This is a genomic window from Chryseobacterium populi (genome assembly GCF_000282115.1).
Lineage (GTDB): Bacteria > Bacteroidota > Bacteroidia > Flavobacteriales > Weeksellaceae > Chryseobacterium > Chryseobacterium populi.
Window position 1 is genome coordinate 1 of sequence record NZ_AKJY01000101.1, and the last position, 57,671, is coordinate 57,671.

Annotated in this window: 53 protein-coding genes and 1 tRNA gene; 18 read left to right on the forward strand and 36 right to left on the reverse strand. The window is 36.3% G+C overall.

The annotated features are described in order from the left end of the window. Positions 1–66 precede the first annotated feature (66 nt). Positions 67–1,239 carry a M28 family peptidase gene (locus PMI13_RS18280; protein ID WP_007846521.1) on the forward strand — a complete coding sequence of 391 codons (1,173 nt, stop codon included), beginning with the start codon at positions 67–69 and terminating at the stop codon, positions 1,237–1,239. 79 nt (positions 1,240–1,318) lie between these two features. Next, the gene (locus tag PMI13_RS18285; protein ID WP_007846522.1) at positions 1,319–2,500 is read left to right on the forward strand and encodes a M28 family peptidase; all 1,182 of its coding nucleotides are present in this window, start codon (positions 1,319–1,321) and stop codon (positions 2,498–2,500) included. 73 nt (positions 2,501–2,573) lie between these two features. Here the strand turns inward: PMI13_RS18285 and hisIE are convergent, their stop codons facing one another. From hisIE to PMI13_RS18355, 14 genes are all read right to left on the reverse strand, one after another. Beyond that, a complete protein-coding gene (gene hisIE, locus PMI13_RS18290; RefSeq protein WP_007846523.1) occupies positions 2,574–3,155 on the reverse strand; it encodes a bifunctional phosphoribosyl-AMP cyclohydrolase/phosphoribosyl-ATP diphosphatase HisIE in 582 nt (193 codons plus the stop codon). Beyond that, positions 3,152–3,907, reverse strand: coding sequence for an imidazole glycerol phosphate synthase subunit HisF (gene hisF / locus PMI13_RS18295; RefSeq protein WP_007846524.1), 756 nt, complete (start codon positions 3,905–3,907; stop codon positions 3,152–3,154). Before hisF ends, hisIE begins: the two co-directional genes overlap by 4 nt. Then, positions 3,900–4,622, reverse strand: a complete 723-nt coding sequence (gene hisA / locus PMI13_RS18300; protein WP_007846525.1) for a 1-(5-phosphoribosyl)-5-[(5-phosphoribosylamino)methylideneamino]imidazole-4-carboxamide isomerase — start codon at positions 4,620–4,622, stop codon at positions 3,900–3,902. The genes hisF and hisA overlap by 8 nt, the downstream gene beginning before the upstream one ends. Beyond that, complete coding sequence (hisH, locus tag PMI13_RS18305) at positions 4,619–5,203, reverse strand: imidazole glycerol phosphate synthase subunit HisH (protein ID WP_007846526.1); 585 nt, start codon at positions 5,201–5,203, stop codon at positions 4,619–4,621. The genes hisA and hisH overlap by 4 nt, the downstream gene beginning before the upstream one ends. A 1-nt stretch (position 5,204) precedes the next feature. Then, positions 5,205–6,299: a bifunctional histidinol-phosphatase/imidazoleglycerol-phosphate dehydratase HisB gene (gene hisB, locus PMI13_RS18310; RefSeq protein WP_007846527.1), complete on the reverse strand. Its 1,095-nt coding sequence runs from the start codon at positions 6,297–6,299 to the stop codon at positions 5,205–5,207. 2 nt (positions 6,300–6,301) lie between these two features. Then, on the reverse strand, positions 6,302–7,327 hold the full coding sequence (gene hisC / locus PMI13_RS18315; protein WP_007846528.1) for a histidinol-phosphate transaminase: 1,026 nt from the start codon (positions 7,325–7,327) through the stop codon (positions 6,302–6,304). Between the two features lie 5 nt (positions 7,328–7,332). Beyond that, positions 7,333–8,610, reverse strand: coding sequence for a histidinol dehydrogenase (gene hisD, locus PMI13_RS18320; protein ID WP_007846529.1), 1,278 nt, complete (start codon positions 8,608–8,610; stop codon positions 7,333–7,335). 1 nt (position 8,611) lies between these two features. Continuing rightward, positions 8,612–9,469: an ATP phosphoribosyltransferase gene (gene hisG, locus PMI13_RS18325; RefSeq protein WP_007846530.1), complete on the reverse strand. Its 858-nt coding sequence runs from the start codon at positions 9,467–9,469 to the stop codon at positions 8,612–8,614. 251 nt (positions 9,470–9,720) lie between these two features. Continuing rightward, the gene (locus PMI13_RS18330) at positions 9,721–10,818 is read right to left on the reverse strand and encodes a glycosyltransferase family 4 protein (protein WP_007846531.1); all 1,098 of its coding nucleotides are present in this window, start codon (positions 10,816–10,818) and stop codon (positions 9,721–9,723) included. After that, positions 10,815–11,591: a polysaccharide deacetylase family protein gene (locus tag PMI13_RS18335; RefSeq protein WP_007846533.1), complete on the reverse strand. Its 777-nt coding sequence runs from the start codon at positions 11,589–11,591 to the stop codon at positions 10,815–10,817. The genes PMI13_RS18330 and PMI13_RS18335 overlap by 4 nt, the downstream gene beginning before the upstream one ends. Before the next feature lies 1 nt (position 11,592). Continuing rightward, entirely contained in the window at positions 11,593–12,522 is a 930-nt protein-coding gene (locus PMI13_RS18340) for a glycosyltransferase family 2 protein (RefSeq protein ID WP_007846534.1), read from the reverse strand. A 1-nt stretch (position 12,523) separates the two neighbouring features. Next, positions 12,524–13,696, reverse strand: a complete 1,173-nt coding sequence (locus PMI13_RS18345) for a glycosyltransferase family 87 protein (RefSeq protein WP_007846536.1) — start codon at positions 13,694–13,696, stop codon at positions 12,524–12,526. 30 nt (positions 13,697–13,726) lie between these two features. Further along, complete coding sequence (locus PMI13_RS18350; protein ID WP_007846537.1) at positions 13,727–14,539, reverse strand: 2,3,4,5-tetrahydropyridine-2,6-dicarboxylate N-succinyltransferase; 813 nt, start codon at positions 14,537–14,539, stop codon at positions 13,727–13,729. Between the two features lie 265 nt (positions 14,540–14,804). Beyond that, complete coding sequence (locus tag PMI13_RS18355; protein WP_007846539.1) at positions 14,805–15,377, reverse strand: C40 family peptidase; 573 nt, start codon at positions 15,375–15,377, stop codon at positions 14,805–14,807. Positions 15,378–15,533: 156 nt separating this feature from the next. On the opposite strand from PMI13_RS18355, the gene PMI13_RS20760 reads away from it, so the two are divergent. Continuing rightward, positions 15,534–16,181 carry a hypothetical protein gene (locus PMI13_RS20760; RefSeq protein ID WP_007846541.1) on the forward strand — a complete coding sequence of 216 codons (648 nt, stop codon included), beginning with the start codon at positions 15,534–15,536 and terminating at the stop codon, positions 16,179–16,181. A 98-nt stretch (positions 16,182–16,279) separates the two neighbouring features. Here PMI13_RS20760 and PMI13_RS18365 read toward each other — a convergent pair whose 3' ends face one another. From PMI13_RS18365 to PMI13_RS18450, 17 genes are all read right to left on the reverse strand, one after another. Further along, positions 16,280–16,651 carry a hypothetical protein gene (locus PMI13_RS18365; RefSeq protein ID WP_007846542.1) on the reverse strand — a complete coding sequence of 124 codons (372 nt, stop codon included), beginning with the start codon at positions 16,649–16,651 and terminating at the stop codon, positions 16,280–16,282. Positions 16,652–17,236: 585 nt separating this feature from the next. Beyond that, positions 17,237–17,310 (reverse strand) — tRNA-Ala (locus tag PMI13_RS18370). A 197-nt stretch (positions 17,311–17,507) separates the two neighbouring features. Next, entirely contained in the window at positions 17,508–18,002 is a 495-nt protein-coding gene (locus tag PMI13_RS18375) for a MarR family winged helix-turn-helix transcriptional regulator (RefSeq protein WP_007846544.1), read from the reverse strand. Then, entirely contained in the window at positions 17,999–18,493 is a 495-nt protein-coding gene (locus PMI13_RS18380; protein ID WP_007846546.1) for a GNAT family N-acetyltransferase, read from the reverse strand. The genes PMI13_RS18375 and PMI13_RS18380 overlap by 4 nt, the downstream gene beginning before the upstream one ends. 143 nt (positions 18,494–18,636) lie before the next feature. Then, entirely contained in the window at positions 18,637–20,052 is a 1,416-nt protein-coding gene (locus PMI13_RS18385) for a TolC family protein (protein WP_007846548.1), read from the reverse strand. Between the two features lie 95 nt (positions 20,053–20,147). Next, on the reverse strand, positions 20,148–23,294 hold the full coding sequence (locus PMI13_RS18390; protein ID WP_007846550.1) for an efflux RND transporter permease subunit: 3,147 nt from the start codon (positions 23,292–23,294) through the stop codon (positions 20,148–20,150). 1 nt (position 23,295) lies between these two features. Beyond that, on the reverse strand, positions 23,296–24,480 hold the full coding sequence (locus PMI13_RS18395; protein ID WP_007846558.1) for an efflux RND transporter periplasmic adaptor subunit: 1,185 nt from the start codon (positions 24,478–24,480) through the stop codon (positions 23,296–23,298). A 1-nt stretch (position 24,481) separates the two neighbouring features. Then, positions 24,482–24,937 carry a hypothetical protein gene (locus tag PMI13_RS18400; protein ID WP_007846559.1) on the reverse strand — a complete coding sequence of 152 codons (456 nt, stop codon included), beginning with the start codon at positions 24,935–24,937 and terminating at the stop codon, positions 24,482–24,484. Between the two features lie 116 nt (positions 24,938–25,053). Then, positions 25,054–25,569, reverse strand: a complete 516-nt coding sequence (locus tag PMI13_RS18405; RefSeq protein WP_007846561.1) for a GNAT family N-acetyltransferase — start codon at positions 25,567–25,569, stop codon at positions 25,054–25,056. Positions 25,570–25,656: 87 nt separating this feature from the next. Next, the gene (locus PMI13_RS18410; protein ID WP_007846563.1) at positions 25,657–25,887 is read right to left on the reverse strand and encodes a DUF2007 domain-containing protein; all 231 of its coding nucleotides are present in this window, start codon (positions 25,885–25,887) and stop codon (positions 25,657–25,659) included. 62 nt (positions 25,888–25,949) lie between these two features. Continuing rightward, positions 25,950–27,275, reverse strand: coding sequence for an L-lysine 6-transaminase (gene lat, locus PMI13_RS18415; protein ID WP_007846564.1), 1,326 nt, complete (start codon positions 27,273–27,275; stop codon positions 25,950–25,952). Positions 27,276–27,355: 80 nt separating this feature from the next. After that, positions 27,356–28,906: an L-piperidine-6-carboxylate dehydrogenase gene (amaB, locus tag PMI13_RS18420; RefSeq protein WP_007846568.1), complete on the reverse strand. Its 1,551-nt coding sequence runs from the start codon at positions 28,904–28,906 to the stop codon at positions 27,356–27,358. A 481-nt stretch (positions 28,907–29,387) separates the two neighbouring features. Further along, a complete protein-coding gene (locus PMI13_RS18430) occupies positions 29,388–29,576 on the reverse strand; it encodes a hypothetical protein (RefSeq protein ID WP_007846571.1) in 189 nt (62 codons plus the stop codon). A 353-nt stretch (positions 29,577–29,929) separates the two neighbouring features. Continuing rightward, positions 29,930–30,796, reverse strand: coding sequence for an SPFH domain-containing protein (locus tag PMI13_RS18435; protein WP_007846573.1), 867 nt, complete (start codon positions 30,794–30,796; stop codon positions 29,930–29,932). Between the two features lie 156 nt (positions 30,797–30,952). Next, on the reverse strand, positions 30,953–34,231 hold the full coding sequence (ccsA, locus tag PMI13_RS18440; RefSeq protein ID WP_007846575.1) for a cytochrome c biogenesis protein CcsA: 3,279 nt from the start codon (positions 34,229–34,231) through the stop codon (positions 30,953–30,955). 227 nt (positions 34,232–34,458) lie between these two features. Further along, positions 34,459–35,040 (reverse strand): Crp/Fnr family transcriptional regulator, encoded by a 582-nt coding sequence (locus tag PMI13_RS18445; RefSeq protein WP_007846576.1) that lies wholly within the window; start codon positions 35,038–35,040, stop codon positions 34,459–34,461. A 60-nt stretch (positions 35,041–35,100) separates the two neighbouring features. Continuing rightward, on the reverse strand, positions 35,101–35,745 hold the full coding sequence (locus PMI13_RS18450) for a cysteine hydrolase family protein (protein ID WP_007846578.1): 645 nt from the start codon (positions 35,743–35,745) through the stop codon (positions 35,101–35,103). Positions 35,746–36,056: 311 nt separating this feature from the next. Here PMI13_RS18450 and PMI13_RS18455 point away from each other — a divergent pair, with 311 nt between their 5' ends. The 4 genes from PMI13_RS18455 to PMI13_RS18470 all read left to right on the forward strand — a co-directional run bounded on the left by PMI13_RS18455 (position 36,057) and on the right by PMI13_RS18470 (position 41,658). Beyond that, positions 36,057–38,576: an FtsK/SpoIIIE family DNA translocase gene (locus tag PMI13_RS18455; protein WP_007846580.1), complete on the forward strand. Its 2,520-nt coding sequence runs from the start codon at positions 36,057–36,059 to the stop codon at positions 38,574–38,576. Between the two features lie 76 nt (positions 38,577–38,652). Beyond that, on the forward strand, positions 38,653–39,300 hold the full coding sequence (locus tag PMI13_RS18460; RefSeq protein ID WP_007846581.1) for a LolA family protein: 648 nt from the start codon (positions 38,653–38,655) through the stop codon (positions 39,298–39,300). Between the two features lie 122 nt (positions 39,301–39,422). Further along, positions 39,423–40,880, forward strand: a complete 1,458-nt coding sequence (locus PMI13_RS18465) for an LptF/LptG family permease (RefSeq protein ID WP_007846582.1) — start codon at positions 39,423–39,425, stop codon at positions 40,878–40,880. Positions 40,881–41,013: 133 nt separating this feature from the next. Then, positions 41,014–41,658 carry a hypothetical protein gene (locus PMI13_RS18470; protein ID WP_007846583.1) on the forward strand — a complete coding sequence of 215 codons (645 nt, stop codon included), beginning with the start codon at positions 41,014–41,016 and terminating at the stop codon, positions 41,656–41,658. 103 nt (positions 41,659–41,761) lie between these two features. Here the strand turns inward: PMI13_RS18470 and frr are convergent, their stop codons facing one another. Beyond that, on the reverse strand, positions 41,762–42,316 hold the full coding sequence (gene frr / locus PMI13_RS18475) for a ribosome recycling factor (RefSeq protein ID WP_007846585.1): 555 nt from the start codon (positions 42,314–42,316) through the stop codon (positions 41,762–41,764). Between the two features lie 112 nt (positions 42,317–42,428). Further along, on the reverse strand, positions 42,429–43,136 hold the full coding sequence (gene pyrH / locus PMI13_RS18480; protein WP_007846588.1) for a UMP kinase: 708 nt from the start codon (positions 43,134–43,136) through the stop codon (positions 42,429–42,431). 167 nt (positions 43,137–43,303) lie between these two features. Between pyrH and porQ the strand changes: the two genes are divergently transcribed. From porQ to PMI13_RS18505, 5 genes are all read left to right on the forward strand, one after another. Beyond that, positions 43,304–44,296 carry a type IX secretion system protein PorQ gene (gene porQ / locus PMI13_RS18485; RefSeq protein ID WP_007846589.1) on the forward strand — a complete coding sequence of 331 codons (993 nt, stop codon included), beginning with the start codon at positions 43,304–43,306 and terminating at the stop codon, positions 44,294–44,296. A gap of 62 nt (positions 44,297–44,358) precedes the next feature. Beyond that, positions 44,359–45,033: a (d)CMP kinase gene (cmk, locus tag PMI13_RS18490; RefSeq protein WP_007846590.1), complete on the forward strand. Its 675-nt coding sequence runs from the start codon at positions 44,359–44,361 to the stop codon at positions 45,031–45,033. Positions 45,034–45,128: 95 nt separating this feature from the next. Next, positions 45,129–45,476 carry a YtxH domain-containing protein gene (locus tag PMI13_RS18495; protein ID WP_007846591.1) on the forward strand — a complete coding sequence of 116 codons (348 nt, stop codon included), beginning with the start codon at positions 45,129–45,131 and terminating at the stop codon, positions 45,474–45,476. A 79-nt stretch (positions 45,477–45,555) separates the two neighbouring features. Next, a complete protein-coding gene (locus PMI13_RS18500; RefSeq protein ID WP_007846592.1) occupies positions 45,556–45,864 on the forward strand; it encodes a phage holin family protein in 309 nt (102 codons plus the stop codon). Positions 45,865–45,867: 3 nt separating this feature from the next. Then, positions 45,868–46,365: a hypothetical protein gene (locus PMI13_RS18505; RefSeq protein ID WP_007846596.1), complete on the forward strand. Its 498-nt coding sequence runs from the start codon at positions 45,868–45,870 to the stop codon at positions 46,363–46,365. A 76-nt stretch (positions 46,366–46,441) separates the two neighbouring features. Here PMI13_RS18505 and PMI13_RS18510 read toward each other — a convergent pair whose 3' ends face one another. Next, positions 46,442–47,167, reverse strand: coding sequence for a TrmH family RNA methyltransferase (locus tag PMI13_RS18510; protein WP_034670144.1), 726 nt, complete (start codon positions 47,165–47,167; stop codon positions 46,442–46,444). On the opposite strand from PMI13_RS18510, the gene tamL reads away from it, so the two are divergent. Then, the gene (gene tamL, locus PMI13_RS18515) at positions 47,153–49,753 is read left to right on the forward strand and encodes a translocation and assembly module lipoprotein TamL (protein ID WP_007846601.1); all 2,601 of its coding nucleotides are present in this window, start codon (positions 47,153–47,155) and stop codon (positions 49,751–49,753) included. The two genes, PMI13_RS18510 and tamL, sit on opposite strands and share 15 nt — an antisense overlap. On the opposite strand, the gene PMI13_RS18520 is transcribed toward tamL, so the two are convergent. Further along, a complete protein-coding gene (locus PMI13_RS18520) occupies positions 49,750–50,361 on the reverse strand; it encodes a SanA/YdcF family protein (RefSeq protein ID WP_394330401.1) in 612 nt (203 codons plus the stop codon). The genes tamL and PMI13_RS18520 overlap by 4 nt on opposite strands. A 2-nt stretch (positions 50,362–50,363) precedes the next feature. Next, on the reverse strand, positions 50,364–51,488 hold the full coding sequence (locus tag PMI13_RS18525) for an iron-sulfur cluster-binding domain-containing protein (protein ID WP_007846604.1): 1,125 nt from the start codon (positions 51,486–51,488) through the stop codon (positions 50,364–50,366). A 32-nt stretch (positions 51,489–51,520) separates the two neighbouring features. Between PMI13_RS18525 and PMI13_RS18530 the strand changes: the two genes are divergently transcribed. From PMI13_RS18530 to PMI13_RS18555, 5 genes are all read left to right on the forward strand, one after another. Beyond that, positions 51,521–52,084: a TlpA family protein disulfide reductase gene (locus PMI13_RS18530; protein ID WP_007846605.1), complete on the forward strand. Its 564-nt coding sequence runs from the start codon at positions 51,521–51,523 to the stop codon at positions 52,082–52,084. Positions 52,085–52,108: 24 nt separating this feature from the next. Beyond that, positions 52,109–53,080, forward strand: coding sequence for a FecCD family ABC transporter permease (locus PMI13_RS18535; protein ID WP_007846607.1), 972 nt, complete (start codon positions 52,109–52,111; stop codon positions 53,078–53,080). A 502-nt stretch (positions 53,081–53,582) separates the two neighbouring features. Continuing rightward, positions 53,583–54,506, forward strand: coding sequence for an ABC transporter ATP-binding protein (locus tag PMI13_RS18545; RefSeq protein ID WP_007846610.1), 924 nt, complete (start codon positions 53,583–53,585; stop codon positions 54,504–54,506). A 166-nt stretch (positions 54,507–54,672) separates the two neighbouring features. Next, positions 54,673–55,125 carry a MarR family winged helix-turn-helix transcriptional regulator gene (locus tag PMI13_RS18550; protein ID WP_007846612.1) on the forward strand — a complete coding sequence of 151 codons (453 nt, stop codon included), beginning with the start codon at positions 54,673–54,675 and terminating at the stop codon, positions 55,123–55,125. A 56-nt stretch (positions 55,126–55,181) separates the two neighbouring features. After that, complete coding sequence (locus tag PMI13_RS18555) at positions 55,182–57,587, forward strand: 3-hydroxyacyl-CoA dehydrogenase/enoyl-CoA hydratase family protein (RefSeq protein ID WP_007846614.1); 2,406 nt, start codon at positions 55,182–55,184, stop codon at positions 57,585–57,587. Positions 57,588–57,671: the final 84 nt, after the last annotated feature.

The window sequence follows — 57,671 nt, forward strand, 5'->3', positions numbered from 1 at the left end:
TTTCCGCTTTTTTCTATAGTAATGTATAATTTCTTATATCGAACTCACGTTAATTAATATGTAAGAATGAAAAAATTATCGACTCTTTTACTTTTTTCTGCTGCATGCTATAGTATACATGCTCAGAGTTTTATCCAGGCTTATCAAAACAGAGCCAATCAGGTTATACAGGCCAATATTACTGCAAACCTGCAGGAATTCGGAAATCTAGGGGTAAAAACCACAGGCTCCGTAGCCAATACCAATGCTCTTAACTGGATCAAGAATAAATATTTATCTTATGGCTATACGGCAAGCCAGATGGAAGAAGATCCTTTCACAGTAGGAAATCTGAATTCTAAAAACCTGATTATCACTAAAACAGGAACCCTTTACCCCAATAAATATGTGATTATCTGCGGGCATTATGATACGATTAATGGCCCGGGAGTAAGTGACAACGGAAGCGGAACCTCTATTATTTTAGAAGCTGCCAGAATCCTGAAAGATATCCCGACTGAATATTCTATCAGGTTTATCCATTTTTCGGGAGAAGAACAGGGATTGTATGGGAGTGATCATTATGCCAACAATGTAGTTTTCAAAAACGGTGTCCGTCAATTTGATATAAGACTGGTATTCAATATAGATCAGGTAGGCGGTAAATTATCAAATCCGAGCAATTCGATCAAATGTGAAAGCGACCAATCGGGTCAGTCGGGAAACAATGCCGAATCATTGGCTTTTACCCAGCAACTTGCAACCTGCACTACACTGTATTCCCCTTTGCAAACTGTAATGTCTAATGCCTATTCATCAGATTATGTACCTTTTGAAGAAAACGGAGAGATTATTACCGGTTTCTATGAAACTCCGCAAAGCCACAATGAACATACGGTTAATGATACTTTTGCCAATGTAGACCCTACCTATGTTTTTAATGCGGGGAAAGCTGCTGTTGGAGCGCTTCAGCATTTCGCAGTGGCCAGTACAAGTATATTGGGAGTAAAAGAAGTTACAGCAAATTCATTGGAATCTGTAAAGATCTACCCGAATCCTGCTAAAAATGAAATTAATATTGAGCTTCCCTATGGCATAAAAAATTTCACTTCCGAGATCACAGATATGGATGGCCGTTTGTTATTAAATACTGAAAACCAAGCTAAAATAAATATTTCAGGCTTTACAAGCGGAACGTATTTGTGTACCGTGAAAACAGGAGATAACAGTATCACCAGAAAAATTATTGTAGAAAAATAATCTGTACCATCATATTAAATTTAAATCCTAGGTTAGTGACTTAGGATTTTTTATTATATTTACGATAAAATTACATAATATGAAAAAGATTACTACTATTCTTTTTAGTTCATTATTAATTTACTCTGTAAAAGCACAAACTTTTATTCAGGCTTATCAGGACAGAGCGAACCTGGTGACCCAGACCAATATCACGACCAACTTGCAGCAGTTTGCAAATTTAGGGATCAAAACCACGGGATCTGTAAATAATGCCAATACCTTAGCATGGATTAAAAATAAATATTTATCATACGGATATGCAGCAAGCCAGATTGTAGAGGATCCTTTTACATTTGGAAGCACAAGCTCAAAAAATCTGGTCATTACCAAAAAAGGAACTCTTTATCCTAATAAATATGTCATTGTTTGCGGGCATTTTGACACGATCTACGGTCCCGGAGTTAATGATAACGGAAGCGGAACTTCCATTATTTTAGAGGCTGCCAGAATCCTGAAAGACGTGCCAACAGAATACTCTGTTAAATTCATCCATTTTTCCGGTGAAGAACAGGGATTGAGAGGAAGTACCCATTATGCAAATAATGTAGCTTACCAAGGGAATACCCGTATCCTTGACATCAAATTAGTCCTTAACCTGGATCAGGTAGGCGGTAAGATGGGAAATAACAATAATACGGTTTACTGTGACAAAGACATGGGCGGTAATCCAAGCAATGCAACTGCTTCAGCGGCTGCGGTACAAGAACTGGTAACGTGTACACAACTTTACTCAACCCTTCAGACTGCTATTGATCCTGCAGAAGATACAGACTATATGCCTTTTGAAGCCAAAGGTGAAGTGATTACAGGATATTTTGAAAGGATCAGAAGTAATTATCCTCATACTTCAAATGATACTTTTGCCAATACAGACCCCGTTTATATATTTAAAATCGGGAAAGCCACTGTAGGTGCTATCCAACATTTTGCCGTAGCTACAATAGCACCATTAGCAATTCTGGGGGCCGATGAAACCATTTTAAATTCATTAGAATCTGTAAAAATGTATCCCAATCCTGCAAAAGATATTCTCTCAATAGAATTACCCGGGACTGTAAAAAAATTCACTTTTGAAATTACCGATGTGCTTGGACGGTCATTACTGAAATCAGAAAATCAAACCAGAATTAATGTTTCCGGAATACCGAAAGGCAGCTATATTGCGATGATAAAGGCCGGAGATCATACCGCTGTAAGAAAAATAATGATTGAAAAATAAATAATTGTACTGTCATTTTTAAAACCTCGTAAAAAACGAGGTTTTTTATTTTGTAAAAGGATAACTTTAATTTTTAACTTCTATTTTTTAATATCTCCTCAATATCTTCCAGAGTAAAGCCTTTAGCCTTAAGTAAAATTAAAAAGTGATACATCAGATCTGCTGCTTCATTTTTAAATAGTTCATCATTCTGGTCTTTAGCTTCAATCACCAGTTCTACAGCTTCTTCGCCTACTTTCTGAGCCATTTTATTAATTCCTTTTTGATACAGAGAATAGGTATAAGAACCTTCCCTTTTTTCATCAATTCTTTTTGAAACGGTATCTTCCAGTTCGTATAAAAATCCTTTGGAATCTTTTTCACCAAAACAGCTGAAACTTCCGGTATGACATACGATATTTTCAGGAACTGCTTTAATCAGAATTGTATCCTGGTCACAATCTATATCAATACTTTTTACGGTCAGAAAATTTCCGGATTCTTCACCTTTTGTCCAAAGTCTGCCTTTTGAACGACTGAAAAAAGTGACCACGCCTTCCCTTTTTGTTTTTTCAAATGCTTCTTCATTCATATATCCAAGCATTAAAACCTGCAAAGTTCTGCTGTCCTGAATAATTACAGGGACAAGGCTGTTCGTTTTATTAAAGTTGATCATTGTCTTATATCAATTTTTTGAGATTGTAATTCTTTTTTTAAATCCCGGATAGATACTTCCCCGAAATGGAAAATACTTGCTGCCAAAGCTCCGGTAACATCAGTTTTCTGGAAAACCTCCTTAAAGTCATTGATCTTCCCGGCTCCACCTGAAGCAATAACAGGAATATTCACACTTTCGGAAACTGAACGGGTAATTCTCACATCAAAACCGGCTTTTGTCCCGTCACCATCCATTGAGGTCAAAAGAATCTCCCCGGCGCCGGATGATTCTACTCTTTTTGCCCAATCAATCGTTTTTAGCTCTGTGATCTCTCTTCCGCCTTTAATATGTACCCAATCTGAATGATTGATAAACCGCGTATCAATAGCTACCACAATACACTGGCTTCCAAATTCTTTAGCCAGGTCATTAATCAGCTGTGGGTTTTTCACAGCTGAAGAATTTATACTTATTTTATCAGCTCCTGCTTCCAATAATTTCCGGACATCATCAACGGCGGAAATGCCACCGCCAACTGTAAAAGGAATGCTTAATTCTTTGGCAATATCCTGAACAAGTTCAATGAAGGTTTTTCTTTTTTCAATGGTTGCCGTAATATCGAGAAATACCAGCTCATCAGCACCTTCAAGTTCATACTTTATAGCCAAATCTATCGGGTTTCCGGCATTTCTTAATCCTTCAAAATTGACACCTTTTACCGTTGTCCCATCTTTAATATCCAGACATGGAATAATTCTTTTCTTAAGCATTTTCAATGAAATTCTGCAGTTCTTTTAATGATATTTTTCCTTCATAAATTGCTTTTCCGATGATCGTTCCGGAGCATCCGGTTTCTTTCATCGCATACACATCTTCCATCCCGGAAATCCCTCCGCTTGCTGTTAAGCTGATTGGGGTTTTGCTGATAATTTCTTTGTACAGGGTTGTAGAAGGGCCCTGCAGCATTCCGTCTTTTGAAATATCCGTACAGATGGTGTTTACAATTCCCAACTGCTGGTATTGAAGGATAAAGTCAATAATATCAAGGTCACTTTCCTCCTGCCATCCCGATGTTTTTATTTTCCTGTTTTCACAATCTGCTCCGAGAATGATCTTTTCAGCTCCATACTCTTCAATAATACCTTTGCAAAATTCAGGATCCTGAACGGCAATGCTTCCGATCGTAATCTGTCTGGCCCCTGAATTGAAAGCCGTTTCAATATCATTTCTGCTTTTTAATCCGCCTCCGAAATCAATCTGCAATGAGGTTTCTTTAACGATAGCTTCCAGAACTTTCTGATTGATAATATGCTTTGATTTTGCCCCGTCTAAGTCTACGAGGTGAAGGAACCGAATGCCATAAGCTTCAAATTCTTTCGCCACTTCAACCGGGTTTTCATTATATATTTTTTTTGTCGTATAATCTCCTTTGGAAAGCCGTACGCACTTTCCGTCAATGATATCAATAGCAGGAATTATTTTCATAATGAGAGTTGTAAAAATTGGGTGAGTATTTTATTTCCTGTTTTTCCTGATTTTTCAGGGTGAAATTGGGTGGCATAAAAATTATCTTTTTGTAAAGAGGCACTAAAAGGCAGAATATAATCACAAACAGAAGTCGTATAATCTGATAATTCACAATAATAGCTGTGGACAAAGTAAAAATCACTGCTTTCATCAATTCCCGATAAAAAGTGAGATTTTAAATCTTTAACAGTATTCCAGCCCATATGCGGAACAATATCCCGGGCCGGAAATCTTTTAACCTGAATATCAAATATTCCCATTCCTGTGGTGTTTCCCTCTTCGTTATCTTGGCACATCAGCTGCATTCCCAGACAAATTCCTAAAACAGGCTGCTTTAATGTTGGAATCAACAGATCAAGTCCTTTTTCCTTTAATAATTTCATGGTTGAAGAAGCTTCTCCAACGCCCGGGAAAATAACTTTATCGGCATTTCTGATCAATTCAAAATCGTCAGTTACAACAGATTCTGTATTCATCCGGTTTAAGGCATTCTGTACAGAATTTACATTTCCGCCGTTGTATTTTATAATGGCAATCATGTTATAAGCTTCCTTTGGTTGAGGGTAAACTGAAACTCTTATCGGTCTGGTTAACTGCCATTTTCAGAGCTTTCGCAAATGCTTTGAAAATAGATTCAATTTTGTGGTGTTCATTATCCCCTTCTACTTTAATATTCAGGTTAGACTGTGAAGAATCTGTAAATGATTTAAAAAAATGAAAGAACATTTCAGTCGGCACATCACCTATTTTCTCCCTTTTAAAATCTGCATCCCAAACCAGCCACGGTCTTCCACCAAAATCAACTGCTACCTGAGCCAGACAATCATCCATAGGCAGCAGAAAGCCATATCTTTCAATCCCTTTTTTGCTACCCAATGCTTTAAGAAAAGCCTGTCCGAAGACTATTCCGGTATCTTCAACCGTGTGATGCTCATCCACCTGCAAATCACCATTGACTTTGATTTTTAAATCTAAGTTTCCGTGTTTGGAAATCTGTTCCAGCATATGGTCAAAAAAGTATAATCCTGTAGAAATCTCCGAATCACCCTTCCCGTCAAGATTAATTTCAATTTCAATTTCCGTTTCATTAGTTTTTCTTGATACTTTGGATTTTCTTGGAATCTGTTTTAAAAATGAATAGATATCTGTCCATTTTTTTGTTGTCAGTTCAGCCTTTTCATTTGGAACATCATGAATGAAAATAGCCTTTGAGCCCAGATTCTGTGCCAGCTGAATATCTGTAACCCGGTCTCCGATGACATAGGAATTTTCTAAATCATAGTTTCCATAGATGTATTTTCCCAACATTCCTGTTCCTGGCTTTCTGGTTGGCAGGTTTTCATATTCAAAGCTTTTATCAATTAAAATATCAGAAAAAATAATTCCTTCATTTTCAAAAGCTTGCATCATTTTTTCATGCGGCTTTATAAAATCTTCATAGGGAAAGCTTTCTGTTCCCATGCCATCCTGATTAGTAATCATCACCAATTCATAATCCAGTTCTTTTGTAATTTTTGAAAGACTTTGAAAAACGCCCGGATAAAATTCCAGCTTTTCAAGAGAATCAACCTGAAAATCTTCCGACGGTTCTATAATTAAAGTTCCGTCACGGTCTATAAATAATACTTTTTTCATGATTAAATATTTTTCAGAATATTAATTAACTGAGTATTTTCATTTCTGTTTCCAATGTTAATACGGATACAATCCGGAATGGCCGGACTTCTTTTATTGGTCAGTATTTCAGCTTTCAATAATGTCTGATATACTCTTTCCACTTCTTTAAACTCAACCAGGAAGAAATTGGCATCTGTAGGGAATACTTTTTTTATACATCCGACAGTCTGGAACTTTTTTGCTAACCAGGCTTTTTCTATCCGGATATTTTCCAGGTTTTCTTCAAATTCCGTTGAATTTTCAATGCTTTTCAGGATTAATTCCTGGCTTAAAGAGTTTACGTTATAAGGTGCCTTTACCGTATTGATAAAACGGATGATTTCTGCAGATGCATAGGCAATTCCTACCCTGGCTCCTGCTTTTCCCCATGCTTTTGAAAAAGTCTGAAGCACAATAAGATTGGGATACTGATCAAGCAGGCCAAGAGATGATTTTTTATCTGAAAATTCAATATAGGCTTCATCCACAACTACAATTCCATTAAAATTCTGAAGATAAAATTCAATATCATCAACACTGTTTCCTGTTGGATTATTGGGAGAACACAGGAAAAATACTTTCGGCTGAGCTTCATTAATTGATTTAGTAAAATTTTCTTTAATGATCCCGAAATTTTCATCCAGATTGAGCTTAATGACCTCATTTTGATTGATCGATGCATAAAAAGCATACATCGCAAAAGAAGGATTCATCATCATAATGGCATCTTTTTTAGGCTCACAGAATATCTTGATAATTAATTCGATAAGCTCATCACTTCCATTTCCTACAGCGATCTGATCAGGAGAAACATTTTTAAGCCATGCCAGCCTGCCTTTAAGCTTTTTCTGTGTTGAATCCGGATAACGGTTGAATTCCCCGAACGGACTTTCATTGGCATCCATTAAAACAGGAGCATTAAATTCATTATGATCCCTGAAGCTGATATAAGGCTGTAATTCTAAAATATTTTTTCTGACGAATTGATTGATTGTTAATGTTTTCATTTTATTTATTTTTTTAATCGAATTGAAACAGCATTTTTATGAGCTGATAATCCCTCGGCTTCAGCCATGATTTCTATGGTTTTTCCTAAATTTTTCAGTCCCTGTTTTGACAGGTATTGAAAAGTAATTTTCTTGACATAGCTGTCCAAAGAAACGCCGCTGTAGTTTTTTGCAAAACCATTCGTAGGAAGCGTGTGATTGGTTCCGCTTGCATAATCTCCTGCGCTTTCACAGGCATAATTTCCAAGGAAAACCGAACCTGCATTCCGTATTGAAGGGATATACTTTTCAAAATCTTTTACAGCCAGAATAAGGTGTTCCGGAGCATATACATTACTGAAGTCAACGGCTTCTTCAAGTGTTTTGACAATCATAAAATGGCTGTTATCCAATGACTGTTGTGCCATTCCGTTCCTTGGAAGCTTTTTTATCTGCTGATTGATTTCTTCAATGGTTTCTTCCATTATTTTCAGGTCTGTAGAAATGAAAATCACCTGACTGTCACTTCCGTGTTCTGCCTGGGAGAGAAGATCTGCAGCACAAAATTCAGGAACGGCTTTTTCATCGGCAATCACTAAAACTTCACTTGGTCCTGCAGGCATATCAATCGCAACGCCATAATTTTGTGCATATTCTTTTGCGGCAACAACATATTGATTTCCCGGTCCGAAAATTTTGTAAACATTGGGAATACTCTCCGTACCTAATGTCATTGCAGCCACAGCCTGGGCCCCGCCGGCTTTGAATATCCTGGTCACCCCACAAAGCTGTGCAGCATAAAGAATCGCCGGATTTATATTACCTTTTTTATCCGGTGGTGTGCAAAGAATAATTTCACTGCATCCGGCAAGCTGCGCAGGAATGGCAAGCATCAAAACCGTTGAAAATAATGGGGCTGTTCCTCCCGGTATATAAATCCCTACCTTTTCAATACCCCGATTTTCACGCCAGCAAATAACTTCTTGAGTAGTTTCTATTTTCTGAATTCCAGCCTGTTGTGAGGTGTGAAATTGGGTGATATTTTCTTTAGCTTTCTGAATAGCAGCTTTTAATTCATCACTGACCGAATTTCCGGCTTCATCAATTTCATTTTGTGAAACAATAACCGTATTCAGCTCAGCAGAATCAAATTTCTGACTGTAAGTGAGTAAAGCTTCATCACCGTTTTTTTCCACTTCTTTAAAAATTTCAGCAATGATTTCCGAAACTTTTTCTTTTTTGAGAATGGGACGTTTTACCAATTCCGCCCACTTATTTTTTTGAGGATATCTGTGTATAAACATATCAAATGACCATTTTATCGATTGGAATTATTAAAATATCCTGGGCTCCTTTTTCTTTCAGTTCATCTATCACATCCCAGAACCGCTCTTCATCAATAACAGAATGAATGCTGCTCCAGCCTTTTTCAGCCAAAGGAATTACAGTAGGACTTTTCAGCACAGGTAATATCCCGGATATATCCGAAATTTTTTCATTCGGGACATTCATGAGGATATATTTAGATTTTTTTGCTTTTAAAACAGCTTTCACCCGGAACAGGAATTTTTTAAGAATGATTTCTTTTTCTCCGTTTAAATTCTGGTTTTTCGCCAGCACTGCTTCAGAGGTAAGTAATGTGAGCGTTTCTCTCAATCCGTTTTTAAATAAAGTGCTTCCTGAGCTTACAATATCACAGATACCATCTGCCAGCCCAATATTAGGAGCGATTTCTACAGACCCGGAGATCACGTGGATATCGGCTGATACATTATTTTTTGATAAGAATCTCTGAAGGGTATTCGGGTAAGATGTGGCTATCTTTTTTCCCTGGAAATAATCCAGTTGGTCGGTTTCAATATCTTTGGGAACGGCGAGAGAAACACGGCATTTTGAAAATCCGAGTTTCTGGATGATCTCAATCTGTTTTTGTTTTTCTATCAAAAGATTTTCCCCAACAATGGCGATGTCTACTACTCCATCTTCCAGATATTGCGGAATATCCGAATTTCGAAGGTACATGATTTCGACAGGAAAATTCTCCACCGAAACCTTAAGCTGATCTTTCCCGTTGTTGACGAAAATTCCGCAGTCTTTCAGAAGCTGTAGAGAATCTTCGTACAGTCGCCCGCTTTTCTGAATTGCAATTTTTAGTTTACTCATTTTTGTCTTTGTTGAGCCTGAGTAAATAAAAACTGTTTAATTATAAATTTCTTTGGAATAATTTAGAAACAAAAAAAACCGTCTGTTTACTCAGACGGTTTTAATTATTTTGATCTTAACATAGTACATATCAGTCAATTCCGTCTTAGCAGAGATGATGATAATAATGATGTACTGTTAAAAAATTCGGTTTCATTTGTTGAAAATTGTGGTACAAATGTAGGATTTATTTTTAAACTGCAACTATATTTCTACAAAATTTTTTGATAAAGATTCATGAGATCACTGGCAATCTGCTCATCATTAAACTTCTGAACAAACTCAAAGCTCTTATCAGCACGGCGTTTTCTTTCCGATTCATTGTTCCATAAAAATTTTATCTTCGATCGAATATCGAGATCATTTTCCGGATTAATGTACACTGAATCCTTTCCACCGGCTTCAGGAAGACAGCTTGTGTTGCTTGTAATGGTCACTGTTTTTGAGAAAAGCGCTTCTATCACAGGAATTCCGAAGCCTTCAAAGAAACTCGGATAAACAAAAATATCGGCAGATTTATAGATTACTGCAAGCTCATCCATTGAAACACCTTCAAGAAAAGAGATCTGTTTTTCTATTTTATTTTTACGGATATAAGCTTCTACTTTCCTGTAGTATTTAGTCTTTTTTCCAATAATGACTAAGGGAATATCTGTTCCGGTAATGGCTTTCACAATATTTAAAAGATTCTTACGGGCTTCAATGGTTCCGACATTCAGGATGAACCTTTCCGGGAGGTTAAATTTTTCTTTGGTCTGATGAATAAATTCTTCGGATTGCTGTTCTTTAAAGGCTTGATGACAACCTTGATAAATCACTTCAATTTTATCTTCAGGAACTTTTAAATAATGGATAATATCCCTTTTCGTCTGTTCAGAAATCGCAATAATTTTATCGGCAATCTGTACTGCTTTTCTGAATTTCCATAAATGTATTTTCCTGTCGAAAAAAGAATAATACTGCGGATACCTCACAAAGATCAGATCATGAATCGTTACCACTTTCTTGATAGGTGTTTTATTCCATTTTAAGGGCAGTTCACCTGATAATCCGTGAAAGATATCAGCCTTTTGTTTCTGGGCATCTTTTCCCATTTTAAACTGGCGGGACATATTTCCCTTTGATGTGGCTACAAAGTGAACATTCTGCTTTTGCAGAGTATCAAATCCCCGTTCAGATTTATTTTTATTGAATAAAATATATTCATTCTGAGGAAAATATTCCGAGAGTATCCTCACCAGGTCTCTTGAATAATTGCCCAATCCCGATGTATTATGGAAAAAACGCTTGGCGTCGAAAGCAATTTTCATGATTCTATCCTTTTTTGAAATTCCTGGAAAGTCCCGAACGTATAATTTTTATTTTTTAGCCAGCCTATAAATTTATCAAACCTTTCCACCATTTCTTTTCCGGAATTCTTTACTGTGAAACCGGGTAGTTTAAAGGCTTCATCTTTGATTTCTGCAAATTCCCACGGATGAAAATAAATATTCAGGTAATTATCCTTTTTCAAGGTATCTGAAGCTAATTTTTTATAGAAAGACAAAGGAAAGTTATGAAAGCTCAGCCAAAATAACGGAATTCTGAAATTGGGTGAAACAGATGCCGGGATCTGCATTACATTGTCTTTCCAGAAGTAAATTCTCGACACTTTCAGATTATTATATCTTCCCGGTAAAAACGTCGGGTTGATGGATGAATTGTAAGAATAACCTGCTTTTTCAACTGCTTTTTCATCTACAGGCATCATTCTCGGCATTCTTAAACCTGTTACTTCAGTAGAAAATAATTCTTCCAGCTTTTCTCTGGATTCTTTTAAATGTTTTTCTTCAAATTCGGAATGGAACCAGGTATGAGATGCCAGTTCATGGCCTTCACTTATTAATCGTCCGATTAAATGCTTACTGTTTTCCGCAAAAACAACTGTTGAAAAAAAAGTAGCTTTAGCCTGATGTTTTTTAAGAATATCCAGTATTCTTTCCAATCCGGTCTGTGAAATTGAAATCTGCTTTTCAAAAGGAATTTCTCCTTTATATTCTAATGGCATATCAAATTCTTCAATGTCAAAACTTAATAAAACCATTTTAAAACTTTTTATTTTTTATAATATAATTAGGTCTGGATTTCACCTGCTTGAAAATTTTCCCTAAATAAATTCCGATAATTCCCAGGATAATTAATTGTAAACCGCCGAAAAATACAATAGTCATAATTAAAGATGCCCAACCTGAGATCTCTGTTTTGGCAACAAAAGCATAAATTACATATAACCCATACCCTATAACTGAAATTCCTGAAAACAGAAACCCGAGATAAGCCGCTATATACAAAGGCTTTACACTAAAGGCCGTAATCCCTGTGAATGCAAATGTGATCATTTTTTTGAGATTATAGCTGCTTTCGCCTGCCAGTCTTTCGCAAGCGGTAAAATCTATTCCGGTTTGTTTAAAGCCCATCCAGCTTGTTAAGCCCCTCAGGAATAAATCATCTTCATTAAAGTTTCTCATCACTTCCACCGCATTGGCATCCAGCAATCTGAAATCGGATCCACCTCCTTTTGTAAGGTTCACATCTGAAAGATTTGACAGGATTTTATAAAAGAAGTCGGAGGTTTTTCTTTTAAACAAAGAGATTTCTTTGGGATAAGTTCTGATAGTATACACTACGTCATAACCCTCTTCCCATTTTCTGATCAGTTCCGGAATGAGCTCCGGCGGGTGCTGAAGATCTCCATCCATAGAAATTACTGCATTTCCGTGGGCATGGTCCATTCCGGCTTTTACTGCAGGCTGGTGTCCGAAATTCCTTGAAAATTCAATATATTTTACTTCATTATACTGCTCTGATAATTCTTCAAGCTTTTGCTGGGTATTATCTCTGCTGCCGTCATTTACAAATATAATTTCAAAATCATAGTTGCTTAATCCTGAAAATACTTCTTTTATTTTCTGATGAATCATGGCAACGTTTCCTTCTTCGTTATAGGCGGGAATTACAATAGAAATTTTCTTCATATTATGAGTTCAGACTATAATTTTTCTCGAAATCTTTAGTTAAAAGTTCATAAATTACTCTCAACCAGACTACAATGCAAGGTACAGCTTTTAATGAATATTTTTTGATATAATTTTCTTTAACAAATTTTGGAAATAAATCTGATGTGGAAAAACAAGTGAAAATAATTACAAAAACAAGCAGCCCAATGATGAAAGGCGTTCTTTCTTTCTGAAGAAAAAACCAGATCATAACTCCCACGACTGCAATAATATAGGTGGGCGATTCTGAACTTGAGCTGAACAATACCAGAAACAGTAATGTAGAAGCCAGAATCATCAGCTGAAATGCATAATGCTTATATTGTTTGATTCTGATGTATGGCAGCGCAAACAAAGGCAATCCAGCTGCTAAAAACACCAGGTTTGAAATGGAAGCATCTCCTAAAATCCTTCTGAAAAATCCCATTAATGAAATATCCTGCATATTTCCCAACACCTGGTTTTCATTATTTTTTTCGATGATCGACTGAGCCCAGTCTGCATAGCTTTGTACTACAAACTGAGGACTTGAATAAGCCATCGGTATTACAAAAAATAAAGCAGCAATCACTACTCCTGAAAGAATGAATTTAGTTTTGTTTTTAATGAAGAAAAACTGCGTCAGTCCTACAATTCCGTAGATTTTCACAAAAATTCCGATCAGGATTGCCGTAACGGATTTTACTTCTTTTTTTTCATAAATATAAGCTGCAGATAATAATAACAGACCTGTTAAAGCCACATTAAACTGTAAGCTCAAAGCCGCTGTAATATATTCCTGAAGGCAAAATAACCCGAAAAGCGCTTTTTTTGAGTCAGAAAACGGCAGTTTATAAATTGCGTAAACAAAAATAAAAGTATTGACCAGATTCCATAAAGATATTCCGAGCCAATCAGGCATTACCGCAAACGGAGCAATCAGCAGGCTGAAAAATATTCCGTAATGATTCAGGTCAAAATACAGGTCGGGATAATGGATAAATAAATTTTTCCGGTTTACCGTATTAAAAAAAACATTTTTAAAAATCAGATAATTATTTATTGCATAATCGCCTCTCAGGTATTTGGAAATCGCGGTTGTGACCGATATAATAAGATAAACCCCAAATATATATTTAGGGTTTAATATTATTTTAAGAAATTTTTCTTTCAAAATTGAGTAGTTTTAGTTTAAAAATAAATCTTAAACAGCTACATTGTTGTCTCTTAATGCATCATTAAGTGACGTTTTCTTGTCTGTGGATTCCTTTCTTGTACCGATAATCAGCGCACAAGGAACCTGATATTCTCCTGCAGGGTACTGCTTTGTATAACTTCCCGGGATTACGACTGAACGGGCAGGGACCCTTCCTTTAATTTCAACCGGCTGATCTCCCGTTACGTCAATAATTTTTGTTGAAGCCGTTAACACTACATTGGCACCTAATACTGCTTCTTTTTCTACGTGTACTCCTTCTACAACGATACATCTTGATCCGATGAAACAGTCATCTTCAATGATTACCGGGGCAGCCTGTAACGGTTCCAGAACACCACCGATCCCAACACCACCACTCAGGTGAACGTTTTTACCGATCTGTGCACAGCTTCCTACTGTAGCCCATGTATCCACCATTGTTCCTGAATCTACGTAAGCACCAATATTTACGTAAGAAGGCATCATAATTACCCCAGAAGCTACAAAAGCTCCTTCTCTTGCAATCGCATGCGGTACAACTCGCACTCCTTTTTCAGCATAGTTTTTCTTTAAAGGAATTTTATCGTGAAATTCAAACGGTCCTACTTCAATAGTTTCCATTTTCTGAATCGGGAAATACATTACTACAGCTTTTTTCACCCACTCATTTACCTGCCATCCGTTTTCTGTAGGTTCAGCAACACGAAGTTTTCCTGCATCCAATAGAGAAATAACTTCTCTTATTGCCTTCTGGCTGTCTTCATTTTGCAATAAATCTCTATGATCCCAAATGTTTTCAATAGTTTGTTGTAACGACATGTTTCTAATTTAAATTAATTTGAATAATTATACATGCCAAATATACAAAAAAGTTCAGCAAAACCTTTTTCCACAAGTGCTGTTTGCAGAAAATCATGAAACCAAAAAGATTGATCAGGAATTTAACTTAACCTTAATGTTGCAAAAGCATTTTCAGATAATTAAGTTATTTAAAGTTGAGTAAAGAAAAGATCTGGTAAATGTACTTTTCCCAAAAAAACAAAACTGAAACACTTTATTTGAATTGATTCAGTAAGTATCAGTATTACAGCACTCTTTGTGCGTGCAGATAGGCTTTATTCCAGTATTTTTCGTTTAATGAAGAGATCATTACACCTTTTGATGTGGAAGCATGAATAAATTTAATTTCCCCATCACTGCCGATATCATGAACGATCCCGACATGGGAAACCCTGCTTCCACCAGCTGTTGCAAAGAATAGTAAATCTCCGGGCTTTACTTCAGTAATGTCAATTTTCTTTCCCGCTTCTGCCTGGTCTGAAGATCTTCTGGGAAGCTGCTTATTATTTTCCTCAAATACTTTTACGGTAAATCCGGAACAATCGAAACCTGAGGAGGTATTTCCCCCGAATTTATAAGGAGTTCCGATGTATTTTTCGGCATCCTTCAGAATACTGTTGATAGAACTGGGAATTTTCCCGCTGAAATCAGAATCAAGTTTTCTTAGGTTCTCAGATTTAGCCACTGCTTTTGTACCGGTGTTCTTTTTTGTTGAAACGCTTTTGGCACTTCCACATGAAACAGCCAGTAAAGTTGCAATCAGTAAAACAGATAAGTGTTTTATTTTCGGTTTTATTTCCAATAATTCTAGTTTCATATCCCTCTGATTTTTTGCTACAATATCAATTGATTAATCAAATATACGCTTTATATTTTAATTATAGTATAACTATACTATAACTATATAATAAATATATGTTAAAATTTGGCAATTAATTAATTATCATTATATTTGAATTCAATTTTTGAACAAATGGCAACATATGAAAGCTTAATTACCATCAAAGGTTCTGTCGGGGACCTTGTTTTTTATAATCTGAACGGAAAAAATGTAGTTCGGAAAAAAAGCGGGTTTAATAAGAATGCCTTTAAAAAAAGTCCGTCTTATGAAAAAGTGAGACAGAACAGTTCTGAGTTTGGCCACTGTTCCAAAACAGGAAAGCTCATCAGACAGGTCCTCAGTGCTTATATTAAAGAATCTGAAGATCCTCTGCTCTACCAGAAGTTTGCAAAGCTGATGACGGAAATAAAAGACCTGGACATAGTATCTGAAAAAGGAAAACGAACCGTAAAAAATGGGATTGCAACAGAAAGAGGAAACCTGTTACTTAAGCAGTTTCAGTTTGGGAAAAAGCCTAATCTGGAAAATGAAGCAGCTGTTTCATTAGCATTATGGGATAATACCCTTCATCTCGGGAAGAATGATCAGGGTGACGAGATCATCATCACCAGTATTAAAATCGATTTTGAGCAGTATGTAACGGAAAATTTTGAAGAGAAATTTTTTTTACAGCAACAAACAGATATCACTTTCCAGAAACATTTTACAGATGATGATCTTGTGCTTTATTTTGCAGCTGTTAAGAGTAATGGGAAAATTTTAAAGATGGGGTTTGTATAGAATTTGGATTTTTATAAAATGAAACAAAAAATGGCAATATGTAAATAAATAGAAAAGGCTACCAATGGCAGCCTTTTCTTATATCATAAATATATATGTTATTTATCTTTTTCACCTGACCAAGTCCCTGATCTTGTAGGTGTAGGAACAGCATTAGACCAGTTCCCGTTACCTTTTTTATCTGTGTTAAGAGTTCCTCTGAATTCACCGTCTGCAGGTAAGCCTAAAGAAGCGTTCAGTTCTCCAGAATCATCTAAAAATCCTGAAATATTGTAATTCTCGTCATTCATATCAGAATGCATTGTACCGGTTACTTTTCCGTCAGTGGCCACTACGATGTTCCAAACTCCTTTATCACTTCCTTCATATGTCCCGGACCACGTTCCGATGTAATCATAAATAGTCTCATCATCCGAGCTGCAACCAATTAATAAAAATGTTGTCAATAAGAGTAAAAAAAGTTTCTTCATAGTTTTATAAATAATCAAATTTGTGGAAAAATATATAAATCATTGTGTGATTTGCATTTTTTTCAAAAGACTTTTTTGAATGTGGCAAATATATAATTTTAATTTAATTTTTGCACTTTTTGTGCATTTATTTTATAAAAAATCTTTGGAGAACAGAGGATTTTTTGCCCAGGTTTTTTCTTGTAAGACCAAAATATAATTGTATTTTTAGATGAATTACAATATAAATAATATGGATTATTTGCAAATTATAAAATCGGTATCTGAGCTTAGAAATATTAAGCGTTATTATATTTATCAGAATATCATAAGTGTGATTTGATTTTTAAAACATATACTAAGTAATGTTTACATGAATATGTAAGCAATTTTTTTAGTTTGGATGAGAATTTTTGTACAGGAATTTATACGAAAATAATATTCCTTTCTCCCTAACTTTGTTGTAATAGATTGGGAAGCCACAGCAGGTAACATTATGTATGAGTAACGGACATTATTTCCGTGCTTAAATATTTAGTTTTTGTACAAATTTTGTGCAAATAAAAAAGAGTTGTAGTTTTTCACTACAACTCTTTGATTATCAAGTGGAGAATACGGGGATCGAACCCGTCACCTTTAGACTGCCAGTCTAACGCTCTAGCCAGATGAGCTAATTCCCCCTTCCTGCACTGCTTTTATTCTCAAAGCGGTTACAAAAGTAAGTATTTATAGCACATATACAAACATTTTATTAAAATTTTATTTAGCAGGATATTTGATTTGCCATATAATAATCATTTTCGGAACATACTTTTAAATGGAAAAAACAAAACAACTGTCTAATTATCAAACTTTTACTAAATAAATTATGTTAAAATTAACTTGAATAAGATGATTTTTTATTCTTCAATTGCAAAACCCGCTGTAAAAATGACTGATTCGCAATTTTTTCTTCTGCTTCGTCAATCGCTTTCAGTAAGTGGTTTTCGTTATCGGCAATTTCTCCCAATACTGTTCTGACCAGTTCCCAGACCGGTTTCATTTTTTCAATCAGTTCAAGTCCTTTCGGGGCAAGCTCTATTAAACGTTTACGCTCATCCTGTTTATCTTTTTTCGAGACAATTATTTTCTGCTTTTCAAGCTCTTTGAGTAAGCTTATGGTGGATGGATGCGTATATCCTATTTCATTTGCAATTTCTACGACACTGAGTACTTTCTTATGATGTAATGTAAAGATTACAGGAAACCATTTTGGTTCAAAATCGATACCGAATGCTTTATAGATCAATGCCCCATCTTTACGTAATTGTTCACTTAACCTTTGTAATCTTGTTGATATGGCAAGAATTCCGGATTCATTGATAACATTCATGAGTTAGCTTTTAAATTAAGAAAACAAAAAACATTATCAGCACTCATCACAGGAAATTTTACAGGAAGCGACTCTTTAGCAATGATCCCGAAGTGATTCCGTTCATAGAACCGTAGTGCTGCTTTCAGAACTGAGATCGTTCCTAAATAAACTTCGTCAATCCTGTTCTCATGACAATATGCAATCAGGATCTCCAATAGTTTCTGGGCAATATTATATTCCTTCCCCCTGAATTCTTTTTTCACAAACATCTTCCTGATTGCTGCTGCTTTTTCATCAAATTTAACCAGAGCTATCGTACCAACAAGCTCACCGTTAATAAAAGCTCCCCAGAAATTTCCGCCGGCATTAAGATAAAACTCTTCTATCTTCAGAAGATCCGGCTGGTCTTCTATCGTAATCGGAATATTAAACTCTTTCTGCTGTATATTCAGGATCAGATCGATTATTGGTTCTGAATAAGTATTGTTTACCGGATGTATTTCTAACATAGCAATTTATTTAAGTACAAAACTACGTAGTTAACTACATATATACAAACAAAAATCAGAAAATTATTTTAAGTTTAAAATCAATCCAAACAAAAAGCGCATGTCAGTTACTAACATGCGCTTTTAATTTATTTATCGAATGGTTATTGCCATCCGCCTCCTAAAGCTTGATAAAGATCTATCGCTGCTTTCATTTTGCTGTATTCGGCATTGGAAATATTCAGTTCTGCATTCAATGAATTCACGCTTGCATTCAATACTTCAAGATAATTGGCCATACCGTAGTTAACAAGTTCCTGGGAATATTCAACTGAATTTTTGTAAGCACTCAATTCTTTCTGCTTCAAATCTATATAAGAGTCCTGAACAGAGAAAACCCTGATCGCATCCGAAACTTCTTTCCCTGCAGTAAGAACGGTTTTTCTAAAATTAAGGTAAGCTGTTTCCTGATTGGCAAGACTTACTTCATAATTGGTTTTAATTGTTCTTTTATTCAGAATCGGTTGAGCCAATCCTCCAACAACACTTGCAAATAATGAATTTACACTGAATAAATGATCAATATCCAGAGATTGAATTCCACCATTTCCTGTAATTTTCAGTGTAGGATAAAATTGAGCTTTCGCAGAATTTGTCAATTCAAAAGCATTCATCAGGTTATACTCTGCTCTCATTACATCAGGGCGATTGGCTAATAACTGAGCCGGATAACCCAATTTTAAATCGATCGGAATATTCTGGCTTTCCAGCGTTGACCTTTCAATGGAATGAGATGGCTCTCCCATCAATAAGCTCATGGTGTTTTCCAGCAACTGAATCTGGGTATCAATATCGATCAACAGAGATCTGGCATTAAAAACCAAAGCTTCACTTTGCTGAACAGCAACTTCAGTCACCGTTCCCGATTCTTTTAATGCTTTCGTTGTTTCCAGGTTCTTCTCACGAACTCCAATGGTTTCTGTAATAATTCTCTTCTGGGCATCATACGTTAACAATTGATAGTATGCTGAAGCAATAGAAGCAACCAAATCGCTTTTTACTGCTTTGTGAGCTGCAACAGTACCTAAATAAGTGGCCAGCTGAGCTTTTTCCTGAGCTTTTAATTTTCCCCAGAGATCAGCCTCCCATCCTATGCTTGCAGTAATATCAAGCTGATTGATGTAGCGTCTTTGCCCGAATAGCTGTCCGGTTTGTGTATTTAAAGACTGAGTCTGGAAAGTATATCCCGAACCGACAGTTACTGTCGGTTCATAGGCAGCTTTACTCTGCTTTAAATAAGCTTCCGCAGAGGTAATGCTCTGCAGGGCAATCCTTATATCCAGGTTATTCTCCAAAGCTTTGGAAATATGTCCCTGCAATATAGGATCTGTAAAAATTGCTTTCCATGAAATGTTGGCAACATTTGTACTGTCTGAAGGAAGCATATCTGTTCGGAAAAGCTTTTCGTCTACTACGTTTTTCGGTCTTTCATATTCTTTTCTTGCCATACAAGATGAAACGGCTGCAAGAATTGCGACTGAAAAAGTTATTCCTTTTATGATGTTTAATAAACTCTTCATTATGAATGATTAGAAGTTAGAAATCAGAAGCCAGAAGCCAGATTAACAATGAGTGAAGGTTTGCTATCTAACTTCCGGTATCTTAATTTTTAATTTTATTCTGCTAAGTTGATGTCTTCTTTTTTAATAGGTTTGATCTTTTCCTGCAATGTTTCAAAAATCACATACAATACAGGGATTACAAAAAGACCTAAAATAGTACCTATCAACAGCCCGATTGCTGCTCCTGTTGCGATGGATCTGTTACCTACAGCACCAATTCCACTTGCCAAAACCAACGGCAAAAGACCAAAGATAAAGGCAAAAGATGTCATCAGGATGGGTCTTAACCTTGCTTTTGCAGCATTGATCGCAGACATGACAATACTTTCGCCATGATGCCTTCTCTGTACGGCAAATTCTACAATCAAAATGGCATTTTTAGCTAATAATCCCACCAACATAATCAGGGCGATCTGAAAGTAAATATTATTTTCCAAGCCCATAATTTTTTGCCCGAAATAAGCTCCCATCACTCCTAGCGGAAGTGAAATCACCACAATTAAAGGAAGGATATAACTTTCGTACTGAGCGGAAAGGATAAAGTAAACGAAGATCAAGCTTAATGCAAAGATCAATACCGTCTGAGATCCTGAATTTAGTTCTTCTCTCGTCAAACCGGTAAACTCAACATCATAATTCTGATTCAAGCTTTCTTTAGCCACCTGCTGTACAGCAGTAATTGCATCCCCGGAACTGTATCCCTGAGCATTACCACCGGTAATTTTAACAGAAGTAAAAAGGTTATAACGGCTTACAGATTGTGGCCCGTAGGCTTTATTAAGGGTGACAAACTGTGAGATCGGAGACATCACACCTGAACCTGTTTTCACATAGAGTTCATTAAGATTATCAATATTTTTCCTTGCATCAGGAAGTGCCTGTACCATTACCCTGAACTGCTTTCCGTATTTTGTAAAGTCAGCGGTGTAAATACCACCGATATATCCCTGCATCGTACTCAGGATATCATTTACGGAAACTCCCAGTTGCTTAGCTAAAGGAACATTGATCTGCATTTCATACTGCGGATATTTTGTATTGAATGAGGTTTGGGCAAACTCAATTTCCGGTCTTTCCATTAATTTACCAAGGAATTCGTTCGTCTTATTATCCAGATCGGCATATTCTCCTCCTGATTTATCCAGAAGCACCATTTCAAAACCTGCACTGTTCCCAAAGCCAGGTACACTTGGCGGCTGGAAGAATACGATTTTAGCATCAGGTACCTTTCCTGAAATTCCGAATAGTTTTTTGGTGATATCTTCGGAAGTCTGTCCGTCTTTTTTCCTTTCATCGAACGGTTTTAGCTTAATGAAAGCAAGACCGTTGTTACTTCCGTTTCCGGATAAGAATCCCCTACCTGTTGAAATGGTTACGTTTTGTACTCCCGGAACTTTCATCGCATTAGCCTGAAGGGTTTTCAAAGCATTGTATGTTCTTTCCATAGAAGCACCCGGAGGCAGCTGTACATCGGTAAAGATAATACCTCGGTCTTCTGTAGGTACGAAACCTTTTTTCATGGAAACACTTGCCCAGTATAAAATTCCACCTGTAACGGCAAATATGATCAGGGTAACCCATTTATGTCTCAACAGGAATACAAATCCTCTTCCGTAACGTTCAGTCGCTGTTTTAAAAGCAATATTAAATTTGTAGAAAAATTTCTGCATGAAATTCATGCTCTGGTATTTTTCATGATGCTCGGCATGAGGCTTCAGGAATAATGAACATAAAACAGGACTTAGCGTTAACGCATTAATCGCAGAAATGATAATTGCTACGATCAACGTAATCCCGAACTGCTGATAGAAAACCCCGGTAGGACCTGTGATAAAAGTTACCGGAATAAATACAGACGCCATGACCAGTGTAATTGAGATAATTGCTCCTGTAATCTCACCCATTGCTTCTACGGTAGCCTTTTTTGCATCAGCGATACCATGTTCCATCTTGGCGTGAACGGCCTCGACGACGACAATCGCGTCATCCACCACAATACCGATCGCAAGAACAAGGGCAAATAATGTCAATAAGTTTAATGAATATCCGAATAAATTCAGGAAGAAAAACGCACCCACAATAGAAACCGGTACCGCGATAGCCGGAATCAGTGTAGACCTGAAATCCTGAAGGAAAATATATACTACAATAAATACAAGGATGAAGGCTTCAATTAAGGTATGAACCACTTTATCAATGGAAGCTTCCAGGAATTCATTCGTATCAAAGTTAAATGTATATTTTACACCCTGGGGAAAACTTCCTTCGGCAGATTTAAGATAAGCTTTGATATTTTTAATGATCTCCTGTGCATTGGAACCCGGTGTCTGGAAAATTCCCATACTGATAGAAGGATTGTTTCCGTTTTCCCCAACTCCTGTATAGGATTGTCCTGCCAGTTCAACTTTAGCCACATCTTTCAGCATCAGGTTTTGCCCATCGCTCAGAGATTTGATAATAATGTTGTCATATTGGCTTTTATCATTGAACTTACCTACATATTTAATAATATATTCAAAAGAGCTACCGCTGTTTTGTCCGATAGAACCGGCGGCGGCTTCTCTACTCTGCTCGTTGATGGCATTGGTAACATCTGTAGGAGTTACTCCGTATGCTGCCATTTTTGCAGGGTCCAACCAGATTCTCATGGAGTAATTTTTACCTCCGAAAACATTGGCATCCCCTACACCATTAATCCTTTTAAGATTCGGAATAATATTGATATTCAAAAAGTTCTGCAGGTATACATCATCCAGGTCTTTGTTTTCAGAATAAAATGACATATACATCAGGGCACTTGTCTGCTGCTTCTGGGTAACTACCCCTGAACGGGTAACTTCACTGGGAAGTAACGGTGTAGCTCTGGTTACACGGTTCTGAACGTTTACCGCTGCAATATCCGGATCTATTCCCTGTTTAAAGAATACCTGAATATTGGCAGAACCGTCATTTCCAGCGGATGAAGTAATATAATCCATTCCTTCCACCCCGTTGATCTGTTCTTCCAAAGGAACTACCACACTCTTCATTACGGTTTCGGCATTGGCTCCGGTATAGTTAGCAGTAACACTTACCGTGGGAGGCGCAATGTCCGGATACTGGGTAACCGGCAATGAAATAAGTCCCAAAACACCGAGAATAACAATTAAAATTGATATTACAGTGGATAAAACCGGTCTGTTAATAAAGTTCTTTATCATTTTAGAATTTCGGTTTTATAGATTGAACCAGGCTATCCATTTTTACAGGCTTCGGTTTAACGGCTGTTCCGGATTTTAATCCGCCGATTCCCGCTGCTATTACTGTTTCGCCTTTGTTTACTCCTGATTTTAATAATGCCATATTGTCAATTCTTTCAATTACATCTACCACTACATTTTTAGCCGTATCTTTTTCCACTTTATATACGTAAACAATACCCTGCTGTTCGTAAGTTGCACTTTCAGGAATTACCAAAACATTATCATAAGCTTTCGGTAATCTGATCGTACCACTGTTTCCGTTGCTCAATAATTTCTGGGCATTGGAGAATCCCACTCTGAACTGAATTGTTCCTGTAGTAGGATCAATCTGTCCTGTAATGGCTTCAATTCTACCTTTTTCAGGGTATAGGCTTCCGTTTGCCAATTGTAAATCAACCATCGGAAGGTTCTTAATTTTCTCCGGAAGTGTAGCACCGGCAGATTTTTCAAGGAAATCAAAATATTCTTTTTCATTCATTGAAAAGTAAGCGAAAACCTGGGAAGTATCTGAAATAGTAGTTAATGGCGTTTGGTCAGTCGGGCCAACCAAACTTCCGACTTTTAAAGGAAGTTTTCCGACAACTCCTGAAATGGGCGCACGGATAATGGAATATTCGATATTGGCTTCCACTCCTTTATAATTGGCTGATGCCTGTTGTTTTGCAGCAATAGCCTGCTGTAGCTGAGCCTGTGCCTGAGCCAGGTTAGCCTGTGCAGTCTGCAGCTGAACATTACTGATAATGTTTTTGGCTACAAGAGGCTTCAGTTTATTTACTTCTACCTGTGCAGCATTTACAGAGGCCTGAGCCGCCGTTATATTAGACTGGGCTGCACCGATTCCTGCTTTTGCAGCTGCGGCATTTTCATTCAAGATGTTAGTTTCAAGACGGAATAAAGGCTGTCCCTTAGTAACATACTGCCCTTCATCTACTAAAAGCTGTGTGATATACCCCTGAATTTTTGCGCGCACATCATTGTTTATCCTACCTTGTATATTGGCAGGAAAGGTCTGATACCCTACAATATTCTTTTGCTCTACCGATACTACAGGATAAGGCTTTGCACCATCCTGTTTCGGAGCTTCTTTTTTGCAGGCAGTAAGAGAAAGTGCCGCAACAGAGAGTATTATTAGTTTATTTGTCATTTTATAGTTTATTAAGAGATTCCTGAATATTTTTTATGTTTTTGTTTAAAAGAACTTTATAAGCTTCTATCCTTTCATTGTAGCCATCATCTTTTACTTTTTTAAAAGTGTTTAAATCATCGAGTAGTTTTAATTCGTCTTGCATTTTCTGAACTATTTTTTCAAATCTTATTTTTTTATATTCATCATTGATGAAGAAATAACGTTTCCGCTCATCCATTTTACTGTGGTCTACTATAAGCTGTGCATTTAATAATAATGAAATACTCGTAGAAACGGAACTTTTACTTGCAGAAAGCACTTCAACAAACTCATCAAAAGTAATCCCCACTTTTTCATAATCAAAAAGGAGATAAGCATAAATTTTTGAAGCTAAAGGAGGAATATTGAAAACGGTACCGTAGAATCTTACAGCATCCTGAAAAATTTTTTCATCAACTTCTATACTTTGGTGCATAATATAAAAATTTGAACAAAAGTAGAAATTAGTTCAGAACTAAACGAACAAAGATGATAGAGTTTATAAATATACGCTGTTTTAAAAATTCAATGGAAAGCGATTTAACTTTTTGCTCAAATTATAATCTTCTCAAATGCTTTTCTGACTCCGCCGGCCAAAACCACTTCACCGCAGTAAGAATATCCTTTGCTTTCAAGGATTTTCAGCATGGCAATATTATCATAGTTGGTATCCACTTTGATGCTCTGGATTCCTTTCGATTTTGTAAACTCTTCTATAAGGTCAAAAAGTTTCTTTACTAATCCCCGGCCTGCAAATTTTTCATCCACGGCAACCCTGTGAACCACAACAAACTCGCCATTGCTCAGCCATTCACCTTCTATTGTACTGTAAGCAGGCTCATCATTTAAAATTAAAGCAGCAAATACCGCCACTTCATCATCTACTGTAAGCACATATCCAAAACCTTTTGCAATATCACTTTCTACGGTATTCATGTTGGGATATCCGTTCTGCCATTGAGTGCTGCCATCTTTTCTTCTTCTTTCGATAGACTGTTGTATAATTTCCCAGATGATATTCCGGTCTTCAATTTCGGCTTTCCTTAATTTAATTTCTGCTGAATCCATGTTTTCTTCTCAAATTAAAAAACCGAAAACTAATTAAAAAATTAATTTTCGGTTCGAAGTAGTAAAATTTAAAATTATGAAATTTTTTTATTGATTTTCACTTTGTTGAAGATAAGCATCGATCACTTCAAAAGCTCTCTTCTCGTCGTTCAAATCTACCATAACTTTCAGACCTGTTGCCGTTGGCGTAGTTGTAAAAGTCAGATAATTATTTTCAACGTTGTTTGTAATTTGGGCATCATCTAATTTAGACTTGATCAATTGAATTTCTGAAGGATTATCACTTTCAAAAACTGATACTCGCGTACTTCTTTCCATATTTTATCCTTTTTGAATATCTAAATATAGATTTTTTTTTCCAAAATTACAAATCCTGAGTTTTAAATTTTGTTAATAGTGTTTTCAATTTTGTCTAAAGCAAGCTGAATTTCTTCTTTTGAAACATTCAGGTGCGGTCTGAAACGAAGTGACTGATCACCGCATCCAAGGATAATGAGACCATCGTTAAAAAGCTCATTTCTTACATAATCCCTTTGCTCTCCCGATGGCAAATCTATCGCACACATCAACCCTCTTCCTCTTGCATTGGAAATTTTGTCAGGATATTTCTGAGCCAGGTTTTGTAAACCATTTAATAAATATTCTCCGACAACCCTGGCATTCTCCACCAGGTTTTCTTTTTCGATAATTTCCATCACCAATTGGAAACGGAGCATATCAATAAAGTTTCCTCCAAAGGTAGAATTAATCCTTGAGCTTTCTCTGAAAACATTATTCGGAATTTCATCGAATTTCTCTTTATTGGCTAAAACACCGCAAACCTGAGTTTTTTTTCCGAAAGAAATAATATCAGGTTTTGCACTGAAATGTTGGAAAGCCCACATTTTTCCTGTGATTCCTATTCCGGTCTGCACTTCATCAAAGATCAGCAATATTTCATTCTGATCACAAACTTTTCTTAATTCAACAAAAAACTCATCTCTGAAATGATTGTCTCCACCTTCAGCCTGGATGGGTTCAATGATGATACAGGCCACTTTATCAGGATTTGAAAGGATAGCTTCTTCAATGTGCAGTAAAGCCATTCTTTCGTTTTTAATCGTTTCTTCTAAATTTCCTTCTGTAATGGGGAAATTCAGCTTCGGATTAAGGATTCTCGGCCATTCAAACATTGGGAAATATTGATATTTTCTCGGATCTGAAGTGTTTGTTAAGCTTAAAGTATAACCACTTCTTCCATGGAATGCCTGTCTGAAATGAATACAGATTCCGGCTTCAGTCTGAAGTTCTTTTTCAAAATTCTTACGGGTTTTCCAGTCGAAGCATGCTTTCATCGCATTCTCAACCCCCAGAGTTCCGCCTTCGATAAAAAAGGCATATTGCAATTCTTCAGGAATAACCACTCTTTCAAAAACCTCCAGAAAATGGGCATATTCTTCTGAATATACGTCTGCCAGTGTTGGCTTATTGACAGCCATTTTGCCTAGCCAAGCAGATTTTTCAACAATATAAGGGTGATTGTACCCTACAGATCCGGATCCGAACATTGAAAACATGTCTAAAAATTCTCTGTCAGTAAGCTTATCGTAAAGCCATGAACCATGAGATTTTTCAATATCCATTACGAAATCGAAACCGTCTGCGAGAACGTGTTTTCCTATTGTTTCTTTTACCTTATTTGCCTGTATATCTAATGTGTGTTCCATATTTTTGTGATTGAAAGATTAAAGACTGAAAAATCAAGAGATTCAATTTTCCAATCTTTAATTGAGTTAAATGTTTAGTTTTAAAGATCAAATTTAATTCCCTGTGCTAAAGGAAGATTGGTTGTATAATTGATAGTATTCGTTTGTCTTCTCATATAATACTTCCAGACATCCGAGCCTGATTCTCTTCCGCCACCGGTTTCTTTTTCTCCTCCGAAAGCGCCACCGATTTCAGCTCCTGAAGTTCCGATGTTTACATTGGCAATTCCACAATCTGAGCCTGCATGAGAAAGGAATAATTCAGCTTCTCTTAGGTTTTGTGTCATGATCGCAGACGATAATCCCTGAGGTACATCATTCTGGATTGCGATCGCTTCATCCAATGTTTTGTATTTGATCAGATATAGAATGGGTGCAAAAGTCTCATGCTGAACAATCTCATATGAATTTTTCACTTCGGCAATACATGGCTTTACGTAGCATCCGGACTCATAGTCTTTGCCACTTAAAGTCCCCCCTTCCACGATGAATTTTCCACCTTCTTTTTTACATTTTTTGATAGCCTCTTCATATTGGTTTACGGCATCGGTATCAATAAGCGGTCCTACATGATTGTTTTCATCCAGCGGGTTTCCGATTTTTAACTGTCCATACGCTTTTACCAGTCTTGTTTTTACTTCATTATAAACACTTTCATGAATGATCAGTCTTCTGGTAGAAGTACATCTCTGCCCTGCTGTTCCTACTGCTCCGAAAACAGCACCGATGATAGACATATCAATATCCGCATCTTTAGAAATGATGATGGCATTGTTTCCTCCTAATTCAAGGATTGATTTTCCGAATCTTTCAGCTACTTTGGAAGAAACCATTCTTCCGACTCTTGTAGAACCCGTGAAAGAAACCAAAGAAACACGTTTATCATCTACTAACTTCTGCCCGATCTCATGGTCGGAAACCAATACACTTGAGATTCCCTCTGAAAGATTATTGTCTTTTAGCACTTCAGCCATGATATTCTGACATGCAATGGCACAAAGTGGTGTTTTTTCTGATGGTTTCCAGATGGTAACGTTACCACAGATCCATGATAAAGCTGTATTCCATGCCCAAACGGCAACAGGAAAGTTAAATGCTGTGATGATTCCAACAATTCCAAGCGGATGGTATTGTTCATACATTCTGTGCCCTGGTCTTTCAGAATGCATCGTGTAGCCATGAAGCTGCCTTGAAAGTCCTACAGCAAAGTCGCAGATATCGATCATTTCCTGAACCTCTCCTAAACCTTCCTGCAATGATTTGCCCATTTCATAAGAAACAAGCTTTCCTAAATCATCTTTATATTCTCTTAATTTTAATCCTAGCTGTCTTACCAGTTCTCCTCTTTTGGGAGCAGGAATCAATCTGAATTCCTGAAATGCTTTCTGAGCAGATTCAATTACCTTGTCATAATCACTTTCCCCGGAAGTCTTAATCTTAGCGATCAATTTTCCATCTACGGGAGAAAAACTTTCTATGGTTTTTCCTGAAGCAAAATACTTCCCACCTGTAGAGGTTCCTTTATTTTCATTCTTAATACCCAGATTTTTGAGGCTTTTTTCAATCCCAAAATCCTTTACTTTTTTAGACATAAATGTTACTTTTCGTTTATGCTAAAGATAAAAATATTATGTGAATCCCAAAATTTTAATTTTTAAGTTTGTTTTTTATTTGGACTAATTATAAACATGCTTATCTTTGTACTAGTAATTTTTTTAATTTCAGAAATGGAAAATCCACAGGAAAATAATTCAAAGTTTAAAAAATGGTTTAAACGTGTCGGCTGGGCCGGATTTGCTTTTTTTACCATTAAAGGTTTAATTTGGCTTGTTATATTCTACTTCGGGGCAGATACGCTTCAAAGTTGTATTAAATAAAAAAGCAGAGAATTTCCTCTGCTTTCTTTTTTGGACAAGGTTTAACTGAATTATTTTTTCGTCTCCTTCCTTCTTCTTATTATTAAAAATCTTTTGAACTTGTTATCTCAATTATATTGTTTTTATTTTTTAATATTAACAAAACAATAGAGCCAACCGGTTACAAAACTATCTTTTTACATCTTTCCATATAAAGCTATTCATTCTTTTTTCTTCCCGATTCCACCAGTTTTTGATGCAACAAATATTCGATCTGACCGTTCACACTTCTGAATTCATCATTTGCCCATTTCTCCAGAAGCTTATACGTACTTTCATCTATTCTTATAACGAAGGATTTTTTGCCTTTATTCTCAGGTGATCTTGGAGTTTTTTCAGATTTCATTTTCTTGATTTTTAATAATTTATTTTAGCAGGAAGCTTAAAAGTCTTTCACCGCAATAAATTTTTTCATTAATTCCCCGTTGTACATTTTTGAATCCTGGTATTTCGGAAATCAGTGAAACGCCTTTGTTTATCCTGGTTTAAAGAAGTTAAATCAATTCTTCGTCTTTCTTTGCGCTTATAATCACAAGGCTAAATAAGTTTTTTTTGAATAAAACAATTTTTAATAAAGATAAACAAGGCATTTTGTTTAAAAAAGTAAAACAAAAAAACACATCTAATTAATTATCAGTTAATTAATTTTTATTTCAAAATATACAACTGATTATTAACTTTTGTTTTAAATTTCAGGTCTTAGTTGTAGAGTGTCCCTGCATTTAGAATCGGGGTAGCCGCTTTTTCCCCGCAAAGCACCACCATTAAATTGCTTACCATTGCCGCTTTTCTTTCATCATCCAGCTCAACGATATTTTCTTCAGATAGTTTTTTCAAAGCCAGATCAACCATTCCTACAGCACCTTCCACAATTTTTGTTCTTGCCGCAACAATGGCCGTAGCCTGTTGTCTCTGAAGCATTGCTCCTGCAATTTCGGATGCATAGGCAAGGTGTGAAATTCTCGCCTCCTGAATAACAATTCCTGCTTTTGAAAGACGGTCGGTAAGTTCCTGCTCCAAAATAGAGTTGATCTTATCTCCACCTTCCCTTAAGGTAATCGGAGCATGGTCATCTTCTAAATTGTCATACGGAAAGCTCATTGCCAGATGACGTACCGCAGCTTCACTCTGCATTTTTACAAAATCCGAATAACGCTCTACATCAAAAGCAGCCTTATAGGTATCTCCTACTTTCCAAACGATTACCACTGCAATTTCTATAGGATTCCCCATTTTATCATTCACCTTCAAAGTCTGTCCCTGTAAGTTTTCAGAACGGAGCGAAATTTTTTGTGAAGAATATAAAGGATTGATAAAAAACAGTCCGTTATCTTTTACTGTTCCTACATACTTTCCAAAGAAGTTTAATACTCTTGAATGATTAGGCTGAATAATCATCAATCCCTTCAGGAAAAAAAACGATGATAAAAAGCAAATCAAGGCTAATACAACGAAAGTGATATTTTGATCTACTCCATTTATAAATAAATAAACTGAGGCTGCAAACAGGATTAAACAAATAACCAGTGTAATGTAGCCGGACATAGGCTTTAAGATTTTTTCCATAGATATAAAGTTTTATGTGATATTATTTTGATATCATAAAGATATGTATATTTTTTAAAGCGGCAATTTTTTAATAGGATTATTTCTTAATTAACTTGACAATAAAAAATCCCGGAAAATAACTCCCGGGATTTGTTTTTTTATAAGGTATCGCATTTATTTTTTATTCAGTTGCTTAAACTTAAAGTAAGAAACAGCTGACAAAGCAATCATAGTTGAAATTCCGATGTACACCCAAGCCGGAACCGGAACCGGATCTCCTGCTGCGTAAGAGTGAAGTCCGCTTAAGTAATAGTTTACTCCGAAATACGTCATTACCATTGAACAGAAAGCAAACATGGTTGCCACATGGAACGCCCATCTGCTTCTCAATCCCGGAACCAGTCTCATGTGCAAAACAAAAGCATAAACCATAATGGAAATAAAAGCCCATGTTTCTTTCGGGTCCCAGCTCCAGTATCTTCCCCATGATTCATTAGCCCAGATCCCACCAAGGAAGTTTCCTACGGTTAATGCGAAAAGCCCGATGGTAAGAGACATTTCAGAAACGATCGCCAATTCTTTTAAAGTAGTATCGTGGTGTAATTTATAAGCCGGCTTATTTGAGATAATAAAGAACACCAATGAAATAACTGCAATAATCATCGATAAGGCAAAGAAACCGTAACTTGATGTGATGATGGCAACGTGTACGATCAGCCAGTATGATTTTAATACCGGAACCAATGGCGTAATCTGAGGATCAAGAGCTGAACCTCCGTGTGCAAATCCCATCATGATAACAGCCACCATAAATCCTGCCGCAGGAATTAATGCATTTGCATTTCTGTATAACAATAACCCGGCAGAAATCCCTACCCATGAGATGAAAATAATAGCTTCATAACCATTACTCCAAGGGGCATGGCCTGAAATATACCATCTTGCCACCAATCCAAGGAAATGAAATAGATATCCTACCAATCCTAAAACGATAATAACTTTAATGGTTTTATTTAAAATTTTGTTGGGTTTGAACAATTCAACAAAACCTAAGATCAATAATAGCCCACCGATTATGGTATAGAAAATTAATAATTTGAAATTGATATTCACTTTATTCATGAAAACTTCCAAATCAACTTTAGATTTTGACGGTACTACGCTTTTCCCCCATTTCTGCTGATAATCTGAAAGCTTCACCAGCTCAGCATCCGCTTTGCTCCAGTCTCCCGATTTCTGAGCTGCCAAAGCCTCGGCAAAATAAGGCCCCATAACCTGCTGAGACTCCATGTCCGGTTCAAACTTCTGATCCAGCCATGAATGCCATGTGTGGTTGGCATCATTTTTTACAGGTACAATTCTCATAAACTGGCCACTGAAAAACTCATTAAAGATCTGAACTCTTTCGTTTACAGAAATAATTTCTTTATCATAATTGGTCTGTTCAGACGGTTTCTTACGGAAAGCTATATTGTAATCATGTTCCAAGATATACGTAAGGTTTCCATTTGCATCAGCCGGAAAAAGGTTCATTAATGAAGTATATCCTTCATCATTCGCCTTGGTCTTCTTCATGAGTTCATCTCCGCCTTTAGTTCCTACTTTAATAATCGGAACCATCGTCCAGCTTGGTGTATCTGTATTAATAGATAAGAACCATTGGTTGGCTGAAAGAGATTTTCCGTCGGTTCCTTTAAACTCATCTTTTTTGTATAACTTTCTTAAAACATCAAGAGCTTCAGTATTGATCGGAACAATTCTTCCCTCAAAATTCTGTACCAGAAGATACCCGAATTTATCTGCATGCTCTTTGCTTATTTTATTTCTGCCAATAATTTCATCTGCAGAAATCATTCTCATTTTAGTCAGTGGCTGAGCCAGAGAATTCTGTTGCGGTGCCGCCTGAGGTTGGGTTTGCGTTGTTCCCATTTCCGGAGCTGCATCATGGGTATGCCCATCTCCTTCTACATGAATGTGTTCCCGGCTTCCGTCTGTTGTTCCATGTGTTTCGATTTTCTGAGCGCTTAATCCTAAGCTTAAAAGCAATAAAACAACCGTTGCCGTTTTCTTTTTGCTAACGTTGGTAAGCAATTTATTCAGCTTCCAGAAGTGAGTTCCTTTCCAGAAGAAAATAAAGAACATTCCTCCAAACAGCAATGTATACCCTATGTAAGAGATCAGAGTTCCCCAATAATCATGGTTTACAGAAAGTACGGTCCCCATTCTGTCCGGATCAAAACTGGCCTGGAAGAAACGGTATCCACCGTGATTAAGAACATTATTCATATAAATTTTATAAGGCGTTTCTTTTCCGCCGTCAATTATTTTCACATGGCTCTCATAAGCGCTTGGAGATGAACTTCCCGGGTATGTTTCCATCACAAAATCGTCCAGCTTTAATGCAAAAGGTGTATTGTAAACTTTAGGACCAAATCCCACCATAATATTCAATCCATCCATCGTTACCTGTTTGTAGGCATTCGGATTTCCTTTTTCTACAGATAAGTCTACCAGTTGCTTTGTTTTTGGCCCCTGAATTTCAACAGTCAGCATGTCTGGAACAGCCTGGTCTTTCTTTCTGTCACCTTCAAAAGCCAATAGTTTTCCTTTTTTAAGACCTTCAGGTACCACTAGCTTCAGTTCGTTGATACTGTATAAACTTCTCAAAACCAAAGGCTGGAATTCATCTTTTTTAGTATTTCCTGTTGCCTGTGTAGCCATCGTCATAAAACTTGCATCTACAGGTGTTTTAATCAATAATTTTCCACCTTCATTTTTAAACTCAACAGCTCCTTCAATTGCTCTGTTGAAAGTCACCAGTGTTCCGTTGATCGATTTTGTTTCACCCGGCTTGATATAAATATTCTGTCTTCCGGTTTGTCCTGTTGATACCAGATGCAAGTATTCAGCACCATTGGCATCAGCAATTAAGCTGTCTTTTTTTCTCTGAACATATTCTTTTGCCACAACCTTTACTTCTTTCCCATGAAAATCATAAGTGGCATTAAAATCTTTATGCAAAGGTGACATCAGGTAAGGAACATCCTGATAATTAAGAACATCACCCTTTTCTTCAATCTGAATCTTAAAGAAGTTCTTATCTGTTACAATTTCATTGGAAGTTTCCCCTTCCCTGATATGCATTGTTCCTTCAAAGCTGATGTATCTTGTAATAGCACCACCGATGAAGATAAAAACAAAGGCAAGGTGAAAAACCAAAACCGGCCATTTTTCTCTTTTCCAGAGTCTATATCTTCCGATATTTCCGATGAAATTCAGAATAAGCAAAAACATGATTAATTCAAACCATTTTGCTTCATAAATTAATGCTTTAGCTGTAGGTGTTCCGTAATCGTTTTCTAAAAACGTTGCATAAGCCATTGCAAATGCGAATATCAGCAATAATACAGCCATTGTTCTGGTTGAGATAAGAATATCTTGGAGCTTCTTCATATTTTTTTACTTGACATGCAAAAATAAGGATGATTAAGTAAAGGGTCGATAAAAAAAGCTGTTTTTTGTCATTTTGAAGCCCGGAACCGTTATTTTGAAACATTCTTAATAATAAGAAAAACAATGCAGAAAAAACAATTTTTAAAAGCAGGAAAAAACAGATTTATAATGCCTATCTGCCTGATTGAGACCGTCTATTCAAATTTGATAAAAAATGACACCAAAAATCACTTTTCCAATGATATCTTTTTTCTGATTTTACTCAAAAATTCATGAGAAATCCCAAGATATGAAGCCACCTGCTGTTGGGTGAGACGTTGCTCCAGATGAGGGTATTTTTCTAAGAACTCAAGATAGCGTTTATCAGCTGTTTTATGCATTAATGACAAAATTCTTCTTTGAAGTGCAACAGATGACTGCTGATTCATGATCCTGAAAAGCTTCTCTGTCTGAGGTATCGTCTGATACAACCGTTCTTTTTCTGTCTTTGAAATCATCAATACCCCGCTGTCTTCCAGAGCTTCAATATTTAATATGCTCGGTACATGATGAATAAAGCTGTCAAGGTCTGTAATCCACCATTCTTTAGTTGCAAAATACAAAATCTGCTCAAAGCCGTCTTCCGTTAAAAAATAGACCTTAAAACATCCATCAATTACAAAACCTTCAAAAAAACAATATTCACCTTTCCTTAAAACAACCTCTTTCTTTTTAAAAGTTTTCAATTCAAAAGGTTCAGAGAAATCTTGAAATTCTTCTTTGGAAAGATGAATATATTTGTTGATGTATTGATGAAGCAAAGTGAGCATAAAGCTGTTTTAGTTACCATAAAGATACCGATAACTTTCAGTATCTTTATTTATTTAAACTTATTTTATGTTTATAAAATTATCGGTATTGACAATATCAGCATAAAGGTTTCCTAAAGCCGAAATTCCTGCCAGAAATGATCTTTGAACTTCTGATGCTTTTACAATCTGGCCGTTCAGTTCTCTGTCTCTGGTTGCTGTTGCATCTCCGACGATGGTATTCCTGAAACCAAAATCAAATGCAGCCCTGGTTGTAGATTCTACACAAACGTCTGTCATCATTCCTGTAATAACAAGATTTTTGATCCCTTTTACCTGTAAATATTCCAAAAGATCTGTTTCCCTGAAACTATTGGGATAATACTTTACAATTATTTTTTCATCTTTTTGAGGTTTCACTGAAGAATTGATTTCGGCTCCTTCAGTATCCGGCAGGAAGAAAGTTGCGCCTTCATTGGTTGCAATATGCCTGATGTGAATGACCGGAAGATTATTCCTTCTGAAATATTCCAAAACCTTTCGGGCTTTTTCACCTGCCTCCTCTGCTCCTGTCAAAGTCATATTTCCACCTTTGAAATAATCATTTTGTACATCGATAATTAATAATGCTGTGTTTTCCATGTTTTTCTTTTTCTGTGCGTTAACCGGTGATAATGAAATTAAAGTAAGACATACTGTCAAAATACATTTGAATACATTTTTCATTTTTTTGTAAAATTTTATATGACAAAATTAGGCACATGAAAAATCCTGACATTTGAACTAGTTCAAAAAAATAATATAAAAAATATTTTTCATCAGATAAAGATAAAGGGTGATAGATTTGCTCTCTAAATTAAAGAACTTCGGCTGAATATAAATCATTCATTACAAACTCATTCAGAAACAGAATGAAGGATAAATTATTAATAAACAAAATGAATTTTCAAAAAAATAAGTATAAATTACCATTTCTTTTTGAGTAAAAAAGATTCTTTTAATGTTGAAAAAACATTAAATTTGCCCACATTGATATTATGGATAAAAAGACACAAACCAAACAGCAGGAATCGTCTGAAAAAGGCAAAATCTTATCGAAACCCCGTATTTTTTTCGGGCTTATATTTATACTTTTTTCTGTAGTTCTTACCTTTTCGTTTATATCCTATCTGGCGAACTGGAAAGCAGATCAGAGTCAGGCCGGAACGATGCTTGACAAAGGGATAAAATCCTCAAATATTTTTGGAAAACTAGGCGACTGGTTGGGGAATCTTTTCATTTTTGAAAGCATAGGAGTTGCTTCTTTTATCATTGCATTTCTTTTTCTTGTTTTCGGAACCCTGATTCTGAAGAAAAAGACGTTTAAGCCCTGGAAAACCGTAGGACATTCATTATTCTTCATCTGCTGGCTTCCCGTTTTATTTGGAGCCATCACCAAGGGACAGGGTGTTTTAGGCGGTGTATACGGATACCAGATCATGGATTATCTTAATGCCATTATCGGAGCCGTTGGTCTCTGGGTGGTATTGGCAGCAAGTATCCTTTTATATTTCATTTTAGAATTCAATCTGCGTCCGAGCTCAATTAAAAACAAATTGAATGAGATCAATGAAAACACCATCGGGAAAGTAAAATCAATGATGCCTAGCTCTGATGAGAATTTCGAAGCCGATGAGGAGCTGGAAGAAGAAAGTAAAGAAAACGGGTCCAAGATTACGGTAACTGAAATAGTGGATACACCTGCAAAACCACAGGAACCTGTAAGTGTTCCTAAAGGTTTCCCTGAAGTTCCTGTTTCTACCAGCCTGGAAACAATTTCTACCCCTAACCAGACTTCATTTGATGATGAAAAAAATGCATCTCAATCGCTTAACCTGAATCTTAATACCAAACCAGGCATTCCGGTTTCAACCCCTGAGCAGGCTTTTGATATTAAACCTTCCCCAACAGCCCAGGAAAATATTAAATTCAATGTTGAGGTTGCTCCAGTAGTTGATATATTGGATGATTCTGACAGAAAATCCCAGGAACTGGTAGAAAAGCACGGTCTTTACGATCATAAACTCGATCTTCCCAATTTCCATATGCCTCCTGTTGATTTATTAAAAGATTACGGAAGTGAGGAAATATCTATTAACAAAGAAGAGTTAGAAGAAAATAAGAATAAGATCGTAGGCCTTTTAAAGAATTTCAACGTTGGAATTGCTGAAATCAAAGCTACGATCGGACCGACCGTTACCTTATACGAAATTGTACCGGAAGCCGGAATACGTGTGGCCGCCATTAAAAAGCTGCAGGATGATATCGCCCTGAACCTTTCTGCATTGGGAATAAGGATCATCGCACCAATGCCTGGAAAAGGAACCATCGGGATTGAAGTTCCGAGAAAAAACCCTACCATGGTTTCCATGCGTTCTGTGATTGCTTCACAAAAATTCCAGAATACGGATATGGATCTGCCTGTTGTTTTCGGAAAAACCATTTCCAATGAGATCTTCATGGCCGATTTATCAAAAATGCCGCACTTATTGATGGCCGGTGCTACAGGACAAGGAAAGTCGGTGGGTATTAATGCCATTCTTACTTCTCTTCTTTACAAAAAACATCCGAGCGAACTGAAATTCGTCATGGTAGACCCCAAAAAGGTTGAGCTCTCATTATACTCAAAAATTGAAAGACATTATCTTGCCAAGCTTCCGGATGTAGATGAAGCCATTATTACAGATACCAATAAAGTAATCAATACACTGAATTCTCTTTGTATCGAGATGGATACAAGATATGACCTTCTTAAAAATGCTTTCTGTAAAAATTTAAAGGAATACAACAAAAAATTCACGGAAAGAAAATTAAATCCGGAAAACGGACATCGTTATTTACCTTACATCGTTTTGGTGGTTGATGAGTTTGCAGATTTAATTATGACTGCAGGAAAAGAGGTTGAATTACCTATCGCAAGATTAGCCCAATTGGCAAGAGCAGTAGGAATTCACCTTATTGTCGCAACACAAAGGCCTTCCGTAAATGTGATCACAGGGATGATTAAAGCCAATTTCCCGGCAAGGGCAGCTTTCAGGGTGATTTCAAGTGTAGATTCCAGAACGATTCTGGATTCTACGGGAGCTGATCAGCTGATCGGGAAAGGTGATATGCTTTATTTTAACGGAAATGAAATTTTAAGGCTTCAGTGTGCTTTTGTAGATACTCCTGAAGTAGAAAGAATTGCTGAATTTATCGGTGAACAGAAAGGATATGCGTCAGCATTTTTACTTCCGGAATATGTTTCTGAAGATTCTACAAGTACGGTAGGAGCATTTGACCCGAATGAAAAAGATGCCCTGTTTGAAGAAGCGGCAAGAATCATTGTTTCTACCCAGCAGGGATCAACTTCCATGCTTCAGAGACAATTGAAGCTGGGATATAACAGAGCCGGAAGAATTATGGATCAATTGGAGGCAAGCGGTATTGTTGGCGGATTTAATGGCGCTAAAGCCAGAGAGGTTCTGATCAGCGACCTTCATTCTTTGGAACAGTTTTTGGAAGACCTGCGTAGTTAAAAGGAAATTCAACGTGAATTTAACTTTTGAAAGTGAAGAATGTCTAATGTTTACAGGTTATTATAAAAGTAAAAAAATGAAAAAAATTATTTCAAAAATTATATTAGGTGGTTTTGTTATCGGAGCAGTAGGTTTAGCCAATGCTCAGAAAATTGATGCAAAAGCAAAAAAGATCCTCGATGATATTACAGCCAACTATAATTCTAAAAAGAACTCATATTTCAAGTTTTCTTTCGGAAGTGGTACAAATGAGCTTGTGGATAAAACAGAACCCGGAATTTATTATTCTGCAGGAGACAAATATAAGTTGAAAATAATGGGCACAGAACAGATTTTTGACGGAAATAAAATCTACAACATCAACGCTGAAGACATGGAAGTAACCATTGCAAAACCTAATGGCAGCAGCTCGATGTTCTCTCCTATCAATTATCTTTCTACTTATAGAAATGATTATAATGTAACTTATAATGGTAAGAAAAAAGTAAATGGCATTAATGCTGATTTTATCAAACTTACCCCAATCAAAGCAAATGGGATAAAATATGTTTATCTTTTTGTAGACTCTGTAAAAAAGCAGATGGTAAAACTGGAACAGCACGGAAATAATAAAGATGTTGCCGTAATTGCCATTAAGGAATACAAAGAAAACCAGGAACTGGATCCGAATATGTTTGCATTTGATAAGAATAAATATAAGAATTACGTAATTACAGAATTATAAAAGTGATTAAATCAGAAGCAAATCTCACGTTTTATGATTTTCCATTTTTACATAATGATAAAAAAATAATAAAATATAAAGTCACAAAGAAAACTTTGTGGCTTTTTGATTAATTTTGGCGAATGTTAAAAATACTAGACCGATATATCATAAAGACCTTCTTTGGGCCATTTTTCTTTATATTCAGTGTATTGTTTTTCATATTTATTGTAAACATTATCTGGGTTCAGTTAGGGCAGTTTATGGGAAAAGGATTAAACTACTGGCAAATCATTAAGCTCCTGTTCTATCTGGGAGTAAGTGTTATCAGTATGGTACTTCCTCTTACCATCCTTCTGGCAAGTATTATGTCTTTCGGTGAATTTGGAGAGCGGTATGAGCTAGCAGCCATGAAAGCTGCAGGAATTTCGCTCACCAGAGTAATGGTTCCCCTCCTGGGAGTTACTGCGATATTATCGATTATGCTGTATTTCTTTTCAAATAATATCATTCCCGATTTCCAGAGGAAAGCCAAGAATATGCTCTTTAATATTGCCCAGACAAAGCCGGCCCTGAATTTCACACCCGGCCAGTTTATTGATCAGATTCCGGGATATATGGTGAAATTTGATCAGATTTACGGAGCTAATGACGAAAATATTGATGGTGTTTTTGTTCATAAAAAAGCAACGAGCTACGATAACCAAAGAACCATTGTTGCGAAAAAAGGAAAATTCGTTCAGGCTGTAAACAAAAATTATTTAAAGCTTGTTCTTTATGATGGATATGTTTACGAAGATAATTTTGCCGGAAAAGGTGAAAATGTTCGTTTAAAACAACCCGATCAGGCAATTAAATTTGATTCTCTGACTTTGCATTTTGATGTGAGTGACCTTATTAATAAAGCTATTGAAGAAGAACAGATTACGGATGATTACCGTTTCCAGACGTATAACCAGTTGAATAAAACGATCGACATCAATAAAAAAGAAAACGACAAGTTTTTCACAACGGTTACTTCAGATGTTCTGAACCAAACCAATTCTGTTGTAAGCTATATGGATAAAAACAATAAGTCCAAAACACCTGCAAAGCTTCAGATGAAACTTGATACCGTAAAAACGGATAAAAAAATGGAAATAGTCTATAATGCCTATAACCGTTTAGATAATTTAAAGTCTATGCTCGACGGAAAAACCAATGATTTTAAGCCTAATATAAAATATTTCAGTAAGGTGGTCATTTACCAGCAAAGGATACTCTCCTATTCGTTTACCTGTATTATTTTCTTTCTAATCGGGGCCAGCTTAGGGTCTATTATCAGGAAAGGAGGTATGGGAGTTCCTGTAATTATCGCTATCGTTATTTTCATCATCTTCTATGTGATTAATGTAGGAATGGAAAATATGGCATGGTCCGGAAAGTTAAATCCTTACCTCGCGGCCTGGCTTCCTAATATGATTCTTTTTCCTTTTGGAGTAATTATGACTTATAAAGCACTTACAGATTCACAATTGTTTGACGCCGAGAAATATAAAGCTTTCTTAAAACCGATCACAAAGCGGTTTAGCAAGAACAAAGAACATAAAAGATATCAGTAATAAAAAGATCCGGAAATTCCGGATCTTTTTTTGTTTTTAATTTTTAAATTTACGAAGGTCTATAAGTTATAAATGAGGACTGATAAATACTCAACAAAATATTTAAACAGTAATTTCCCAATCTCTTAATCTTATGAAAACTTCCTTATTCCTTCTAAGCCTAGTTTTTATTACTTCCTGTAAAAATGAAACGAATAAAACCGTTGATCAGAATTCTGCTGCTGCAGATACACTGACTTTCGGACCCACAAAGGCCTCTTCTGTGAAAGAAAATAAAATACTGACCGTAGAGGATATAAAAAAGGAATACGGTATTCTTAACGGTGAACTCAGCAAAGGAAAACTCGATTCCCTGAGTTTTAAATATGAGTGTGACGAGAGATCAGGAGAAGTTACTTTTTATTCCGATAAAGAAGGCCTGAAAATTATAAAGCATTTTTATGCGGAATACAGTCATTTTTCTTCCGTTGAAAATTATTTTATTAAAAACGAGACTCCCTTTTTCATTTTAAAAGAAGATACATCCTGGAGCTTCGACGACGGTACTCCGGAAAAACCGGAAACAAAAGATGATATTATTGAGCAACGCATTTATTTACAAAATGGCAAAGCGATAAAATGCCTCGAGAAAAACTACATGGTAAAGTCCAGTGGCTCCAGTCCTGATCCCGGTAAAATCCTTAATAAAGAGATACAGTGTTCCGGTGAGGAGTTATTGAAAACGTATGGGTTGCTGTTGAAGAGTAAGGAGAAAAGAGGTGAGATCAAATGCCTGTAGAAAACATTATTTAAATGTCAGCTATTCTTTTCCAGAAATAATTACGTAAAAAAAGAGACCATCAAAAAACAGTCTCTTTTATATTTTCTTCAGTGCCTGAAAATTATACTTTCATAATTTCAGCATCTTTTATTTTAAGATGATCGTCACAAAGCTTCACATATTTATCAGTAAGCGCCTGAATATCTTCTTCCACTCCTTTTATGACATCTTCAGAAACTCCTTCCAGCTTTTTAAGTTCTTTCAAACCTTCCTGTCTCGCATTTCTTACAACGATTTTGGTTTGTTCAGTTTCACTCTTAGCCTGTTTTGCCAGTTCTTTTCTTCTTTCCTCTGTTAAAGGCGGTACATTAAGGATAATGTTTTCCCCGTTATTAGAAGGTGCAAAACCTAAATTAGAGTTAATAATAGCTTTTTCTATCGCATTAATAGCTGTCTTGTCCCAGGGCTGGATAGAGATGGTCATTGCATCCGGAACAGAAACATTGGCAACCTGGTTGATAGGAGTCGGCGCTCCGTAATATTCAACCATAACATCCTGCACCATAGATGTAGAAGCACGTCCCGCTCTGATTCTTTGAAATGCATGATCCAAATGTTTTATAGCCGCGTCCATGTCCTGCTTTACAGTTTCTACTATAAGATCTAATTCTTCCATTATATATTTAAAATTTGATAGGTTACACATTAATTATAAATGATGATCAATAATTGGTAAATGATGAATAATAAGCAATGGGTAATTGTACAAATCCCTGTTGCCTATGTGATTACAAATCAACTAAAGTACCCACATTCTCCCCTTCTACAATTTTCACTAAGTTCCCGTCCTTATTCATATCAAATACGATGATCGGTAATTTATTTTCGTGGCTTAAGGTAAATGCCGTCATATCCATCACTTTAAGGTTCTTTTCAAAAACTTCATCAAAAGATAAAGAATTATATTTTACAGCACCTGCATTCTTTTCAGGATCACTGTCATAAATACCGTCTACTCTTGTGCCTTTCAGAATAACATCCGCTCCTATTTCAATTGCTCTTAAGGTAGCAGCTGTGTCAGTAGTGAAATACGGGTTTCCTGTTCCGGCCCCGAAAATAACCACTCTTCCTTTTTCAAGGTGTCTTACTGCTCGTCTCTTGATAAAAGGTTCAGCTACTTTATCCATTTCAATGGCAGACTGAAGCCTTGTTTTAATTCCTGCATCTTCCAATGCACCCTGAAGAGCCATTCCGTTGATAACAGTGGCCAGCATCCCCATATAATCTCCCTGCACCCTGTCCATTCCTTTCGCAGCACCTGCTACACCACGGAAAATATTTCCTCCTCCAATTACAATGGCAACCTCACAACCTTTATCTACTACTTTTCTTATTTCAGCTGCATATTCCTGTAGCCTTTCATTATCAATACCATATTGTCTGTTCCCCATTAAGGCTTCACCACTAAGTTTTAGAAGGATTCTTTTATATTTCATCTTTAATTTTTAATAATTTTTTTAATAGGGTTGGTTTCCCTGAAATTTGACTTTGCAAATATAATCATTAAAAATATTGGAAAAAGAAAAATATTAAGTGTAAATAATGTTTGAAATATTTTGATACGTACGAAAAAGGATTATTTTTGCATTAATTATAAATTGAATTGAAGAAAATTGTCATTCTTTCATTATTTCTGTCAGGAATTGTTTCTTATGCACAAATGGGAACAAATGTTTATCCGTTCTTAAACATCCCGGTATCTGCCAGACAGGCTGCATTGGGCGGAGATGCAATTACTATAAGAGATTATGATGTTTCCTTTGCTATTGCAAACCCGGCTCTACTCAATAAAGATTCAGACAAACAGCTTTCCGTTAACGGTGCTGCTTACCTTGCAGACTCAAAATACGGAACGATAGCTTTTGCCAAAGACTTTGACAACGGCCATATGGCTACCATCAATGCACGGTATATGAGCTATGGCGATATTCCGAGGACTGATGAAAGTGGTTTTGAAAACGGCCAGTTCAATGCTTCGGATGTTGCCGTCGGAGCAGGATATGCCTATCAGTTTGAAGAAGACTGGACAATTGGTGGAGGAGTCAATTTTATCACATCAAAAATCGACACCTATACTTCATCCGCAATCTCAGGAACTGCGGGAATTACTTACCATAATAAAAAAAGCAAAGAAGTAGCGTCATTGGTCTTAAGAAACTTCGGCTATCAGTTTAAATCTTTCAACGGAACAAGAGAAAACCTTCCATTCCGGGTAGATTTGGGATATACGAGGATATTAAAGGCTATTCCGCTCGCCATTACCATTACAGCCCATGATCTGCAGCAGTTTGATATTTCCTCGGAATACAACGTCAATGGTCAGGAAGTGAATGTTGGCAGAAAAATTCTGGATCACTTTTCTATCGGTGCCGAATTGTTCCCTGAGAAAAACTTTAATATCAGACTGGGATACAATGCAAAAAGAGGAAATGAGCTTGCCGTAGCAGACCAGAGAAACTTTTCGGGGCTTTCCGGAGGGTTTGGAATTAAAATTTCAAAATTCCGAATTGATTATGCCCATGTAAGATACCATAACTCTTCCAATGTCAATCAAATAGGCATTTCTATGGACCTTAGCAGCCACAGGGGAGAATAATTTTTTCACTAATTAACTTTCATTATTCTTGGTTTTTTAAAAAAAATCTTGAAATTTGCGGTATGAAAAAACCTGTAATCGCTATCGACGGGTACTCGTCTACTGGAAAAAGTTCAATATCTAAAGTCATTGCCGATAAGCTTGACCTTATTCATCTGGATACAGGTGCTTTATACAGAGGAGTTACATGGTTTGCCCTTCAGCATTGCGCAGATGAGAACGGTTCAATCAATCTTGATCAGCTTTTTTCCTCTTTAGGCCAGATTGAACTGGAGTTTAAGAATGATGAAGGAGAATTGGTTCTTTACCTTAATCATGCGGATATTTCAAAACAAATCCGTTCCAATGAAGTTTCTGATAATGTAAGCCTGGTAGCCAAACAGAAAGAAGTAAGAGACTTTTTGCTACAATCCCAACGCAGCCTGGCAGAAAAAGGCGGAATTATTATGGATGGACGTGACATAGGGACAGTAGTTCTGCCAAATGCTGACTTTAAGTTTTTCCTCACGGCAAGCATTGACGAAAGAACTAAAAGAAGATACAATGAGCTCCTGAGCCTGGGGATTGAAGCAGATGAGCAACAGGTAAAAGAAAATCTTATTGAGCGTGACAAGATCGACAGCGAAAGGGAAATTGCCCCTTTAAAAAAAGCAGATGACGCCATTGTCATTGATAATACCCACCTTACCAAAAAGGAAACCATCGAAGTGATGCTGTCTTATATTGTTAAGATTTAACATTTTTTAATAGGACACACACCTTATTTGGTATGTTAATTGTAATCTTTTGTAGAGTAAAAACTAATATTATTAACTATTAAAAAAAACGAAAAATGTCTAGAAAAAACAATACAGCAGGTATATTAGCAGGACTTCTTGCAGGTGCAGCAGCAGGTGTAATCTTAGGTATGCTTTATGCTCCCGAAGAAGGAAAAGAAACCAGAAAAAAAATAAAGGATAAAGCTAACGATCTTAAAGATCAGGCTAAAAATAAATACGGAGAAGTTTCAGAAAGAGTAAAAGATCAATATGGAAACATTTCTTCCACTTTCAAGGAAACGGCAAGCAATGTAGCTCATACTGTAAAAGACGGATATGATAAATATAAAGATCAGATCGTTTCTAAAACTACAGATGTTGTAAGAGATGTGGAAACAGAATTAAATGATCTTAAAAAATAATAATTTCAATTAATTTTTAAATTATAGAAGGGACTTTGCGCATTAAAGTTCCTTTTTTTGTAACTTTATAAAAAAACAGATGATAGAGACTATTAAAGAATATGCATCTAAAAGAATAGATCTGCTTAAAATAGAAGCTACTGAAAAGTCATCACTTTCTGCAGGAATTATTACCTACCTTATCATATTGCTCGTTGCTTTTGCCTTTTTTATTATCCTATTTAATTTCGGGATAGCATTCCTTATTGGCAGGGCTTTAAATGATACCTCATATGGTTTTCTGATTGTTGCAGCATTTTACCTGCTGATTATGTTTTTTGTCATTGCGTTCAAAAAAAGAATTGTAAATTCTGTAGCAGATCAGGTTATTAAATTTTTAAATCATTAAACCATGGGAAGAAACTACGAAAGTTTGGAAGAACTAAGGAGAAAGAAAAAATTACTGAAATCTGAAATCGGTGATCTGGAAAATCTTCTTACTTTTAAAAATACCAAAGAAAGCCTGAGTGCTTTTACCAATGGTTTAACAGATCAGTACCTGCAGGAAAAGGTAGATGAAGACGGTGATGAAAGAGTGGTTTTGAGAAAAGATGTCATTGCAAAACAGCTTACCTCTGAAGTTAAAGATATTCTGATCAGTAAAAACACGGCAATGGGAATTGCAAGTTCAGCATTCAGCGGCAATGCTTTAGACAGTATTATCAGATTAGGTGCTACTGCATTGGTTGGAAATTATGCAAAAAAAAATATGCGCAGCTCCAACTGGAAGAAAAAAATACTCGGTGCAGCCATGATCTACCTTGCTCCTATTGCACTCAAGTTTATCAGGAAAAAGCTTGAAAGCTATCAAAAGAATAAAAGCGTTTCCAGTATGGAACAATTGATATAGAAGCTAAAAAATCAGAGGCCGGAAATTAGTTTAAACCATTGTATAATCAGGTTTCAGCTGATTTCCGGCCTCTTTTTTATTTGGAAAACAGCTGGCCAAGAATAATTCCTGCCGCCATTGATACATTCAGGCTTTCTGTAGATTGGGAATTTCCGAATCTTGGTATGCTTATGCTTTTATAAAGTAATTCCTCCGTTTCCGGCCTCATTCCGTTTCCTTCGTTTCCTAAAATTAAATTCATCTTCTGAGGCTTTTCAAAACGATAAATATTTTCCCCTTCCATATCAGTTCCGATATTGACATTCTGTGTCCCCGAAAGATATTCCACAAGATTACAATACACCATATTCACTCTTGTAAAAGATCCCATACTTGCCTGAATCACTTTAGGATTATAAAAATCAACCGTGTCTTCACTACAGATGATCTGCTCGATTCCGAACCAGTCGGCAAGCCTGATGATGGTTCCTAAATTTCCGGGGTCCTGAATTCCATCAAGTACTAATTGAATATCCAGGTCTTCCGATTTTTCCTCCGGATTAAGATAACATATAGCCACGGAATCTTTAGGAGTTTTAAGGAAACTGATTTTTTTCAACTCATTATCAGAGATATGAGTAACCGAAATATCCTTACGGTCCAATTTTTGCGGATCGGTAGATAAAATTTCTTTAATTTTAAATTTAGAATTGAAAAGTTCACAAATGATTTTATTACCTTCAACCAAAAACAAATTGTATTTTTGTCTGAACTTCTTTTTATCTAAAGACTGTAAAATTTTTATTGTATGAGCTGTAAGCATTATAAGAATTCTCCTCAAAAATATTATAAAATTATATCATTTGCAACATTTGTTGGTCTCCTTTATGCTTGTAGTACCACTAAAAAGGTTCCGGATGGTCAATATCTGCTTACAGAAAATAAATTTGAGTTCGAAGATAAAAAACAGGCTTTTGACAGTGAATTAAAGGGTTATGTTCAGCAAAAACCCAATAAAAAGCAGTTTCTTTTTATGCCGTTAAGTTTGTGGCTGTATAATGCCGCCAACCCTAAATACGACACCATCCTTAATGAATACATGACCTATCCGAGGGAAATGAGGACCCAAAAGCTGAGAGACTCCCTTTTTATTAAATATAATATGAAAAGCAGTGTAGGAAAAAGCCTGCTTTTAGACAGGTTATATCACAACTGGGGTTCTCCGCCTGTTATCCTGGATGAAACAAAAGTTGAAAAAGGTGCCGAATCAATTGAAAAAAGACTCACCTATAGAGGCTATTGGGATTCAGAAGTTAAATTTAAAACCAAGCTGGATTCTGCAGCAAAAAAAGCAGCTGTAACGTATTACATCACCCATAATGATCCTACTTATATCAAGGAATATTACTATAACATTCCCGATCTGGTAGTTAAAAATATCTATCAGCAGAAAATCCATGAAACACATGTAAGGGCCGGGCAGGTACTTGACCAGACTGTTCTTGAAAAAGAAGTAAACAGGATCAATGATCTGATGAGGGATTACGGATATTATAAATTTAATAATTTCAATGATGAGATTTATTTCGTAGCCGATTCCCTGAAAAGCAGAAAACAGGTTCCCCTTACCCTTGAAATCCATAAAGACTCTCTTAACAAGGCTTATAAAGTGGCTACGATAGGTAATATAGACGTTGCCATTGTTGACGAAGCCAGCGATTTCCCTAAAAATACAACCAAAGACAGCCTGAGAGGTATACGTTTTCATAAAATGAATAATCAGTATAAAACATCATCAATATGGAGATCCATTATTGTAGGCCATAAACAGGTTTATGATCAGAAAAAACTGGATCTTACCAAAAGGAATATCCTGTCGATGAATAATTTCAGTATTTTGAAAGCTAAGGATTCTTTGCGGCGAGGTGGCGGAATGGCTCCAAATGACAGTATTATTGATGTTTTATATCTATTAAAGCCCCTTCCGAAATATGAGTTAAAAGTAGGAACTGACGTCAATTATTCCCAGCTTTTAAATCTTGGGGTTTCACCTTCCGTGGATCTTACCACAAGAAATGTCTTTAAAGGTGCAGAAAACCTTTCAACAAGCCTTTCCGGAACATTCGGCTCTATAAGAAGTACAAAAGATATCAGTAAAAGAATCCTGGCCTATGAAATATCTGCCCAGGCTTCCCTTAACTTCCCAAGATTATTGCTTCCTTTTAATTATTACAAACTGATTCCGAAACGATACAGCCCTACTTCGTCTATCGTTCTGGGAGCAGCAATACAGAATAATATAGGCTTGGGAAGAATAAACTTCAATACAGGGTTGAATTATCTTGCTACAGTAAATGACAAGGTATCACACAGGCTGACATTGTTTAATACACAGCTGAGTTTAACTAAAAATAAGGATGCTTACTATGATTATTTTGTCAATGACAATATCATAAGAAAAGAGGTTTTTGAAAGCTACTTTGCTTATAACCCTTCAGCCGGACAGGCGTTCAATTCCGGGCAGACAACCATTGACCAGGTTTCACAGCAGATTGTTGAGGATATGGGATATGTATCTACTCTTGATCAATCCGGAGCCAATCGTCTCGTTGCATTTTTGGGGACATTGGTTAATAAAGACAGACAAACGCAGGATGTCCTTATTTCTTCCATGATCTATAACTTTGTTTATAATGAAATCGGAAAAAAAGATTACCCAAATTCTTTCTATTTTAACGGAAAAGTAGAGCTGGCAGGTAATATTTTAAGCATCTTTAACCAGCGAAGGGATGATGGCGGGGTTATTACGAGCCCGCAGAGAACTATCTTCGGAGTTCCTTATGCACAGTTTGTAAAGTTTGACTTTGATGTAAGAAAATATTTTAAGTTCAACGGAAACCAGACCCTGGTTCTTCGTCAGTTTGTAGGAGTGGGAATACCTTACGGAAACTCTACTTCCATGCCGGTGATCAGGTCTTATTTCAACGGTGGTTCAAATGATATCAGGGCCTGGGTAGCATTCGGAGGCCTTGGTCCCGCTGATTCTCAGGTTGATGAAAGAGTTCGTACCTATATGACCGATAATTTAAAACTGACTACCAATATTGAATACCGTGTTCCGTTTAATGATATGTATGAAGGGGCCATTTTCACAGATATCGGTAATACCTGGAGTCTCCGTAATTATAACGACGGATACGGAGATGAGTTTAAATTCAATAAGTTTCTGGGTCAGGTGGGTATCGGTAGCGGATTCGGATTAAGGGTAAATGTAGCCTATATTACCTTAAGGCTTGATTTTGCCTATAAAATTTATGATCCTAATAAACCTGATGGTGACCGATGGAGATTTAAGGATTTCCAGCCTTTCAAACCTACCCTGAATATTGCTTTCGGATATCCTTTCTAATCCGGGGAAATTCCCAAAAGAAAATAAACTACAGCAATCACTCTGGCAAGTACTTCTCTGGTTTGATTTCTGTAGAAGCTTTCAGGCTTTGTCACATCCTGCGCATCAAAACCTAAAGCATTCATATTATTATTTCTGGCAAAGAATAAAGCCCGGAGATTATGAAACCCTTGTGAAACAATGATCACATTGTTTTCTTTGTAAACATCTTTACACCGGAGGATGCTTTTATAAGTATTAAATCCTTTCGGGTCTTCAACAATGATTTCTTCAGGAACCCCTTCCTGGTAGATCAGATAGTTTTTCATAGCCGCAGGTTCATTGTAACCCTTACTTTTTTCACCGCTTACAATGATCTTTCTGATTTTCCCGTGGTGATAAAGCAATGCCACCGCATCCATTCTTTTTGTAAAATACGGGTTCGACGCTCCGGATCTCATTTTAGGGGAAGTCCCCAATACCAAGGCAACCTCCCGGGGCGGAATCTTTGATATTTTAGTATATGTTCTTCCGTTGGTCAAACCAAAAACCCAGGCATTAGCCAGGCATATCAACAGAATACCAATTTCTGCTGATGAAATAATAAGACGGTATATGTTTTTTACAATTCTCAAATAAGATCAAAGTTAAGCTTTATTTTCCTTGTTTTTGCAATAGACATACAAGCCAGTATTTTCCCCTGCTGCTCTTCTTTCTCTGTAAGATACTCATTTTCCAGCAATTCAACTTCCCCCTCTTCCAGAAGACATTCACAACTTCCACAAATCCCGGATTTACAGGAATAAGGAACAGGAAAATTCTGAACCAACAGCTGTTGGAGAATTTTTTCTTTATTGTTCGGAAACTCCGTATGATAGTCTTTTCCAAACATGGTAAATTCCACCTTTACCCCTTCAATTAAAGGAAATTCTTTTTCTATAGGATAAATGTCGTCATTATATTCTTCAAAAAGCTCAAAATGGATGTTTTTTTTCGGAATTCCGTGATGATAGCAGGCATTGGCAAGTGTTTTAATCATCTCCCCTTTTCCACAGATCAGGACTTCATCTACCGCGTCCCAGATCGTAGATTCTTCATCCGTATCATCCAGGTGCAGGACCTGATTAATAATTAAATGGAGTTTTTTTTCATCCAATCTGCCGTAAAAAAACTGATCAGCTGTTTTTTCCTGAGAAAAGAAATAAAAGATCTGTAACCTGTCGCCACATGTTCTGGCAAGGTTATCAAGCAAATCCCTGTAGATTAATTCCTCAGAATTTTTATTTCCGAAGAATAAGAACAGCCTGGTTCTCGGCTCATTGTGAAGAATATTCTTAAAATGACTTAATATAGGGGTAATTCCTATTCCGGCTGCAAAGCCAATGATCGTCCTGAATTCACTTGGCTTTGAAACCAACGTAAACCTTCCGGAAGGTTCACTTACCAATAATTCATCACCAACATTATAATTTTTAAATAATTGAAAAGTTGCTCCTTCCTGAGAAGTAACCCTTATTCCCAGACCTATTTTTTTTTCGTACGGAGCTGAAGTCATCGAATAATCATTAATGACATCTATCCCGTGAGATTGAAATTTTACACTTACAAATTGACCGGCATCAAACTTAAAATTCTCCTTCAAATTCTCAGGAATCTCAAATTCCAGAGAAAAAGTATTTTTGGTCAGTTCTTCCTTTTTCGCTATTTTTAGCCAATGAAACTGCGTCAGTTTCCCTTTATAGATTTGTTGTTCCATACTTCAATTCAAAAATAGATAAAAAAATAATTATGAAGAAGATAATTTTATCCACGCTTGTCCTGATTGCACTCTCCGCCTGCAAAAAAGAAAGCCAGAAAACAGATGATACCACTACTCCTACAGATTCAGCTTCTGTAACGGAAAATCAGGGTCTTGAAAATACAGCTTATTTTTCTCCGGAAGTTTCCCCGGAAAACGTAGGTAAATATCTTGCAACAAAAAATGACACTTTATATGTTACCAACTTTTTTGCAACCTGGTGCGGGCCTTGCATAAGAGAAATTCCTCATTTTAAGAAAAAAATAGAAGAATTAAAAGGAAAACCGGTAAAATTCACTTTCATTAATCTGGATGATCAGTCGGAATGGAATAATTCAGTGAAAAAATTCGCTGATGAAAATAACCTGGCTAAGAATATTATTTTAGTAGATGGAAAAAAGCTGGATCAGAATTTCTTTGCTTCCAATTTTAAACAGTGGGATGGCGGTTCAATTCCTTTTACCTATATGAGAAAAGGAGATAAAACCGAAGAATTTTTAGGAATGATGACCGAAGAAGAATTAGATAAAAAACTTAATTCTCTTTTAAAATAAAATTTACAGAATTCTTTCAGAATAATGTTAAATCAATTTAAAATCCTGTGTTTATTATTTTTAATCGCCATTATCATTACCGCGATTATTAATCTGAATACAGGATTTTTAAGCTTAAATATTCAGGATTTCTTTTATGATTCTGTCAATACCCAAATTGCTGAAATCCGTGTTAACAGGGTATTGGTAATGCTCTTAGCAGGAATTTCGATTCCTACGTCAGGATTCCTGATGCAGGAATATTTTCAGAATCCATTGGCCGGACCTGATATTTTAGGAATTACTTCGGTGGCAAGTTTATCAGTCGCATTTTATATTTTCTTTTCGCATAACATTCTACTTCCTGAATTTTTACAAAACAGCTTTCTAAGTTTATCTGCAATTGCGGGAAGTTTGCTTTTGATGTTGATTTTATTATCAATGTCTAATAAGTTTCAGGATAAATCTTACCTTATCATTTTCGGGTTTCTTATCTCTGCATTTGCAGGAGCTATTGTTTCCCTGCTTCAGTTTTACGCCGAAAATCAAAGCCTGAAAAACTATATTCTGTGGTCTTTCGGAGCCAACAATATGGTGACTGGAAATCAGGTTAAAGTTTTATCCATTCTCGTTTTAATCGGATTATTTATCTGTTTCAAGACCATAAAGCCCCTGATAGGAAATTCTTTAGGAAGCTCATATGCTCAAAGCCTCGGTGTGAATTTAAAACAGCTGAAACTTCTGATCATTGTAGCTTCTTCCCTTCTTTCAGCATCTGTTACCGCTTTTCTTGGGCCTATTTTATTTATTGGGATTATTGTTCCGCATTTTTGCAGACTGATCTATAATCCTGCAAAACTGTGGCAGCAATGGATATTAAATATGTTTTTAGGAATGCTGATTATGCTGCTGTTTTCAATTATAGCGGAAAAAACCCAGATCCCTTTGAATGTGATAAGTTCTATATTTGGAATTCCTGTGATTTTGATGATGCTTTTGAAACAGAATAAAGTGTAATAGTAATGTATAAAACAAACAGTCAATTCAAATTTAATGCGGATCAAGAAAATAACTCATAATATTTGAGAATAATTTTATAACTTTCTTCAGTAAGTAAAAAGGGAAAACACTCATAATGTGTCACTCTGGAGTAATCTAAACCAACTTTGCAAAGATGCTTTCAGCACGACGATCTACTAAACGCGACTTATCTAACGATAAACGAAATAATGAACATTAGAATAACACAAAAACAATTAATTACTGCACACATCATTTTGTTTGTAATAAGTTTTGCATTTCTGGAGTATTCAAAAATGTTTCGAATGAATCAGAAATTACATTGGGTTTATTCCTGGGGGCATAATTGGTGGATTATGTTTGCGTTACCTACAGCATTCCTGGGCTCACTTATTTTAGGCGGGTACACTTTACGGAAAGTCAAAAAAAATAAATTCCTATATTTATTTTTAAATTTTTTACCTGTCCTCTTATTTCTAATACTTTTCTTTTTTTAAATATGCACCTACAAATCAAACAGGCTAATATCGGCTACAATACAACATTAATTTCCAATACCAATGCAAATTTGAATCTTGGTGATGTATGTCTGCTGATTGGGAATAACGGTGTAGGGAAAACAACTTTAATCAAATCTATCCTCCATCAGATTCCTTTACTGAACGGAGAAATTTTAATTAATCATATCAATGTAAAAAATCTTTCCGTTAAAGAAATTGCTGAAAATATTGCCGTCGTTTTCTCAAAGTCAGTTGTACCGCATAATTATACGGTGGAAGATCTTATTTCATTAGGAAAGTACATTTACTACCCTTATTATTTTGAATTAAAAAAGGAAGACAAGCACGAAGTTTCGACAATAATTCAGGAACTGAAGCTAGAACAATACCAAAGCACCCTTCTCAAAAACCTTTCGGATGGAAATCTTCAGAAAGCATTTATTGGAAGGGCTTTAACCCAAAATTCCCCTATCATCATCCTTGATGAGCCAACCACCCACCTGGATGAAAAAAATAAAATTATCATCCTAAAAACACTTAGGAAACTTGCAAAGGAACAGAACAAACTGATCCTTTTTTCCTCTCACGACTGGCGTTTAGCGAAGGAATTTGCCGATAAAATATGGTATGTAAAAGATAACTGTCTTTATCCGGGAATTGTTGAGGATGTTCTCCTGCAACATGAGGAACTCACCAATACTTCTTTATTTCAGGTTAATGGAAAATTTGTTGCCCCTAAAATTTCAGCACCTGCCATTCAAAAAGAAATGCTGTATTCTTTACTTCAGAAAAACTTTCAAAAAGACTTTTCTTCTTTCAGTTTCGAGTTTCAGGATAGCTTTTGGGTTATTTCGTATCAGGATTCAAAATACCGCTGTGAATCTTTCGAAGAAATAATCAATTCTATCAAAAACATTCACTAATACAGGATTTTCTTTAATTATTTCACATACTATGCATGCATAGTATTATGCTTATCATACAATTTAATCTACTTAATATCAGGTTATTAACAATAATTTAACGTTAATAAATACTATGCATGCATAATATTTACTAAATTTGATACAAACCATTTCAAAAAAAATAATGGATAATAATAAGGATAAAATAGAAAACGTAGATTTAATTTTAAAGCAGACCTGGTTGGCTGTTTCTAAAATGTACACAGAACTTGCCCAGGAACATGATTCTACGGCTGTTCAGGCCCTTACTCTCCTTAAAATAGACCCGAAAGAAGGAACAAGAAGTACCAATCTGGGACCTAAAATGGCCATTGAGCCTACTTCTTTAACGAGAATCATCAAGCTTCTGGAAGATAACGGCTATATCTATAAGGAAAAGACCACAACAGATAAAAGAGAAGTCATTATCAAGCTTACAGATAAGGGACTAAATTCACGAAACCTTTCAAAAGAAGTGGTTGTCAACTTTAATAAGAAAGTCATGGAAAAAATTGCTCCTGAAAAAATGGAGACTTTTAAAGAAGTGATGAATGAGGTCATGAAAATTGCCAACGAATTATTAAATAACAGAAAATAAATTATAATGAAACCATATGGTTTACATATGACCTTATTAATAATAAAAATTTACATATGAAAAGAAGAATCAAACACGTAACAGTTCTTGGTTCAGGAATTATGGGAAGCGGTATAGCAGCACATTTCGCCAATATAGGCGTTGAAGTATTGCTTTTGGATATCGTTCCTTTTGAATTGACTGAAGCTGAACAGAAAAAAGGTTTGACCAAAGATGATAAAGCAGTAAGAAACAGAATTGCTGCCGAAAACTTTGAAAAACTGAAAAAAGCAAGCCCCGCTCTACTCTACTCACCTAAATTTGCAGACAGGATTAAGGTAGGAAATTTTGATGATGATTTACAGAAAATCAAAAATACAGACTGGATCATTGAAGTGGTTGTAGAAAGACTTGACATCAAAAAATCAGTTTATGAAAAAATCGAACAGTTCAGAAAACCGGGAACATTAATTTCTTCAAATACTTCCGGGATTCCTATTCATTTATTAACGGAAGGAAGAAGCGATGATTTTAAACATTATTTTGCAGGAACCCATTTCTTTAATCCTGTAAGATATCTTCCTCTTTTAGAAATCATCCCTACCCATGATACTTCTCCCGAAATTGTAGACTTCTATATGAATTACGGAGCCAAGTTCTTAGGTAAAACTACTGTTTTAGCAAAAGATACTCCTGCATTTATTGCCAACAGAATCGGGGTTTTCTCTATGATGGATTTACTTCACAATGTTCAGAAATTAGGTTTGACAGTCTCTGAAGTGGATAAATTGACAGGTCCTGTAATCGGACGACCGAAATCTGCGACATTCAGGACAGCCGATGTTGTAGGTCTCGATACCCTGGTAATGGTAGCCAACGGCGTTCGCCAAAGCGGTGCTGAAGCCAACAACTTCAATGATGTTTTTGCTCTCCCTGACTATATCCAGAAAATGATGGATAATAAATGGTTAGGTTCTAAAACCGAGCAAGGTTTCTATAAAAAAGTGAAAAATGCAGAAGGAAAGTCTGAAATTCACGGATTAAACCTTGATACATTAGAATATGAGCTTCAGGGGAAATCTTCTTTCCCAACTTTAGAATTGACAAAAAATATAGACAAGCCGATTGACAGATTCAAAGTGCTGATCGGAGGAAAAGATAAAGCCGGAGAGCTTTACAGAAAATCTCTGGGTGCATTATTCGCTTACGTTTCTCATAAAGTTCCTGAAATCTCTGAGGAGGTTTATAAAATTGATGATGCCATGAGAGCCGGTTTCGGATGGGAAAACGGACCGTTTGAAATCTGGGATGCCGTTGGAGTGGCAAAAGGGATCGAACTGGCAAAAGATGCTGGATACGAAGTGTCAGACTGGGCAAAATCCCTAGCTGAAAAAGGAGAAACTTTCTACAAGGTAAATGATGAAGGCCAAAGCATCTATTATGACAAAAATACAGGGAACTATAACAATATTCCGGGTCAGGATGCCTTTATTATTTTAGATAACATCAGAAAAAATAAAACACTCTGGAGCAATTCCGGAGCTGCCATTGAAGATTTAGGAGACGGGATTATCAACTTTGAGATTCGTTCTAAAATGAACTCTCTTGGTGGCGAAGTCCTTGACGGATTAAACAGAGCCATCGATTTGGCTGAAAAAGAATATGATGGTTTGGTAATCGGAAATCAGGGTACAAATTTCTCTGTCGGAGCAAACCTTGCCATGATCTTAATGATGGCTATCGAGCAGGATTGGGATGACCTGAATATGGCTATTGCTTATTTCCAGAAATCGATGATGAGAGTTCGTTACTCCTCTATTCCTGTAGTCGTAGCTCCTCACGGCATGACCCTTGGTGGTGGTTGCGAAATGACCATGCACGCAGACAGAGTGGTTGCTGCTGCAGAAACTTATATCGGACTTGTAGAAACCGGAGTCGGTGTAATTCCTGGCGGTGGCGGAACTAAAGAACTGACATTAAGAACTTCCAGAGAATTCCATAGTGATGATGTGAAAAACAACAGGCTTCGTGAAGCTTTCATGAATATTGCTATGGGAAAAGTAGCTACATCAGCCTATGAAGCTTACGATATGGGAATCCTTGAAAAAGGAAAAGACATTGTTTCAGTAAGCAAAAACAGACAGATTGCAGAAGCTAAAAAAGTAGCAAAATTACTGGCAGAACAAGGTTACACACAACCGATCGAGCAGAAAGTAAAAGTCTTAGGAAAAGATGCATTAGGAATGTTCTATGTAGGGACAGACCAGATGCTGACCGGAAACTTCATCTCCGAGCACGACAAGAAAATTGCCGATAAGTTGGCCAATGTAATGGTCGGCGGAAATCTTTCTGAACCAACCGTTGTGACAGAACAATACCTTCTGAACCTTGAAAGAGAAACATTCCTACAACTTTGTGGTGAGAGAAAAACTTTAGAGAGAATACAGTATATGTTACAAAACGGAAAACCTTTGAGAAATTAATAAAGGAAGCTCCGTAGGAGCAAACTGTTAATAGTTAATAGCAGAAATTTTTATTGAGCCTCGTAGAGGCGACCTGATAATATA

Excerpts from the sequence above, each read along its gene's own strand:
- PMI13_RS18280 (WP_007846521.1), top strand. The coding sequence starts at position 67 with ATGAAAAAATTATCGACTCTTTTACTTTTTTCTGCTGCATGCTATAGT.
- PMI13_RS18285 (WP_007846522.1), top strand. The coding sequence starts at position 1,319 with ATGAAAAAGATTACTACTATTCTTTTTAGTTCATTATTAATTTACTCT.
- hisIE (WP_007846523.1), bottom strand. The coding sequence starts at position 3,155 with ATGATCAACTTTAATAAAACGAACAGCCTTGTCCCTGTAATTATTCAG.
- hisF (WP_007846524.1), bottom strand. The coding sequence starts at position 3,907 with ATGCTTAAGAAAAGAATTATTCCATGTCTGGATATTAAAGATGGGACA.
- hisA (WP_007846525.1), bottom strand. The coding sequence starts at position 4,622 with ATGAAAATAATTCCTGCTATTGATATCATTGACGGAAAGTGCGTACGG.
- hisH (WP_007846526.1), bottom strand. The coding sequence starts at position 5,203 with ATGATTGCCATTATAAAATACAACGGCGGAAATGTAAATTCTGTACAG.
- hisB (WP_007846527.1), bottom strand. The coding sequence starts at position 6,299 with ATGAAAAAAGTATTATTTATAGACCGTGACGGAACTTTAATTATAGAA.
- hisC (WP_007846528.1), bottom strand. The coding sequence starts at position 7,327 with ATGAAAACATTAACAATCAATCAATTCGTCAGAAAAAATATTTTAGAA.
- hisD (WP_007846529.1), bottom strand. The coding sequence starts at position 8,610 with ATGTTTATACACAGATATCCTCAAAAAAATAAGTGGGCGGAATTGGTA.
- hisG (WP_007846530.1), bottom strand. The coding sequence starts at position 9,469 with ATGAGTAAACTAAAAATTGCAATTCAGAAAAGCGGGCGACTGTACGAA.
- PMI13_RS18330 (WP_007846531.1), bottom strand. The coding sequence starts at position 10,818 with ATGAAAATTGCTTTCGACGCCAAGCGTTTTTTCCATAATACATCGGGA.
- PMI13_RS18335 (WP_007846533.1), bottom strand. The coding sequence starts at position 11,591 with ATGGTTTTATTAAGTTTTGACATTGAAGAATTTGATATGCCATTAGAA.
- PMI13_RS18340 (WP_007846534.1), bottom strand. The coding sequence starts at position 12,522 with ATGAAGAAAATTTCTATTGTAATTCCCGCCTATAACGAAGAAGGAAAC.
- PMI13_RS18350 (WP_007846537.1), bottom strand. The coding sequence starts at position 14,539 with ATGTCGTTACAACAAACTATTGAAAACATTTGGGATCATAGAGATTTA.
- PMI13_RS18355 (WP_007846539.1), bottom strand. The coding sequence starts at position 15,377 with ATGAAACTAGAATTATTGGAAATAAAACCGAAAATAAAACACTTATCT.
- PMI13_RS20760 (WP_007846541.1), top strand. The coding sequence starts at position 15,534 with ATGGCAACATATGAAAGCTTAATTACCATCAAAGGTTCTGTCGGGGAC.
- PMI13_RS18365 (WP_007846542.1), bottom strand. The coding sequence starts at position 16,651 with ATGAAGAAACTTTTTTTACTCTTATTGACAACATTTTTATTAATTGGT.
- PMI13_RS18375 (WP_007846544.1), bottom strand. The coding sequence starts at position 18,002 with ATGAATGTTATCAATGAATCCGGAATTCTTGCCATATCAACAAGATTA.
- PMI13_RS18380 (WP_007846546.1), bottom strand. The coding sequence starts at position 18,493 with ATGTTAGAAATACATCCGGTAAACAATACTTATTCAGAACCAATAATC.
- PMI13_RS18385 (WP_007846548.1), bottom strand. The coding sequence starts at position 20,052 with ATGAAGAGTTTATTAAACATCATAAAAGGAATAACTTTTTCAGTCGCA.
- PMI13_RS18390 (WP_007846550.1), bottom strand. The coding sequence starts at position 23,294 with ATGATAAAGAACTTTATTAACAGACCGGTTTTATCCACTGTAATATCA.
- PMI13_RS18395 (WP_007846558.1), bottom strand. The coding sequence starts at position 24,480 with ATGACAAATAAACTAATAATACTCTCTGTTGCGGCACTTTCTCTTACT.
- PMI13_RS18400 (WP_007846559.1), bottom strand. The coding sequence starts at position 24,937 with ATGCACCAAAGTATAGAAGTTGATGAAAAAATTTTTCAGGATGCTGTA.
- PMI13_RS18405 (WP_007846561.1), bottom strand. The coding sequence starts at position 25,569 with ATGGATTCAGCAGAAATTAAATTAAGGAAAGCCGAAATTGAAGACCGG.
- PMI13_RS18410 (WP_007846563.1), bottom strand. The coding sequence starts at position 25,887 with ATGGAAAGAAGTACGCGAGTATCAGTTTTTGAAAGTGATAATCCTTCA.
- lat (WP_007846564.1), bottom strand. The coding sequence starts at position 27,275 with ATGGAACACACATTAGATATACAGGCAAATAAGGTAAAAGAAACAATA.
- amaB (WP_007846568.1), bottom strand. The coding sequence starts at position 28,906 with ATGTCTAAAAAAGTAAAGGATTTTGGGATTGAAAAAAGCCTCAAAAAT.
- PMI13_RS18430 (WP_007846571.1), bottom strand. The coding sequence starts at position 29,576 with ATGAAATCTGAAAAAACTCCAAGATCACCTGAGAATAAAGGCAAAAAA.
- PMI13_RS18435 (WP_007846573.1), bottom strand. The coding sequence starts at position 30,796 with ATGGAAAAAATCTTAAAGCCTATGTCCGGCTACATTACACTGGTTATT.
- ccsA (WP_007846575.1), bottom strand. The coding sequence starts at position 34,231 with ATGAAGAAGCTCCAAGATATTCTTATCTCAACCAGAACAATGGCTGTA.
- PMI13_RS18445 (WP_007846576.1), bottom strand. The coding sequence starts at position 35,040 with ATGCTCACTTTGCTTCATCAATACATCAACAAATATATTCATCTTTCC.
- PMI13_RS18450 (WP_007846578.1), bottom strand. The coding sequence starts at position 35,745 with ATGAAAAATGTATTCAAATGTATTTTGACAGTATGTCTTACTTTAATT.
- PMI13_RS18455 (WP_007846580.1), top strand. The coding sequence starts at position 36,057 with ATGGATAAAAAGACACAAACCAAACAGCAGGAATCGTCTGAAAAAGGC.
- PMI13_RS18460 (WP_007846581.1), top strand. The coding sequence starts at position 38,653 with ATGAAAAAAATTATTTCAAAAATTATATTAGGTGGTTTTGTTATCGGA.
- PMI13_RS18465 (WP_007846582.1), top strand. The coding sequence starts at position 39,423 with ATGTTAAAAATACTAGACCGATATATCATAAAGACCTTCTTTGGGCCA.
- PMI13_RS18470 (WP_007846583.1), top strand. The coding sequence starts at position 41,014 with ATGAAAACTTCCTTATTCCTTCTAAGCCTAGTTTTTATTACTTCCTGT.
- frr (WP_007846585.1), bottom strand. The coding sequence starts at position 42,316 with ATGGAAGAATTAGATCTTATAGTAGAAACTGTAAAGCAGGACATGGAC.
- pyrH (WP_007846588.1), bottom strand. The coding sequence starts at position 43,136 with ATGAAATATAAAAGAATCCTTCTAAAACTTAGTGGTGAAGCCTTAATG.
- cmk (WP_007846590.1), top strand. The coding sequence starts at position 44,359 with ATGAAAAAACCTGTAATCGCTATCGACGGGTACTCGTCTACTGGAAAA.
- PMI13_RS18495 (WP_007846591.1), top strand. The coding sequence starts at position 45,129 with ATGTCTAGAAAAAACAATACAGCAGGTATATTAGCAGGACTTCTTGCA.
- PMI13_RS18500 (WP_007846592.1), top strand. The coding sequence starts at position 45,556 with ATGATAGAGACTATTAAAGAATATGCATCTAAAAGAATAGATCTGCTT.
- PMI13_RS18505 (WP_007846596.1), top strand. The coding sequence starts at position 45,868 with ATGGGAAGAAACTACGAAAGTTTGGAAGAACTAAGGAGAAAGAAAAAA.
- tamL (WP_007846601.1), top strand. The coding sequence starts at position 47,153 with ATGAGCTGTAAGCATTATAAGAATTCTCCTCAAAAATATTATAAAATT.
- PMI13_RS18510 (WP_034670144.1), bottom strand. The coding sequence starts at position 47,167 with ATGCTTACAGCTCATACAATAAAAATTTTACAGTCTTTAGATAAAAAG.
- PMI13_RS18525 (WP_007846604.1), bottom strand. The coding sequence starts at position 51,488 with ATGGAACAACAAATCTATAAAGGGAAACTGACGCAGTTTCATTGGCTA.
- PMI13_RS18530 (WP_007846605.1), top strand. The coding sequence starts at position 51,521 with ATGAAGAAGATAATTTTATCCACGCTTGTCCTGATTGCACTCTCCGCC.
- PMI13_RS18535 (WP_007846607.1), top strand. The coding sequence starts at position 52,109 with ATGTTAAATCAATTTAAAATCCTGTGTTTATTATTTTTAATCGCCATT.
- PMI13_RS18545 (WP_007846610.1), top strand. The coding sequence starts at position 53,583 with ATGCACCTACAAATCAAACAGGCTAATATCGGCTACAATACAACATTA.
- PMI13_RS18550 (WP_007846612.1), top strand. The coding sequence starts at position 54,673 with ATGGATAATAATAAGGATAAAATAGAAAACGTAGATTTAATTTTAAAG.
- PMI13_RS18555 (WP_007846614.1), top strand. The coding sequence starts at position 55,182 with ATGAAAAGAAGAATCAAACACGTAACAGTTCTTGGTTCAGGAATTATG.